The 57,671-nt window shown below is 52.2% G+C and carries 47 protein-coding genes (1 of these 47 running past the window's edge); 31 read left to right on the top strand and 16 right to left on the bottom strand.

Annotation, left to right across the window (positions count from 1 at the left end; translation table 11 throughout):
- The 4 genes from CFLAV_RS18560 to CFLAV_RS18540 all read right to left on the bottom strand — a co-directional run.
- Positions 1 to 202, bottom strand: partial view of a sugar ABC transporter ATP-binding protein gene (locus CFLAV_RS18560; RefSeq protein WP_007416333.1) — the start only. Its footprint begins 1,295 nt before the window's first position; only the first 202 of its 1,497 coding nucleotides appear in the window; it begins with the start codon at positions 200 to 202; its stop codon lies beyond the left edge, outside the window.
- A 3-nt stretch (positions 203 to 205) separates the two neighbouring features.
- Entirely contained in the window at positions 206 to 1,012 is an 807-nt protein-coding gene (locus tag CFLAV_RS18555) for a glycerophosphodiester phosphodiesterase (protein WP_007416332.1), read from the bottom strand.
- Between the two features lie 35 nt (positions 1,013 to 1,047).
- On the bottom strand, positions 1,048 to 2,004 hold the full coding sequence (locus tag CFLAV_RS18550; protein WP_007416331.1) for a substrate-binding domain-containing protein: 957 nt from the start codon (positions 2,002 to 2,004) through the stop codon (positions 1,048 to 1,050).
- 233 nt (positions 2,005 to 2,237) lie between these two features.
- Positions 2,238 to 3,377: an ABC transporter permease gene (locus tag CFLAV_RS18540; RefSeq protein WP_007416329.1), complete on the bottom strand. Its 1,140-nt coding sequence runs from the start codon at positions 3,375 to 3,377 to the stop codon at positions 2,238 to 2,240.
- Between the two features lie 664 nt (positions 3,378 to 4,041).
- Here CFLAV_RS18540 and CFLAV_RS32665 point away from each other — a divergent pair.
- From CFLAV_RS32665 to CFLAV_RS18515, 4 genes are all read left to right on the top strand, one after another.
- Positions 4,042 to 4,557, top strand: coding sequence for a DUF6799 domain-containing protein (locus CFLAV_RS32665; protein WP_007416327.1), 516 nt, complete (start codon positions 4,042 to 4,044; stop codon positions 4,555 to 4,557).
- Between the two features lie 100 nt (positions 4,558 to 4,657).
- The gene (locus CFLAV_RS18525) at positions 4,658 to 5,353 is read left to right on the top strand and encodes a cytochrome b/b6 domain-containing protein (protein ID WP_007416326.1); all 696 of its coding nucleotides are present in this window, start codon (positions 4,658 to 4,660) and stop codon (positions 5,351 to 5,353) included.
- Positions 5,340 to 6,122, top strand: coding sequence for a molybdopterin-dependent oxidoreductase (locus CFLAV_RS18520; RefSeq protein ID WP_007416325.1), 783 nt, complete (start codon positions 5,340 to 5,342; stop codon positions 6,120 to 6,122). The genes CFLAV_RS18525 and CFLAV_RS18520 overlap by 14 nt, the downstream gene beginning before the upstream one ends.
- Before the next feature lie 401 nt (positions 6,123 to 6,523).
- Complete coding sequence (locus CFLAV_RS18515; protein WP_007416323.1) at positions 6,524 to 7,909, top strand: sialidase family protein; 1,386 nt, start codon at positions 6,524 to 6,526, stop codon at positions 7,907 to 7,909.
- A gap of 106 nt (positions 7,910 to 8,015) precedes the next feature.
- Here the strand turns inward: CFLAV_RS18515 and CFLAV_RS32660 are convergent, their stop codons facing one another.
- Positions 8,016 to 10,556, bottom strand: coding sequence for a hybrid sensor histidine kinase/response regulator (locus CFLAV_RS32660; protein ID WP_007416322.1), 2,541 nt, complete (start codon positions 10,554 to 10,556; stop codon positions 8,016 to 8,018).
- 160 nt (positions 10,557 to 10,716) lie between these two features.
- Positions 10,717 to 12,918, bottom strand: coding sequence for a sensor histidine kinase (locus CFLAV_RS32655; RefSeq protein WP_160164614.1), 2,202 nt, complete (start codon positions 12,916 to 12,918; stop codon positions 10,717 to 10,719).
- Between the two features lie 954 nt (positions 12,919 to 13,872).
- Here CFLAV_RS32655 and CFLAV_RS18500 point away from each other — a divergent pair.
- From CFLAV_RS18500 to tatC, 7 genes are all read left to right on the top strand, one after another.
- A complete protein-coding gene (locus CFLAV_RS18500; RefSeq protein ID WP_007416319.1) occupies positions 13,873 to 14,607 on the top strand; it encodes a MotA/TolQ/ExbB proton channel family protein in 735 nt (244 codons plus the stop codon).
- A 30-nt stretch (positions 14,608 to 14,637) separates the two neighbouring features.
- A complete protein-coding gene (locus CFLAV_RS18495) occupies positions 14,638 to 15,063 on the top strand; it encodes an ExbD/TolR family protein (protein WP_007416318.1) in 426 nt (141 codons plus the stop codon).
- A 9-nt stretch (positions 15,064 to 15,072) separates the two neighbouring features.
- Positions 15,073 to 16,020: a TonB family protein gene (locus CFLAV_RS18490; RefSeq protein WP_007416317.1), complete on the top strand. Its 948-nt coding sequence runs from the start codon at positions 15,073 to 15,075 to the stop codon at positions 16,018 to 16,020.
- The gene (locus CFLAV_RS18485) at positions 16,017 to 17,195 is read left to right on the top strand and encodes a PD40 domain-containing protein (protein WP_007416316.1); all 1,179 of its coding nucleotides are present in this window, start codon (positions 16,017 to 16,019) and stop codon (positions 17,193 to 17,195) included. The genes CFLAV_RS18490 and CFLAV_RS18485 overlap by 4 nt, the downstream gene beginning before the upstream one ends.
- Before the next feature lie 25 nt (positions 17,196 to 17,220).
- A complete protein-coding gene (gene pal, locus CFLAV_RS32650) occupies positions 17,221 to 17,865 on the top strand; it encodes a peptidoglycan-associated lipoprotein Pal (RefSeq protein ID WP_007416315.1) in 645 nt (214 codons plus the stop codon).
- Between the two features lie 102 nt (positions 17,866 to 17,967).
- Positions 17,968 to 18,255 (top strand): Sec-independent protein translocase subunit TatA/TatB, encoded by a 288-nt coding sequence (locus tag CFLAV_RS37660; RefSeq protein WP_007416314.1) that lies wholly within the window; start codon positions 17,968 to 17,970, stop codon positions 18,253 to 18,255.
- A 22-nt stretch (positions 18,256 to 18,277) separates the two neighbouring features.
- Positions 18,278 to 19,309, top strand: a complete 1,032-nt coding sequence (tatC, locus tag CFLAV_RS32640) for a twin-arginine translocase subunit TatC (protein ID WP_007416313.1) — start codon at positions 18,278 to 18,280, stop codon at positions 19,307 to 19,309.
- An 87-nt stretch (positions 19,310 to 19,396) separates the two neighbouring features.
- Here tatC and CFLAV_RS18465 read toward each other — a convergent pair whose 3' ends face one another.
- Positions 19,397 to 20,953: a tetratricopeptide repeat-containing sulfotransferase family protein gene (locus CFLAV_RS18465; RefSeq protein ID WP_007416312.1), complete on the bottom strand. Its 1,557-nt coding sequence runs from the start codon at positions 20,951 to 20,953 to the stop codon at positions 19,397 to 19,399.
- A gap of 173 nt (positions 20,954 to 21,126) precedes the next feature.
- On the opposite strand from CFLAV_RS18465, the gene CFLAV_RS18460 reads away from it, so the two are divergent.
- Positions 21,127 to 21,567, top strand: a complete 441-nt coding sequence (locus tag CFLAV_RS18460; protein ID WP_007416311.1) for an exosortase system-associated protein, TIGR04073 family — start codon at positions 21,127 to 21,129, stop codon at positions 21,565 to 21,567.
- A gap of 50 nt (positions 21,568 to 21,617) precedes the next feature.
- On the top strand, positions 21,618 to 22,496 hold the full coding sequence (gene ispE / locus CFLAV_RS18455) for a 4-(cytidine 5'-diphospho)-2-C-methyl-D-erythritol kinase (RefSeq protein ID WP_007416310.1): 879 nt from the start codon (positions 21,618 to 21,620) through the stop codon (positions 22,494 to 22,496).
- Positions 22,497 to 22,541: 45 nt separating this feature from the next.
- On the opposite strand, the gene CFLAV_RS32635 is transcribed toward ispE, so the two are convergent.
- On the bottom strand, positions 22,542 to 23,417 hold the full coding sequence (locus CFLAV_RS32635; RefSeq protein ID WP_007416309.1) for a tetratricopeptide repeat protein: 876 nt from the start codon (positions 23,415 to 23,417) through the stop codon (positions 22,542 to 22,544).
- Positions 23,418 to 23,663: 246 nt separating this feature from the next.
- Here CFLAV_RS32635 and CFLAV_RS18445 point away from each other — a divergent pair, with 246 nt between their 5' ends.
- From CFLAV_RS18445 to CFLAV_RS18435, 3 genes are all read left to right on the top strand, one after another.
- Positions 23,664 to 25,079, top strand: a complete 1,416-nt coding sequence (locus CFLAV_RS18445) for a DUF3463 domain-containing protein (protein ID WP_007416308.1) — start codon at positions 23,664 to 23,666, stop codon at positions 25,077 to 25,079.
- A gap of 90 nt (positions 25,080 to 25,169) precedes the next feature.
- Complete coding sequence (gene hpnJ, locus CFLAV_RS18440; RefSeq protein WP_007416307.1) at positions 25,170 to 26,621, top strand: hopanoid biosynthesis associated radical SAM protein HpnJ; 1,452 nt, start codon at positions 25,170 to 25,172, stop codon at positions 26,619 to 26,621.
- Between the two features lie 96 nt (positions 26,622 to 26,717).
- A complete protein-coding gene (locus CFLAV_RS18435; RefSeq protein ID WP_007416306.1) occupies positions 26,718 to 27,077 on the top strand; it encodes a hypothetical protein in 360 nt (119 codons plus the stop codon).
- 39 nt (positions 27,078 to 27,116) lie between these two features.
- Here the strand turns inward: CFLAV_RS18435 and CFLAV_RS18430 are convergent, their stop codons facing one another.
- Entirely contained in the window at positions 27,117 to 28,718 is a 1,602-nt protein-coding gene (locus CFLAV_RS18430) for an outer membrane protein assembly factor BamB family protein (protein WP_007416305.1), read from the bottom strand.
- A 191-nt stretch (positions 28,719 to 28,909) separates the two neighbouring features.
- Between CFLAV_RS18430 and CFLAV_RS18425 the strand changes: the two genes are divergently transcribed.
- Entirely contained in the window at positions 28,910 to 30,085 is a 1,176-nt protein-coding gene (locus tag CFLAV_RS18425) for a radical SAM protein (RefSeq protein WP_150107485.1), read from the top strand.
- 29 nt (positions 30,086 to 30,114) lie between these two features.
- Here the strand turns inward: CFLAV_RS18425 and CFLAV_RS18420 are convergent, their stop codons facing one another.
- Positions 30,115 to 31,740: an NHL repeat-containing protein gene (locus CFLAV_RS18420; protein WP_007416303.1), complete on the bottom strand. Its 1,626-nt coding sequence runs from the start codon at positions 31,738 to 31,740 to the stop codon at positions 30,115 to 30,117.
- Between the two features lie 280 nt (positions 31,741 to 32,020).
- On the opposite strand from CFLAV_RS18420, the gene CFLAV_RS18415 reads away from it, so the two are divergent.
- The 5 genes from CFLAV_RS18415 to CFLAV_RS18395 all read left to right on the top strand — a co-directional run bounded on the left by CFLAV_RS18415 (position 32,021) and on the right by CFLAV_RS18395 (position 38,822).
- Complete coding sequence (locus tag CFLAV_RS18415) at positions 32,021 to 35,146, top strand: PSD1 and planctomycete cytochrome C domain-containing protein (protein ID WP_007416302.1); 3,126 nt, start codon at positions 32,021 to 32,023, stop codon at positions 35,144 to 35,146.
- An 8-nt stretch (positions 35,147 to 35,154) separates the two neighbouring features.
- Positions 35,155 to 36,630, top strand: coding sequence for a DUF1501 domain-containing protein (locus CFLAV_RS18410; RefSeq protein ID WP_007416301.1), 1,476 nt, complete (start codon positions 35,155 to 35,157; stop codon positions 36,628 to 36,630).
- Positions 36,631 to 36,742: 112 nt separating this feature from the next.
- Positions 36,743 to 36,985: a 50S ribosomal protein L31 gene (rpmE, locus tag CFLAV_RS18405; protein ID WP_007416300.1), complete on the top strand. Its 243-nt coding sequence runs from the start codon at positions 36,743 to 36,745 to the stop codon at positions 36,983 to 36,985.
- 117 nt (positions 36,986 to 37,102) lie between these two features.
- A complete protein-coding gene (gene prfA / locus CFLAV_RS18400) occupies positions 37,103 to 38,182 on the top strand; it encodes a peptide chain release factor 1 (RefSeq protein WP_007416299.1) in 1,080 nt (359 codons plus the stop codon).
- 37 nt (positions 38,183 to 38,219) lie between these two features.
- Complete coding sequence (locus tag CFLAV_RS18395; RefSeq protein ID WP_007416298.1) at positions 38,220 to 38,822, top strand: HAD family hydrolase; 603 nt, start codon at positions 38,220 to 38,222, stop codon at positions 38,820 to 38,822.
- Between the two features lie 13 nt (positions 38,823 to 38,835).
- Here CFLAV_RS18395 and CFLAV_RS18390 read toward each other — a convergent pair whose 3' ends face one another.
- Both CFLAV_RS18390 and proC read right to left on the bottom strand, forming a co-directional pair.
- A complete protein-coding gene (locus CFLAV_RS18390) occupies positions 38,836 to 40,146 on the bottom strand; it encodes an AI-2E family transporter (RefSeq protein ID WP_007416297.1) in 1,311 nt (436 codons plus the stop codon).
- A 161-nt stretch (positions 40,147 to 40,307) separates the two neighbouring features.
- Entirely contained in the window at positions 40,308 to 41,123 is an 816-nt protein-coding gene (proC, locus tag CFLAV_RS18385) for a pyrroline-5-carboxylate reductase (RefSeq protein ID WP_007416296.1), read from the bottom strand.
- Between the two features lie 287 nt (positions 41,124 to 41,410).
- Between proC and CFLAV_RS18380 the strand changes: the two genes are divergently transcribed.
- Positions 41,411 to 41,683, top strand: coding sequence for a hypothetical protein (locus tag CFLAV_RS18380; protein WP_040549368.1), 273 nt, complete (start codon positions 41,411 to 41,413; stop codon positions 41,681 to 41,683).
- 74 nt (positions 41,684 to 41,757) lie between these two features.
- Here the strand turns inward: CFLAV_RS18380 and CFLAV_RS18375 are convergent, their stop codons facing one another.
- The 3 genes from CFLAV_RS18375 to hpnI form a co-directional block, all read right to left on the bottom strand.
- The gene (locus tag CFLAV_RS18375) at positions 41,758 to 42,144 is read right to left on the bottom strand and encodes a hypothetical protein (RefSeq protein WP_007416294.1); all 387 of its coding nucleotides are present in this window, start codon (positions 42,142 to 42,144) and stop codon (positions 41,758 to 41,760) included.
- Positions 42,145 to 42,606: 462 nt separating this feature from the next.
- A complete protein-coding gene (locus CFLAV_RS18370) occupies positions 42,607 to 46,086 on the bottom strand; it encodes an immunoglobulin domain-containing protein (RefSeq protein ID WP_007416293.1) in 3,480 nt (1,159 codons plus the stop codon).
- A gap of 177 nt (positions 46,087 to 46,263) precedes the next feature.
- Positions 46,264 to 47,370 carry a bacteriohopanetetrol glucosamine biosynthesis glycosyltransferase HpnI gene (hpnI, locus tag CFLAV_RS18365; protein WP_007416291.1) on the bottom strand — a complete coding sequence of 369 codons (1,107 nt, stop codon included), beginning with the start codon at positions 47,368 to 47,370 and terminating at the stop codon, positions 46,264 to 46,266.
- Positions 47,371 to 47,544: 174 nt separating this feature from the next.
- Between hpnI and CFLAV_RS18360 the strand changes: the two genes are divergently transcribed.
- From CFLAV_RS18360 to CFLAV_RS18345, 4 genes are read left to right on the top strand one after another with little or no spacing between them, the layout of a single operon-like run.
- Positions 47,545 to 48,600, top strand: coding sequence for a Gfo/Idh/MocA family protein (locus CFLAV_RS18360; protein WP_007416290.1), 1,056 nt, complete (start codon positions 47,545 to 47,547; stop codon positions 48,598 to 48,600).
- Positions 48,601 to 48,655: 55 nt separating this feature from the next.
- Positions 48,656 to 49,168, top strand: a complete 513-nt coding sequence (locus CFLAV_RS18355) for an RNA polymerase sigma factor (RefSeq protein WP_007416289.1) — start codon at positions 48,656 to 48,658, stop codon at positions 49,166 to 49,168.
- Positions 49,169 to 49,178: 10 nt separating this feature from the next.
- Positions 49,179 to 49,610: a hypothetical protein gene (locus CFLAV_RS18350; protein WP_040549367.1), complete on the top strand. Its 432-nt coding sequence runs from the start codon at positions 49,179 to 49,181 to the stop codon at positions 49,608 to 49,610.
- A gap of 20 nt (positions 49,611 to 49,630) precedes the next feature.
- Positions 49,631 to 51,202: a hypothetical protein gene (locus CFLAV_RS18345; protein WP_007416287.1), complete on the top strand. Its 1,572-nt coding sequence runs from the start codon at positions 49,631 to 49,633 to the stop codon at positions 51,200 to 51,202.
- Between the two features lie 26 nt (positions 51,203 to 51,228).
- Here CFLAV_RS18345 and CFLAV_RS18340 read toward each other — a convergent pair whose 3' ends face one another.
- A complete protein-coding gene (locus tag CFLAV_RS18340; protein ID WP_007416286.1) occupies positions 51,229 to 54,027 on the bottom strand; it encodes a hypothetical protein in 2,799 nt (932 codons plus the stop codon).
- A 262-nt stretch (positions 54,028 to 54,289) separates the two neighbouring features.
- On the opposite strand from CFLAV_RS18340, the gene CFLAV_RS32630 reads away from it, so the two are divergent.
- From CFLAV_RS32630 to CFLAV_RS18320, 4 genes are all read left to right on the top strand, one after another.
- Positions 54,290 to 54,844: an RNA polymerase sigma factor gene (locus CFLAV_RS32630; protein ID WP_007416285.1), complete on the top strand. Its 555-nt coding sequence runs from the start codon at positions 54,290 to 54,292 to the stop codon at positions 54,842 to 54,844.
- A complete protein-coding gene (locus tag CFLAV_RS18330; RefSeq protein ID WP_007416284.1) occupies positions 54,841 to 55,272 on the top strand; it encodes a hypothetical protein in 432 nt (143 codons plus the stop codon). Before CFLAV_RS32630 ends, CFLAV_RS18330 begins: the two co-directional genes overlap by 4 nt.
- Positions 55,273 to 55,278: 6 nt before the next feature.
- Complete coding sequence (locus CFLAV_RS18325; protein WP_007416283.1) at positions 55,279 to 56,811, top strand: hypothetical protein; 1,533 nt, start codon at positions 55,279 to 55,281, stop codon at positions 56,809 to 56,811.
- A 36-nt stretch (positions 56,812 to 56,847) separates the two neighbouring features.
- Positions 56,848 to 57,671 (top strand): hypothetical protein (locus CFLAV_RS18320; protein ID WP_150107483.1); only part of this gene is annotated, 824 nt, incomplete at its 3' end.

Genomic DNA, 57,671 nt, shown 5'->3' with positions numbered 1-57,671 from the left:
AAATGGGCTGGCCTTCCAGCACCATTCCGCCCTCATCAGCCGTGTACACACCGGCAAGAATTTTTCCTAAAGTACTCTTGCCGGCCCCGTTTTCGCCGATGAGCGCATGACAACTGCCTCGCTCAATTTCAAAACTCACCTGGTCAAGCGCCTGCACGCCGGGAAATCGCTTGTTGATATTTTGAAAAGCGAGATAGGCCATGGATTAAGATTTGGCTGCGAGTTGTTCGCGCATCCAGCCTGGCCGATTGGTGGTGATGCCATCCACTCCCGCTTCCGCCTCAGCCTTCGCCACGATCGGATCATCGACTGTCCAGGTGTAAAGCTTCAGTCCGGCGGCATGAACCTTGTCCACAAACTGCTTGTCAATCGGGAATCCCTGATTGAGATCAAGACCATCCAGCTTGGCTGCCTTGCTCTTTGCAATCAAATCTTCCACCGGCGGAAACACCTTCTTTTTGTCGGCCTGCACCAGCCAATTAACCTCAAGATTGGGAAATTTCTCCTTGGCTGCCTGCATCGTTTCATAACCGAAACCAATGATCACCGTTTGCTCGGGCTTCTTCCCCGCCTTTTTTAGCACATTCGCCAATTCAGGTAGAACTTCCGGCCCACACTTGATTTCGATAAACAACCGCTTCCCATCGGGAATCAAGGCAAGCACTTCCTCCAGCAGGGGAATCTTCTCGGAAAATCCCTTGCCCTGCCACTTGCCCCACTTGCCAATATCCAGGGCGCGCAACTCCTCCAGCGTATGTTCGGAAACCTTTAGCTTCTCACCACCGGTGCGGGCCATATCATAATCATGCATGACAACGACCTTGCCATCCTTGGTCAGATGAATGTCGAGTTCATCCGCGTCAGCATTTTGTTTGTACCCCAGTTTGAACGACGACAGCGTGTTCTCCGGCGCATCAAAGGACGCGCCACGATGACCGACAATCTGAGCAGCAAATGTGGACGACGACATACAGAGACTGGCAACAAGCACAGTATTAAATAGAGTCTTCATTTTAATAAATTCAACGATGTTCCAGAATTAACTATTTATTTTGGCAACCACTTTTCCCAGTTCTTGGCGAAAGCATCAACGTTTTCCTTCGTGACCGGAATCAACGGGCTCACATCCTTCACATTCTCCGGATTTTTCTTCAGATGAATCTTGTTGATGAGATGTTCCGTGGAGCGATAGCCCCATTCATAAACCTGTTGGGCCAATAAAATCTGAACATGGCCGCTCTTAAGATAGGCCAGTTCAGCGGGCAGGGCATCCACTGACACACACTTAATCGTACCGGCCTGCCACTTCAAAGCGTTGTCGGTGAACAGGGGCCAGCCACCAATCATTGCCCAACCGGTGATGTCTGGATTTGCCTGCATCACTTGTTCGACTTTTGCAGCCGCATCCTGCGGAGTTTCCTTGTGGTAATACGTGTCGCGAATGGTGATGCCTGGATATTTTTTGGCCGCATTCTTCACCCCTTGAACGCGCTTCTGCAGGTTGGGCGCATTTTGGTTTCCCGCCAGGATTGCAATGACACCTTTCCCTCCCATCACCTTCGCCAATTCCTCCATCACCTGTTCGCCGCACTTGATGTCGTCCACGCCATACGTAACAAACCGCTTGCTTGCTGGCGCATCGGAATCGAACGTGGCCACCGGCACGCCATTCTTTACCGCCGAATTAATCGCATCGGTCAACTTGTTCGCATCCGAGCAACTCACCGCAATGCCGTCCGCGCCCGCCAGCACCAACTGCTCAATTGCCTCCGCCTGTTTCTGCGCATCCTCCTCGTTAGGCGTGCGCCAATCGATCTTGATATTAATGTCGTATTTTTTGCCTAGCTCCTTGGCGGCATCCACTGCGCCAACACGCGCCGCCTGGAACACCGGGTTGCCTTGCGACTTGGCGACGAGCCCGATTGTGTAAGACTTCTTCGTCTGTGCGTGCGTGCTTAGGGCGAGGCCCAGCATGAGTGTGGTGGTGAGCAGATTCTTTAGCATAAATTGTTTGGTTATCTTTAGGTTTGCTGATGGTTTAAAAGTATTTCAATTCCGATCCGACTTGATAGTTGGCGACGAACCCTGGCTCCTGGCCCGCCGCCGTGCCCTGAAGTTCATTATCAGGCCCGTCAAAAAGCCGCCTATAAGCACTGCTGCGAAAAAACAGAGCAGGAAGAGTACGATTTTCATGCGAAGTTATTGTTGGGAGTTTGGTTTGTCGCATGATAACTCGCTCATTTTGAATGCGAAAGCAACCGACGCTTCGCCAGTAAATTGTTCAATTGATCCAGCACCACCGCCACAATTACGACAATCCCCATGATTATTTGGCTGTAATTCTGGTCGATCTGCAAAATCACAATGCCAGTTGTAATCAGTTGAATCACCAACGCTCCCAGCAATGCCCCCAGCGCCGACCCTTTGCCACCCGCCAGACTCGCGCCGCCCACCACCGCCGCCGCAATCACATTCAGCTCGTAACCCTGGCCATCGCCGGAGGTCGCGCCGCCGTAATAGCCAATCGAAAGCAATGCCGCTATCCCCGCCGTCAAACCGGAAATGATGTAAACACTCAGCTTCACCCGGTTCACCTGGATGCCGCTGAATTTGCTGGCTAATTCATTGCCGCCAATTGCGTAAACCCTCCGTCCCGTCGCCAATCGTGCCAGATAAATCCCGCCCACGATTGTCACAATGATCATCACCACCAGCGGCACCAGGCTGAGTCCGTCACCGATTTCCCACCGAATCAGGTCGCGAAACGCCTGGGGAAACCCGCCAATCGATTGGCCTTTGGTAATCACGAACGCAACGCCGCGCAAAATCGCCATCGTCCCCAGTGTGATGATGAATGGATGTACCCGCAGCGCCACAATCATTCCGCCGTTCAGAAATCCGCACAGCACCGCTGTTCCCACACAAGCAAGCATACCCAGCGATACACTTATCCAGGGTGAAAGTCCGGCATGCGCTCCCTCCGGCCCGCACCGCTGCAGCACCAATGCCCCCAACACCGACGCCAGCGCATAGATCGCACCCACCGAAAGATCAATCCCGCCGGAAATAATGACGAAGGTGGCCCCCACCGCCATGATTGCAATGAAGCTCGTATCCTTGGCCACCTGCGCCAGATTCTGAGCATTTAGGAATTTATTCTTCTCCACCAGCACCGGCTCTTTGTCGCCGCTTTCATTCGTGCGGAAGACCCGCACCCGTTCCCCCTCGGCATTGGTTTCGAACTTGGGCACCTTCACACTACCGCCAAAAACCGTCAACAACACCCCCAAAAGCAAAATCACTACGAGCAATCCGCCTTCTTGCAAGCGAAGTCTGCGCGAGCGCACCGGTGTTGCCGGGCTGTTATTGGCACTCATGTGATTGGCCCTATACTATCAAAGGCCCCGTCTACAACGCAAGGCTCCGCCGCTTGGGCCTACGAGGAAACGCATCTGAATGCCGTCGCAATCCCGCGCAAAAATCACCAGGTGTTGGAAATTGCCGCAACTCCGAAATTCTGCGACGGCCGATGTGTCACCAATAGAAACCCCCCTGAGAGAAACCACTCTGAGCCAAATAATCAAACGACTTGGCGTGACGCAAAATAAAATACCCTTATTGAAAGCGAGCAATAAGGGTATTTTAGAAACGATTGGACTCCGTGTCGAGAGAAATGGTGTGGCGGCAAACATTCTGAAAGGAGAACCCATTTGGATGCGTCTGCCCTGGTTTGGGTCTGCCAACAATCCTTCGTGACTGCCCGTTGGCAGACGACTTGTCCTCCATTGGATTTGTCACTCGTCAGGAAATTATTTCTCCGACCTTTGACAAAAACCAAGCTTAAGTCCTCCTCTTTGGTAGGGAAACTCCTACCGTCAAAAATTTTTCGCTAGTCACCCACCAATGCGAAGTTCCAACGGAGGAAATAACGAAGTAGAAAGGCCGGGCTGTCCCCGGATGCCACTAATGGCTCCGGTCCGCTAATGTGCGGGCTTATGTCTTCGTTCCAATATTACGTTAATCGCGAAAGAGAGGTTTCAAATGAAATCAGTCTGGTTAAAAAAAATCGCCCTTATCACCCTTGTTGTGTCCGTGTCAGCATTCAGTGCTTATGCCGATAAAGCCGACACGATGCACAATGGCGTTGAGATGAAGGATGGCAAAATGATGGTCGTGAAGGATGGCCAGGCCACGCCCATGGATCAGGACATGACCATGTCCGACGGCACGAAAGTCACCAAGGACGGCACCGTCGTGATGAAGGACGGCAAGACCAAAACGCTCAAGGACGGCCAGATGGTCAGCATGGATGGCAAAATGATGAAGGTGAAGGGTGAGCACATGATGATGCACGACGGCGTCATGATGAAAGACGGCAAGATGATGGTCATAAAGGATGGCCAGGCCACACCCATGGATCAGGACATGACCATGTCCGACGGCACCAAGGTCATGAAAGACGGCACGGTCATGACGAAGCATGGAAAAAGCAAAACGCTAAAAGACGGCCAGATGGTCACCATGGATGGCAAAACGATGAAAATGAAAGAGCAATAGTCAGCGGTTCATTGGTCTCCAATCGCGCCCTTGAATTGCGACTCGTACTCTTCGGTCTCAGCCGCCGGGTTGAATTGGCCGCGAACGCGGGGATCGAATTGTGAAACGTCTCGTTAAAAAACATCCGTTGGCCATTCGTTGGTTCCACTGGATCAACTTCCCGCTCCTGACCCTCATGATCTGGAGCGGCTTGATGATTTATTGGGCCGGAAGTGACGCACGGTTTTCCAACGGCGTCTACCGCATTGGTTGGGGGCAGACCACTCTATTCCATTTTTTTCCTGACGCTTTCTGGCGTGCTTTGGGCCTGCAATATCAGCTCGCGCGAGGAATGGCGTGGCACTTCTTCTTCGTATGGTTTTTTGCCATCAATGGTTTCTTATATGTCATTTACCTCCTTGTCTCAGGTGAATGGCGATTCCTGGTTCCGCAACGCCATGCACTCGTCGGGGCATTCCAGGTTCTCCTGCACGATCTGCATCTGCGCAAAACTCTGCCGCCATTCCTCAAATACAATCCCGCACAACGAATCGCCTACACCTTGATTATCTTGATGGGCGGTGCCAGCCTCGTGACGGGCCTGGCCATATATCGGCCTGTGCAATTGGGTTGGTTAACCGCCCTTTTAGGCGGCTATCAATGGGCGCGCTGGGAGCACTTCTGGCTCACCATGGGGTTCGTCCTGTTCTTTGTCATCCACGTCATTCAAGTGGTGCGGGCAGGATGGAACAATTTCCGGTCCATGGTGGCCGGTGTCGAAATCGAAGAGACCAAACCGGACCATGACAAACCCTGAGCCCAACCCTCACTCTGGCACTTCTGCAGAGGCCACCGAAGACGAACGTGTACATCGCGAAATGCGCCGACGTTCCCGCCGGGCATTCATCACAGCATTTCTGGCGGCCGGTGCAGGTTATGGCGGTTGGCGCTGGCTAATGAGCCGTCCCCATCTCGACAACCTGCCATCCCCCTTTCGCAAGATGCTGCAGTTGAATGAAAGGATCACCAGCAAGGTTCTTGATCCGAATCGGCGGATTCGCGAAGTCTCTGAGAATTCAGTCACGGCGGGCGGGCCTCGAGTCAACGGCGATATCGGCTTGAACAGCGATATTGATTTCGACAACTGGCGGTTGCAAATCGTCGGTACAAATCTGTCCTTTCGTCTGGACGATTTAAAAACACTTCCTTCCGTGAACCAGGTGACGCCCTTGAACTGTATTGAAGGCTGGACCACTGTGGCGCGTTGGACCGGGATACGCCTGGCGGACTTCGTCGATAAATTTTATCCAGCCGCTCGCAAGTATGCTTACGCCAGTTTGGCCACACCCGACGGACAATATTATGTCGGCCTGGATGCCCCCAGTGCCTTTCATCCACAAACTCTTTTATGCTATGAGATCAACGGCGAGCCATTGACCGTTTCGCACGGCGCTCCTCTCCGTCTCCTGATTCCCACAAAGTACGGAATCAAAAACCTCAAACGCATCGGCACTATTCACTTCACCGACAACCGCCCCCGCGACTACTGGGCCGAACAAGGCTACGACTGGTTCGCGGGGTTGTGATCGTCGAAGACACCGGTGCCGGTGAGCATTTCTGCTCGTTCCAATTCGCACGCGGCAAATGCGGCCCACGAGCGCATGTTGTCCATCCTTCAGGATGCCTCCGCGATCATGCTTGAACCCAAACCGGTATTGCCATCTGCCCCGAGTCCCAATCCCTCAATTGCCTCGACTCGCGTACGCGCCCCACGACTCGGATCCCCCATCACCGTGTTCTCCGCGACAGCCCGCAAACCAAAATTCTACTCACTTTTCAAAGCCACAGGAGTACAGAGAAGCATTGGGACAGTATCAGGGTTTTGAAATGAACGTGGAACAGTGGTAAGTCCCTGGAATTCTTCCAAGCTTACGTTGAGAATTCCATTGATTCAGTCTAATCTCCTGCCATTGCCACGAGCTAAACTATGAACCAAACCCGTCAAATCTCGCTGCTCGCCCTGACAATGCTTTCAATGAGCGTGCGATTCGTTGCCGCCGAAATCAACAAACCCTCCACGACTCCCACACCCACGGTTACACCGGCAAAGGCGCGTCCCAACATTCCCGAGATGATCGAGGCCGACGGCAAACTCCGCCTGAGCTTCGGTGACGAAAAAATGGTTCTCCCTCGAGGTTTGCAACCGTCGATGCTTCGCACCGCATCCGGTGCGTTGATAGTGCAGGCACAAATTCCTCAGAAACCGTTCCCGTCATCGCGCATGACTTATCCCTGGGCGATGGAAACCAGAATTTCACGGGACGACGGCAAAACCTGGACGCTCTTCCCGCTGAAGCCGAATGAAAATGGGGTGAACCTGGAAGGCGGCATCGTGCAACTGCGGGACGGCACCATCCTTGCCCTCGACACTTATATTTCGCCGGGCACGCATCCCGACGAAGGCATTGGACAACTTTACACCTCCACGAATGACTGGCGCACCTTGGAAGGCCCGCAGAATGTCACCTTCGATCTGCCAAACGCAGATTTCTATTGCTCCAAAGACGATGGTGGACACCCGCATGACGCGCAACGACTCCATCGCCGGATTCTCGAACTGCCCAGCGGCGATTTGTTGGCGACTTTTTACGGCTGGATCAAAGGCGACAAAACTCCCGCCACCTACATGCCCACCATGATGAAGTCGCGGGTGATACTGGTCCGCTCAACCGATCGCGGACAACATTGGAAAATGATCTCCACAGTGGCGGTCGATCCAACGATCGGCACTGAAGGCTTTGGAGAACCTGTCATTGTGCGATTGAGCAAGGGGCCAAATGCAGGGCGGTTAATCTGTCTCATGCGGACGGGCCGCGAATTGCGTGAAGCAATTTCCGATGACGAAGGCGTGACTTGGAGTCCGCATCAACCGCGCGTATTCGCTGGTCTAGATATCTATCGCACCGAACTCTGGGTCGATTGGCTCCGCAATTACAAAGGCTCGAAAGGACGGTTGCTGGACGAAAACAATCCCGATGACTTGCGGGGCGCGGTGGTGGATCCCGAACTGATTGAATTACGCAGTGGCTTGCTCGTCGCAGCCTTCGGAGTGCGCATTCCGCAGAAAGCCTGCTGGGCACATCCGGAACATTCCTGGAATGGCAATTATCTCGCCTTCAGCACCGACCACGGACAAACCTGGAGCAACGTGGTCCGCATGACCTCTGGAGTTTTGACAACCCACTACATGGCCGTGGAGGAAACGCTCACCGACAACAAACTCTTTGTAACCTACGACCTCGGCGGCTGGAGCAAGGGAATGAACCGCGACATCTGGGGTCGATTCGTGGAAGTTGCCATAAAGGCTCATTGAGTCAGCGGCACAATTGCTCCAAAAAGCAGCGATCTGCTTCCGGCACCGAAACCAGACGACTGTCTGCTCCGCCAACGTCCTCTGCCTATCATGGCGTCCACGTCCCTCAGTCAACCTCAACAGGTACATCTTCGCGAGTTTTCGCTCCCGTATGGAGCATCTCATCCAGCGTATTCAACAATGTTTCCGCAGTGTACGGCTTGGGCAAAAAATGTTTTGCGCCTGTGGCCATCGCCCTGGCCCGATGTTCCGAGGTGGACAGCCCGCTGACGGCGATGATCTCCACTGCTGGATTTATCTTTTTTAGCACCGGAATCAACACGGACCCGTCCATCACTGGCATAATCATGTCGGTCAACGCCAGTTTAATTTCATCCTTATGTTGAGCAAACACCGCCACGGCATCCGCGCCGTCCGCCGCGGTCAGGACGTTATAACCATAAGCTTCGAGAGTTTGTTTGGTGATCGTCCTCACCGATGCCTCGTCGTCTATGACCAAAAGCAATTCGCCACGTCCATGCGGCATCCGTGCCTCCTCAATTCCTGACGCGGCCAAATCCCGGGCAACTTTTGCCGGGAGCCAGACTTCAAAAGTCGATCCCTTTCCGGGCTCGCTATAAACGTTGATGAAACCACTGTGGCTTTTGACTATGCCGAGCGCGGTCGAAAGGCCGAGACCGGTTCCCTCGCCAACCTCTTTGGTGGTAAAGAACGGATCGAAAATCTTCTCTCGCATCTCCGGGGCTATGCCGGTTCCCGTGTCGGTGACTTTAATGACCACATACGAACCCGGTTTTGCTTGCAGGTTCATGGGCCTGTTGGCCGCATCAATCTCGATATTCTCAGCTGTGATTGTTAAATCGCCTCCCGACGGCATCGCATCACGGGCGTTGAGGCTCAGGTTGAGCATCACCTGGTGAAGTTGGGTCGGATCTCCGGAGAGCGGCCACAGGTTCTCGGCGATTCTGGTCTGGATGCGTATCGATTTGGGAAAGGTTTCACCGATGATGCTTGCGATTTCTCGAATCAGATGCCTGGGCTGCAAACTGAGGTAGCACCCCTCAACTCCACGGGCAAAGGAGAGTACTTGTTTGACCAGTTCCGATCCTCGTTTGGCATTGCCCTCGATCATTGCAATAAGTTGCTGATTCTCCTCGCCCGGCAGTTCCATTTTCATTAGTTCACACGTCATCAGGATGGGGGCCAGCATATTGTTCAGGTCGTGGGCAATGCCCCCGGCCAGCGTCCCGATGCTCTCCATGCGTTGGGCCCGCAGGAACTGTTTCTCCAACTCCTTTCTTTCCGTGATATCTTCAGCGACGCCGGCGAGGCGGTATAGGTTTCCTTGCTTATCCCTGACCGGAAACCCGCGGTCATGAATCCAGCGCTGCACACCGTCCGGTCGCAAGATGCGAAATTCCTGCTCAAAGCTCCCGGTTTTCTGAAACTTCTGGAATGCCTCCTTCACACGTGCCTGATCCTCAGGATGAACTGCTTCCAGCCACGATTGTGGTGATTTGTAAAGACTCTCGCAAGTGCGCCCCCAAATTCTCTCATAGGCTGGACTGATGTAGATGGTTTCATTTCTGTCCAGGTTGGTAAGCCAAAAGACCTCATCGATGCTCTCGGTAACCTGCCGGAATCTTTGCTCGCTTTCCATGAGTGCCTCGATTGCGCGCTTCCGCTGGGTGATGTCCTGTGCGATGCCGAACACCCGGTCTGACTTCTTCGTGTCCCCCCGCATCACGCTCCCCTGGCTATGCAGGAAGCGCACTCCACCGTCCGGGCGGATGATCCGATATTCCACATCAAAGTGCTGGCTCAGGCGTGTTGCCTCGTCCACCTCCGCAACCAATCTGTCCCGGTCCTCGGGATGAACCAATTTCAAAAACTCGGAGCGATAAAGTTTGCCCGGCTGCGGTTCCAGTCCAAGGATGCGATAAATTTCATCCGAGCATGTGATCAGGCCCGTTTTAAGGTCCCGCTCCCAGTGTCCCACATGGGCGATCCGTTGCGCTTGCTCCAGCTTGCGTTGGCTTTCCTCCAATGCTTCCATGGCGCTACGGCGTTCAGCCCGTGTGCGCAGTACAACCGTGAGGCCAAAGGCCAGATCCTCAGCCAACTGCTTCAGGATTTCGACCTCTTTGGACTCAAACGCATCCACCTCTTCGGCATACATGCTTAAGGTGCCGAACACTCGCCCGTTGTTTCTCAATGGTAGAGCTATCGATGAGTTATACCCGCGCAAAACGGCCTGTTCACGCCATGGGTGGAAGGCCGGATCTTCCGGAATATTGCGCGTAACGCAGAACTCTCCTGTCCGGATCGAAGTTCCAACCGGGCCACGGCCTCGTGGCTCATCCGCCCAGGTGATATTGGCGGATTCAAGGTAGCCTGACTCAAACCCGGCACATGCCACCGGCCTCACGCTTCGCCGTTCGTTTTGTTCGGCAAATCCGACCCACGCCATCCGATAACCGCCAACCTCCACGGCCGTTCGGCACACCCGGTCCAACCACGTTCCCACATCCGAACTTTGAGCCAGTGTTTTATTCGTTTCGCAGACCAGGCGGAGTGCGCGGTTAACGCGTTGCAATTCCTTTTCCCACTGCTTATGGTCGGAGCTCTCGAGACTCAGCAAATTCATAAGTTGTTCTGCTTCGGAGCACTAAACTGCCTTTTCCACATTCACCTTCCCCAGCAGTTTCAACGTACCTCAATAGGGGGATCGTCTCAAGCAATGGAGCTGTTGCTGAGTGATGCCTGTTCTATCGCTACTTAAGCAGCGTCCCTGGTTACCGGTGCCCTCAGTGGTTGGATTGCATTTTTCCTTCCGGATGCACATTCGCAACCGGTTCTGGAACCCCTCCGCCTCCCGACTCATCACTGCTCTTATAAGGCGGCAGCGTAAAATAGAATGTCGTCCCCCGATCCACCGCAGATTCCACCCAGATGCGTCCACTGTGGCGATGAATGATGCGCTGCACAATCGAGAGGCCAATGCCTGTTCCCGGAAACTGTTCGGCGGTGTGCAGGCGTTGAAAAGCTCCGAAAAGCTTCCCCGCATATTTCATATCAAAGCCCACTCCATTATCCCGAATAAAGTAAACATTCTCGTCGCCTTCGGTTTTCGAGCCCACCTCAATCAACGCTTTTTCACGGGGGCCGGTAAACTTGATCGCATTGGAAAGCAGGTTAACGAATACCTGTCGCAGCAGGGAACTGTCCCCCAGGCAATCCGGCAATGTATCCACCCGCAACTCTATATCGCGGGAAGGTTGTTGTCCCCGCTGTTCTTCAAACACCTCACGCACCAGCCTGTTCATATCCACGCACCGGGGCGCCATGGGCTGACGATCTATGCGGGACAAATTCAAAAGATCCTGGACCAGATGTTCCATCCGTTGCGAGCCGGCTTTAATACTGGCCAGCAGTTGTTGGGCATCTTCAGGCATTCCACGGCCATACTCTTCCTGCAATAAATCCGTGAAGCCATCCACCGCCCGCAGTGGAGCGCGTAAATCGTGCGACACGGTATAAGTAAATGCCTCCAATTCCTTGTTCGCTCTCTGCAGAGCGGTTGTCCGCTCCTGAACGCGCGCCTCCAATTCGTTATGCGATCGGCGCAAGGCAATCTCGGCCTCCTTGTGAGCCGTGATGTCTGCCATCGCCCCGAGCAGGCGGAGGGATTTTCCGGATGCACCCGGCAGAAAAAGGCCGTGATCTTTCACGTAAATATAACTCCCATCCTTGCATCGGAACCGGTACTCCATGTCGTAATCACTGGCTGTCCGCATCGCCTCATGGAACGCGGTCATGGCCTTTTCATGATCAGCTGGGTGGATCATCTCCTCCCACCGACGAATATTCACTTTTTGAAATTCCTCGAGGGTGAAGCCTGTAAGCTTCGTGACGGCCCCGCGCCAGGAGATCTCGCCCGACGGCACATCGTAATCATAGATCATCTGCCCTGTTTGCTCGACCACGATCCGATAGCGATCCTCACTTTCCTGCAGCTCGGCAACCGCCCGCTTCCGTTCGGTGATGTCGTGAGCCACCCCCACAATGCGTCGAATCTGTCCTTCAGCATTCTTCACCGGAATCAGGGTCGTGTGAAAATCGTAATTTTTTCCGCCGAGGGTCAAGCTCTCCTCATAACTGATCGGAGATTTTTCAGCGATGCACCTGTTGTAGTTGCCGGTAATCCTTCGCGCCTCCCCCGGTGGAACCAACTCCTCGAGCGCCTTCCCGGCAAGCTCCGCCGATGAAATCCCCGCTGCTCTCTCAGCGGCGGGATTCCAACGATCAACGCAAAAGCGGCCGTCCGGCAGGACATCCAGCAGAAATATATGATCTGATGTCGTTTCAAACACCTCCCGGTAACGCTGTTCGCTTTCACGCAGAGAGGCCTCAGTTTGTCGGCGCACGTTCAGTTCTCCCCGCGCCCGCTCCAGAGCTGCCTTGATCGAGCGGTTGGCCAGAAACTGATAACTGGCCATGAGCGCAAGATAAAACGTTTGAGTACCCCAAAGTGAAAAAGATGTGCGAATCACTTTGGTGGCGGGAAGATAGCCCAGATTTTCCAGCCCGGCCAAAACAAATACTGTGAGGCAGAAAAAAGCTGCTGCGAACACCCCAACATTCTCGCCAAACAAAAGCCCGCAGATGAGTGTATCCGCGATGTAGGCTGCCGTGACAGGTGAGCGAACACCTCCCCCCGTCAAAGCCAGCACTGTTGCCAGCAACCAAAGCACAACAATCAATATGATGCCGGCTGATCGCGTTTCACCACGGCGATTGAGCATCATCAACACAGGATGCATGAAGTCGATTACCAGAACACTCGACACCCATCGCAACGTGTATTGAGGCAGGAGGAAGAGAAGGAGGATGGCTAACATATTCGTCGCCAACAGAACGGTCCAAAGAATAGTATGCAGGATCCATGCCCGATGCGTTTGCTCTTCATCTGCGAACGTCGGTGATGCAAAAAAATGACGTGGTCCCATGTTCAGGCTCTTGCCTCCCATACGCCCTAAACTTACAACATCGTGCCAGTCATTGCCAGCAGAGCAGGGTTGAGCCCATGTTGCGGGAGCGCCAGCCTATAGGCTGTGCGCGCCCCCCACAAGGCTTCCTGCCTGGGTAGCAAGAGGGGAAATTTCGATCGAGGAATATTCCTATGCCGGACGATTCAGAAGTGAACAGGAGGAAACGGAGGAAACGGAGTGTTTTCAGGGCTTTGATTCAACTCTGCCCATCCCTGGCTGGTCGCTATTCAGTGTGCCTCGAATCGGGAGAGAAAAACGGTTCTTCGCCGGTCCTTTCTCTCCGTTCCCTCTGCTTGCTCCTGTTCTGCTGCATGGTTAGGATCTGCGAGTGGCTAACTTGGGTGAGGAGAGGAAAAGGAGAATTAGAACACGGGTTGGTATCATAAAAGTGGGTTGTGGTGTCGACGTCATGATGGCCCGGCGGTGATTTTCCTCTTCCACATCTTGAACGTTTCACGGAAATTCCGAGTCACCCTCATATTAATATTAGACGACGTCCTTTGAAGTATGCTCCCAGTTAATATTGATCGAGAAAGCGCGAATCAACCGGCTCATGCGGCGCGAAAAATGAATGCCACGCACCCGATTCCTTCGAAACGCTATATCCAAAGCCTTCTTTCAGCGCCTGTGTCCTGAAAAATGCTTCGTGCCAATTTACCGTTAAACAAGAAGATGACAAATCCGCCGTTTGCCCGTATTCTTCGCCCGTTATCGTTATAAAAAGTGAACTCTTGTCGCGAACAACCAAAAAAAATCAAATTAGGGATAGACATCACTTCGTAAATTTTTTAAAAAATTCTTTTGCAATTTTTGTATCAAATGATAAAAATTTTCGTAAGCGTTGACCGACTACCGCTTGGGCGCAATAAAATTCCTCACGACCAAGTAACGTGGTTAGAATAATCGTGTGGAATGACTGTACCTGTATATAGCTTTTTAGCGGCCGCGAATGCTAGCTCCAATACCATGGAGCTGGTCTACATTTGGCAAAAGGCCACCCCCGAAGCGAAGATCATCATTATCTTCCTTGTCATCTTCTCCATCGTCGCCTGGTCCACCATGATTTCCAAGGCGCTCCAAATGCGCCGGGCCAAACGACTAAACACCTTCTTCAATTCCGAATTCCGGAACCAAAAGAACGTCCTCGGTATGTACGACCGCCGGTTGGAGGTCGAAGGATGCCCGCTCTTTGCCGTCTACCAGGCCGGTAGTATCGAACTCGATACCCGTCTGAAACGGGGAGTTGCCGGTGAAGGCCGCAAGTCCAATCTTTCCATCAAAGCGGTTGAGCACGTTAAGCGCTCACTGGAAAACACCGTCGCTCAGCAATCCCTTAAATTGGAATCCGGCCTTATCCTGCTCGCCATCGCCGTCAGCGGCGCACCGTTCCTGGGATTGCTCGGAACTGTCTGGGGCGTAATGAGTACCTTCGGCGGCATCGCCCGCGAAGGCAGTGCCAGCCTCGCCGCCATGGCACCCGGTGTGTCAGCAGCCTTGATCACTACCGTCGCCGGCCTGCTCGTCGCCATCCCGTCGATGTTTGGCTACAACTGGCTGGTACACAACTTGCGTGTTTTGACCGTGGAGCTGGACAATTTTGCTCAGGAATTGATCTCGAAAATCGAAACCGAGTATTTGGAAGAATAAACCCGTCTAACCACCGGGTGACTAACAAGCATGCGTCGTTTTTCACAAAGAAATTCGCTGGTAACGTTGAATGAAATCAACATCACGCCGCTTTTGGATCTGGCGTTCGTGTTGCTGATCATCTTCATCATTACCACGCCTTTGCTGGAAAAGGGCATCAATCTCCAACTGCCCACCGGTGTTGGCCAGCCGGACAAGCCATCCATCCAGAAGAAGGATATCAAGATGATCGAGGTCAGCCCACAAGGCTACTACGTGCTGGATCATCGTCCTCTGAAGCTCGCGGAAATCGCCCGCACCTTGGAACTGGCATATAAGGCGAATCCCAATTTGCTGGTCTACATCCGGGCCGATGAGAACGGAAAATACAAACTCGTCGCTGAAATTTTGAATGAATGTGAACGGATTGGCATCAATAAAATCTCGTTGCGCACGGATCCGCAGTCACCGCGATAACGATTAAAAATGAATCGATTGCAAAAAAAATGTTATCTCGTTTCAGCCAGCCTCCACGGCCTGCTGTTATGCGTCATTCTTTTTGGCTCGGCATTTTTCGTCCGCAAAGACACGGTGGATAAGTCGTTTCATCCCATCACGGTTTATGATCCTCGCATGGTGACGGACGCGTTGACGCAGGGCACTCCCGCTCCGCAAACTGCCGTTGTAACTCCTCAGGTGCAAAAGCCAGTTCAACCGACGCCCCAACCAATCACTCCGCCTGAGGTCAAGCAAGTTACTCCGCCCAAACCTGAGCCGCCAAAACGTATCGAGACTCCCAAAGTTGTGGAGAAGAAACCAAAGGTCAACGACGATGAATTGCATCCCGTAACGAAGGCCAGCAATGACAAGGTTTCTACCTTTTCCTTAAATTCCTCCAAAACGAAACACGTTTTGGACGACGCAAGCTTGAAGAAGGTCACTCATAAGGTGCCGAAAAATAATTCCAAGACAGCGCCGAAAGATGATTCCGATGAGCGGGCTGCGGAAGCCGCTTATGAGGCTAAAGTCGCCAAATCTCGCGCCGCTGCCCGAGCCTTTTCCTCCGCCCTTACCAGTATTAGCAAGAACACGTCAGGCGCCACTCCGGTTAAAATCGATGGACCCGGCAGCAGCGCTTTTTCCGCGGTGAATTATGACAACATCCTTGCGAGCAGGTATTACAATGCGTGGACAGCTCCCGGCGATGTTAGTGATAGCGCACCGCCGGTATTGGTTACAATTACGGTGTCACGCGATGGCAATGTGATCAGTGCCCGCATCATCAAGCACTCAGGTAATTCCAGCTTGGATAACTCCATCCAAAATGCTCTGAACGCTGTGAGTTGGATTGAAGCTTTCCCTGAAGGTTCAAGTGACCAACAGCGGACCTTTAAGATTTCCTTTAACCTCGACGTGAAAAGACAAATCGGATGAAAATTAATTTTTTTAAAATTGCAGCTTTGGCCTTAGTGCTCAGCGCAGGCACCTTATTTGCTGAAGATCATGTAATTCCAATTGTTAAACCAGGTAATGAACCCGGTATTACTCCTCCCACGCCCATTGTCATCTCCGGTTTCTCCGACGAAGTGGCGCATGTGCTGAATTACGATCTGACCGTAATGGGATTTACCAATGTCCCGTCCGGCACGCCCAATGTTCCTGTGGTTTCCGGCAGCAACAATGGTAACGTCCAAGGCCAGTTAAGCTACGGCAAAACTGTCCTTTTCTCCAAGGCTTACAGCGGTGCCAGCACCCGTTCGCAGGCGCATCGCCTGGCTGATGATGTGGTTCTCAAACTCACCAGCGTCAATGGCATCGCCAGTACCCGCATCGCCTTCAAAGTCGATACCGGTGCTCAGAGTGAAATTTACGTCTCCGACTTCGACGGCCACAATCCTCAGGCAGTCACTAGCGACAATACGATCGTCGCATCTCCTTGCTGGTTTCCCGGCAGATTGGCGCTTTGTTACCTGACCTATAAGCTCGGACCGGCAAAGGTTTTTTACCAAAATTTGGCTACCGGTGAGCGGCGCAATGTTGCTCAATATCCGGGCGATGGCATTTCGCCAGCCGTTTCAAAGGATGGGAAAGTTGCCATGGTGCTGAGCAAATCGGGCAGTCCAGATCTTTATGTTTGTAATTTGGATGGCTCCGGGATGAAACAGCTCACCCACACGAGGGAAGATGAATCCTCGCCTTGCTTCTCGCCTGACGGTCAGTGGATTTGCTTTGCTTCCAAAGGCGGTGAGCGTCGCGCATTGTCCAAGGTTTCTGTGGATGGAGGCTCCGTCAAGCGCATCCCCACTGCGGGTGTGTCAAACCCTTCGGAACCCGACTGGTCACCTGACGGTAAGTACATCGTTTTCACCTCTCAGAACTCCAGAGGTTTTAATATTTGCGTTGTTCCAGCAGAAGGAGGAACCGCAATTGTCCTGACCGAAGGTGAAGACCCGAGTTGGGCGCCGAACTCACGAACAGTCGTGTTTGCTCGTCGTAAAGGGGGGAATCGCGTGCTCTCTTTGCTTGACGTGCCAACCAAACAAGTCAAGGATGTTTCCCGGGTTTCGGGAAATAGCGCAGGTAATTCACAACCCAGTTGGGCTCGATAGGCTTTAAACTTCCCAAAACAAAAAAATGAAACTCACGAAATTCTCTAATTTGATGGTGTTAGGGCTCGCCCTGACAATCAGTGCTGCCGGTTGCAAAAAACGACCAACCGGTATTACAGACATACCGGGAGGCGGAACTACTCACGTTGGCGGTGGCGAGAAAACCATTGATAATAATTTACCTCAGCCCACATTTATTCCCCCGGCTCCACCAAATGGAGATGTTAACAATCCCAACAATGGTAACAATCTTCCCCCGCGGAACCCCAACGACATCATTCCTCTTTCAAATCGGGATTTCTCCACTTATATCCCCGACCGAGCAGCCTTGGCAGGGGCCACGGTTTACTTCGACTTCGATAAGTTTTCCATCCGCTCCAGTGACCAATCCAAGCTCAGCGAAGTTGCCAATTATTTGAAGAGTCATCCAGGTACTGCCGTCAGAGTGGAAGGCAATTGTGACGAACGCGGCACGGAAGAATACAATCGTTCATTAGGTGAACGCCGTGCGTTGGCAGCTCGTGAAGCCTTGGCTACTATGGGTGTGGATCCCACTCTTGTTGAAACGGTCAGCTTTGGTGAAGACAAGCCCGCTGTTCCAGGCCATGACGAATCAGCTTACGCGAAGAATCGCCGCGACGAATTTGTAGTGCTCAATCCGCCCAAGTAAGCGGTACATTGACAAGCAGTTATACTGAAAAGCAGGGGCCGGTATTTGGCGCTTTACTAATACCGTCCCCTGCCGTAACTTTGATAGAACCAAACTAGTCTTATGAATATTATGTTAGCTGGAATTATCGGTGGTTGGGAAATGGTAGTCATCCTTGCCGTCGTACTTATCCTGTTCGGCGCGAAGAAAGTGCCCGAATTGGCCAAAGGCCTGGGCCAGGGTATCAAGGAATTTAAGAAAGCAACGCGCGACGTCACGGATGAAATGCAGAGTGCCATGGATGAAACTCCAGCTCCTCCGGCGAAACGTTTGCCTCCTTCCCAGACCGTAGCTTCTGACACGACGGACCACTCTGTTCCTCACCAATCAGCTCCCGGGCAGAAAGCCTGATCTTCGGTAGCAGGTTTAAATCATGGCAAATGAGCCCGAAGAGGGTCGTCTCCCCGAGGACGAGGAAGGCGGGCCGGTAAAATCTTTTCTTGAGCATCTGGAGGATCTCCGTTGGATGCTCATCAAGAGCTCTGCCGTCCTCGCAGTCGCCGTTATTGTTTGCCTGATCGCAGGGAACTATGTAGTCAAAGTTTTGATGTGGCCTTTGGAGCGGGCCGTAGTCAAACGTGAGGGGAATAATCAGGTGGTTTCGCTCTTCTTCGGAACCAACCGCTTGGGCAGCTTTGAATTGGACAAAGCCCAGGAAAAGGATCTCAACCTTGGTACCAATCGCTATTACGTCTACCAGTTGGCGCCTGTTCCCATAACCGTGGGGACCAACCAAATTCAGGTGTTGGCCTTCAGCCCAGATACCACGAGAGATGCGGCTAGGGAAGCACGACGGGTTACCGCCCAGCTTTCCATTTTAAGTCCAGCCGGAGCGTTCATGACCGCCTTCCATGTCGCGATGTACGCGGGGATCGCGGTTTCATCTCCTTTCATTTTCTATTTTTTAGCGCAGTTTATTTTTCCGGCCCTGAAAATGAATGAAAAGCGGTACATTTATCGAGGACTGGGTTTCGGCTTCGGGCTTTTCATTACGGGTGTTTTGTTCTGCTATTTTGTACTGATGCCAGTGGCGTTGGCCGCTGCACAGATGTATGCAAACTGGATGGGTTTTTCCGCAGCCATCTGGCAGGCGGACGAGTATATCGGCTTCGTTTGTAAATTTATGCTCGGCATGGGGCTCGGCTTTGAGATGCCAGTCGTCATCCTGGTATTGGTAAAACTTGGGCTTCTTAATTATGCCATTCTGAAGAAGGCCCGCCCGTACATGATCGTCATCAACTTGATTTTGGGAGCAGTGCTTACTACTCCTGAAGTTGTGACTCAGGTATTGATGGCTGTTCCGCTGCAAATTCTCTTCGAAATCAGCCTCCTGATTACCTGGTATTGGGAACGTAAGGAACGCAAAAAAGAAGAAGCTGCCGCTGGCATCATTGATGCCAAATAAAAAACCGTGGCGGTCACGTTGATTGGCTCAAACAATCATTGCAGACAATGTTTCTGTGTTGAGCAATTAGCTGGCGGCACCCAGACTTTACGCGTATCCAAATGCCTTCAAGGATGGCTTGAGTTTCTCTAAATGCGGCTCGAAATACTTCTGATAATTCCGCCAGCGTCCGAGCGCGCTTTTGAAAATCGGCTTGGTTACTTCCGCAAACGTCGGTGAACGCACAATTTTGCCACTCGCATGTTCGTTGAAGCGCAGGAGGCGCTCGTCCCAAGGCAGGCCAAGAAAATCAAGCACTGGCCGCGTTGTCGCCTCCAGATTTTCAACCATATCCTCATAACGAACCTCAATTGCTCCCGCACCCAGACAAGGTTTCCAGGCCTGCCAGAGACCCATGATCAAGGCGTAATGCTCCATCGTCCCTTCTAAAGTCAGCCACGACGCAGTATCCGGCAGGATGGCGACCGGTTGCATGAAGCAGCTGAGGCAAACATCGCGCGGGTCGCGCAAAGCCACCAAAAATTTTTGCTCAGGAAAAATGCGGGCGATGGAGGGAATATCGAAAGTATTTGCCGGATTCTTATCAACGAGTAAACGATCCCCAATCGGCTGACCTAAAAATGATTCAATCCCACGGAAATAATCGGTTCTGATCTGGCGCATGTTCCGGGCCGGTATCCACTCAAGAGCGGACACGAAGGAGCTGTTCGACGAAACCGCGCGGCCGATGGGATTGTAAGCCGTGTTGTGATAGACCGAGGTTTCGTCTGCCGAAACGATTTGCGGATGCGAATCCAGCACATACTCGAGCAGGGTGGTGCCGGAGCGTGCATGGCCGCAGAGCAGGGCGAGCCGGCGCGAGGGTTGCAAGTCCGTCGTCCCAAATTGGCGCCAACGTTGCACCATGGTTGCGCTGACATTTTCCTGCATCTGTTTTAGATGACCCTGCTTCGTTCGCAGGATTTTCATGGCCTGACCGGCCGTCAGACGCATCAGTGCCTTGGCTTCGAGCAAGGCCGCCATCGCCTGGTCATACTGGCCCTGCTGGTCGAGAATCGCCGCCAGTTCATACCAGGCTCCCGCGCGCACTTCGGCATTGTCGCCGATTTTGGCCGTCACCATCCGCAGGAGCCTCTCCGCATCTGCCAATTGCTTCTGTTCGCGATGAACCTTTGCGCGCAGCAACAAAGCGCTTTCATTTTGGCTGTACAGACGCAACGCCCGTTCCGCGATTGCAACCGCATCGTCCAACCGGCGCATGCGGATGAAAATCTCCCCCAATCGCACGAACGTCAGGACCGGAATCCGGCTTTCCTTTAAAATTTGTTGGAAATATTTGATGGCCGCCTCGTAGTGCCGGACTTCCAGCCAATAATGACCGACGGCCAGCAGGGCATCGGGTTTCATGCGCGAAATGCGTACGGCGTGTTCGAAACTTTGCTCCGCGGCGGCAAAATCATAAGCCTTCGCCTGGGCGGAGCCTAGATCAGCCAGGATTCTGTCGTTATCGGGATCCAGCTTATGGGCGCGCTGCAGGACTTGAATAGCCCCCGGATAGTCGTATCGAGCGATGCATTGTTTTGTCTGGGTATGCAATGCGGACAAGCTATTTTGAGGAACAATTTGCTGTGAGCGCAAACTCATAGGTGTGCGCCCGACGATAGACGTGCAGTCACCGATGCGCAAGTTGCTTCTGGTGGGCGCTGCTTTTGGTTTTACCAGGGCACCGTGCACTTGATACAACGCCAGTGACACCGAAAAGCACTTTACAAGTGCACAAATCGCGGTAGTCTTTCTCCAATATTCAGACGAAACATATGCGTAAAACTCTTTCTCTTCTGAGCGCACTAGCCTTGGTTGCTGTTCTAGCTGTCGGTTGCGCCGGTCCTGAAGCCAAAATGGGCCGTGGAATTGCCAATGTCACCGAAATTCCCCGCATGGGCGAAATGAATCGTGCACTGGAACAGGGCGGAGTCTTTGAAGGCCCGGATGCAGGGTTTGCCACTGGTTTTTTCCGCGGTGTGAACAAGAGTTTGGCCCGCACTGGTGTCGGCATCTACGAAATTGTGACCGCGCCATTTCCTCCCTACGGCCCGGTTTTCACTGATTACATGAGCCCCCACCCGATGTATCCAGACAGCTACCGTCCCCGCCTTTGGAGCGAATCATTTAATGCCACTGACCATTACAGTGGTTTCAGTGGTGGTGAGGTGGCTCCGTGGTTCCCGGGCAGCCGTTTTACAATCTTTGACAATTAAGAAACCTTTTCCTAAAACGCGCCAACATTTTTCTGTTGGCGCTTTTTTTTATGCCTGCACTGCTGCAAAAACAATCTCCCTGCAAGGTGAATCTGCTGCTGAGCATTCTCGGCAAGCGTCCCGATGGCTTTCATGAGTTGGAAACCTTGATGCATCCGGTCAATTTTTTTGATCGCCTCGATTTTTCCCGCACCGGTCAGCAACTCGAATTAACCTGCAGTGATGCCACATTGCCCACAGATTCGCAAAATCTGGTTCACCGCGCTGCCACAGCCTTCCTCCAGGCAACCGGGATCTCCGAAGGGGTCCGGATTCATTTGGAAAAACGGATTCCCCAGGCCGCCGGCCTCGGTGGCGGCAGTGGCAATGCCGCAACGACCTTGCTCGGATTGAACGAACTCTTCGATAATCCGCTTTCGCCCGAAAAGCTCGATACCCTGGCTGCCAGCCTGGGTTCAGACATCAACTTCTTTCTCCAGGCGAAACCTGCCCTGGCCAAGGGACGTGGTGAAAAAGTCACCTCGCTCGATTTTTTTCCTGCGATGCGTGGATCATTTTTTATCCTGATTCATCCCGGTTTTGGCATTTCCACACCTTGGGCCTATCAGAATCTGGCGCGTTTTCCGGCCGCGTTGAATGGCCAGCCCGGTCGTGCCGAAAAGTTGATTCAACTCCTGCAAACATCCGATTTGCAGACTGCGGGCAGGGAGTTCTATAACTCACTGGAAGCTCCGGCCCTGGACAAATATCCCATCCTCGCGCTGTATCAGGAATTTTTGCGTGAGCATGGCGCTGCCGCCACTTTGATGTCGGGCAGTGGTTCAACCACCTTCGCCCTGATCAACAGCCAATCCGCAGCCGAAAAATTGCTGGAAAGATTTAAAGTGAAATTCGGCGCCGCTGTTTGGACGGCAGTAGTTCCGGTGTAAAATGATTTTCGACGTCGCAGATCGCCGCTGACATGGCGACGGAGATTACGGCTTCTCGTGCGGTGAAGTATTCCGGGGAAGATCATTTGCCTTTCGAGCGTCGACTTCGCGGCGCTTCTTCCAATCCACCCAGCTGGAATTCCACTGTTCACCAGTAAATTGCTTTCTGGCATCATCCCAGTTCTGATCCAAAACCTTGAGCTCGCGCAACGCACCGCTTCGGTCTCCCCAACTCAGATAAGCTTCGATCAAATTCAGCAGGTTCTCGGGATATTGTGGTGCTCGCTTGGCAGCTGCAGTCAAATGCAACTTCGCCTTGCTCTTACTGCCGACGCTCGCCGGCCAACCCGGTGCTTCATGATAAAGCAGCCCAAGGTTGCGATCCGGTCCTGCGTAATCCAGATCAGGGTTCAGACTCAAAGCGGTCTTGAACTCTCCCTCCATCCTGGACACCAGCCTCAATGCCCCAAGTTCCTTCGTTTGTGCCAACTGGCCCAGATTCATCGCCAGGTAATAATGTCCTTGTGCCAAATCAGGCTGGTGGTCCACCACTTTTTGAGTGGCAGCGATGCCTTCCTGCGCAATCTCTGCTCGTTGACGTTTCGACTTCGCGTAATCCGCCCAATCATAACTGGCGCGCCCGAACTGCCACGCGGCTTCCAGATCATTCGGGGAGGAATGATAATGAGCCTTTGCATCTTCATAGATGGTTTGAGCTCTTCTTGCAAAGTCTGCTGTTGTTTCCTCTGTGACGATTGCAGCGGAGTTGGTTTCAGCGAAGCAATTTTTAGAAAAAGCGGCGTTCAACAGGCAAACGGTTAGCAACCAGCACACCCCGATGGTGTTCAAACCATGGGTTTTGGAAACGTTTGAAGCCTTTAGGGTAGGTGCTCTACCCAAAGAATTAGGTGTTGCTAACATAAAGACAGAATCTATACTGGAGTACTGAGTGAAGTTTAAATGTAAATATTCGATTTTCGTTATTCTGCCCGCGGTTTTACTGCTGGCTTCGGGATGCGGTGGCTTTAGTGCGTCCCATAGTGTATCACCCGCTTCATTCTTTTTACCCGGTTTGCTCAAGGTCGAACCGCAAAAGCCTACGCCAGATAGTACTGTTCCCTTATCTGAGCCAGTTCAGCAAGTGGCTCTAGCCCAATAGAAATAACTATGCGTTTTCCTTTAGCCCTGACGGCTAAAATCGCCAGGCATATCATTAAACATAAGATGTTGCGCACCCCAAAGTTCGCCATGGTGCTGCAACTCGAACCACTTCATACCTGCAATCTGACCTGCACTGGGTGCGGTCGTATTCGCGAGTACTCCACCAGTCTTAAGGACATGATGTCCTTGGAGGATTGTCTTGGCTCGGCTCAGGAGTGTGATGCGCCCATGGTTTCCATTTGTGGTGGCGAACCCCTGATCTATCCCAAGATCGAAGAGTTGGTCGACGGCATCCTCAAGCAAGGCCGCATCGTTTACATCTGCACGAACGGCATGTTCATGCGGAAGAAAATGCGCGATTACCTTGCCGCTGCGTATAGTCCGGAAATCGAGACAAAGGTCGTAAAGCTGCTGGTGGAAAAGCTCATCACTGAAAAGGATGCGGAAACCATTCGCAAGGGCAAGAACGACGGCAAGCCTGTCATCCGCCCAAGCACCTGGCAGTATTGGAATGTCCATGTCGACGGTTTGGAATATACTCATGACTTGATCGTTGAACGTGAAGGCGTCTTCAAGGAATGCGTCGAAGCCATCAAGATGGCCAAGATTCTTGGCTATCAAGTCGCCACCAACACCACCGTCTATAAGGAAACCGAAGTCAAGGAACTCGAAAATATGTTCGAGTATTTCTCTTCGCTCGAAGTCGATGGTCATACCATTTCTCCAGGCTACGATTACGATGCGGCGAAGAAGGACATGGTCAAGCGCCTCGGTCGGCAGCCGGAAGATTTCTTCCTGACCCGCGCGATGACTCGCGAGAAATTCAAGAAAATCCAGGAATGGGGCGAACGCTTCACCATCTTCGGGACCCCAGTTTATCAGGAGTTCCTCGCTGGCAAACGTGAATTGACCTGCACTGCCTGGGCCATTCCCACCCGCAACATCCGCGGTTGGAAAGCTCCCTGCTATTTGATGACCGATGGTCATTATCCGAAATACCAGGAAATGTTGGAGAAGGTCGAGTGGAACAAATACGGTGTGGTGGACGGTGTGGCCCGTGATCCTCGCTGTGAAAACTGCATGGTTCATTGCGGTTACGATCCCAGCGGCGCACTCGGCACCAACTATCAAAAGGGCGACACCTGGAAGAACATTAAATATAATTTCGGTGCCAAGCCCAAGCCTTACCGTGAAGGTGCGAAGGTAAACGCTTTCAACGGCACGTCCATCGGCAAAGGCCATCTGGCCGAAGCCAAGGCCGCCATCAATTCGCCTCGTGCCGCAATGAACGGAGCCCAATCCGTTTTCTCGCGTCGTGAAGAACCGCATAATCATGACCATGCTGCTGGCGGTGGAAGCTGCGGCACTGGCGACACAACTCAGCGGGATGAGTTGCTGGCGAAGATTAAGAAGGATTCTTAAGCCGCGCCATGTTGGCGGTATTGGATTTCCATACTTGGGCGTAATTGCTCAACAAGTTAACTGCAATCAGAAGCACAATTTTAATTACGAATGAAGACCCTGTTCTTAAGCCCTCCATCATTTGATGGTTTCGACGGTGGCGCCGGCGCGCGCTACCAAGCCAAACGCGAAATCCGCTCGTTCTGGTATCCAACCTGGCTGGCTCAGCCCGCCGCTCTGGTTCCGAACAGCAAATTGATGGATTGCCCACCGCATGACATCGATGTCAAAGCCTGTCTGGCCGAGGCGAAGAATTACGACCACGTCATCATCCATACCTCCACCCCGTCGTTGAAAAACGACTCCAAGGTGGCCGAAGCCATCAAATCGCAAAGGCCTGGCACCACCATCGGCTTTGTCGGCGCCCACGCGGCGGTTTTGCCGACCGAAACGTTGAAGGCCTCGCAAGCAATTGATTGGGTTGGCCGCAAAGAGTTTGATTTTACTTGCAAGGAAGTTGCCGAAGGCCGCCCGCTATCCGAAGTCAACGGTCTCTCCTTCTGGAAAGAGGGCAAGATTGTTCACAATCCGGAACGTGAATTGATTCCGGACATGGACGCGCTTCCCTGGGTGACCGACGTTTATAAGCGCGATTTGCAGATCGAGAAATATTCCATCGGCTATCTGAAGGATCCTTATCTCTCGCTCTACACCGGTCGTGGTTGCCCGGCACAATGCACTTTCTGCCTCTGGCCGCAAACCATTGGCGGTCATAAATATCGCGTCCGTTCCCCTGAGAACGTTGCCGCTGAAATGGCTCATGCCAAGAAATTGTTCCCGCAAGTGGAGGAGTTTTTCTTCGATGACGACACCTTTACCGCGAACCTGCCTCGCGCTCGTGAGATCGCACAGAAACTCAAGACTCTCGGCATGACCTGGTCGTGCAACAGTCGCGCGAACGTCAATTACGAGACCATTAAGCTGATGAAGGATTGCGGTCTCCGCCTGTTCCTTGTCGGTTATGAATCAGGCAATCAGCAGATTCTTGATCGCATCAAGAAGGGCATCAACATTGAGGAAGCCAAGAAATTTACCAAGGCCTGCAAGGAATTGGGCGTAATCATCCACGGCACCTTCATTCTCGGGTTGCCGGTCGAAACCAAGGAAACCATCGAAGAAACCATCCGTTATGCGATGGACCTCGACGTGTTCAGCATCCAGGTTTCGCTTGCTGCTCCTTATCCTGGCACTGAGTTGTATGAAATGGCCCGTCAAAACGGCTGGTTTGCGAAGAAGGACAAGACCGACATCATCCACGATGATGGCATCCAACAGTCCACACTCGCCTATCCTGGCTTGAGCAAGGATGAAATTTTTGAATCGGTCGAAAAATTCTATCGCCGTTATTATCTTCGGCCGAAGCCGATTCTCCGCATCATCAAGACCATGTTGGAAGACAAGAACGTCTGCGTGCGCCGTTTGCGCGAAGGCTACGAATTCTTCACCACCATGGCCCAGCGCCGCACTGATCTGGCCGCCTCCAAGGCTGCCTCTGCTGCTTAAGGGCGTGATGGGTTCCCTGTTGAACAGGGTAAGTAGCATTGTTGGATAAAAATTTCGGCACAATCATTAAGATTGTGCCGATTTCTTTAAGCTCTTATGCGCGAACCTACGAAAAGCGAAAAACGAAAGCTGCGCGAGCTATCGATGCAGGCCCACGAAGAAGAGTTGCGCCGTGCATTGCTCCCCGTTGACGCGCTTTTTGACGAGTGGAAGCAGGGAAAAGTCAGCAGCGGCGAACTCGCCATCCGCATACATGATTGGGACAGGGGCCCGGCTTTTGATCTGTACAAGAAATACAATTACGGTGAGTTACAATTGAATGTCGCTTGGGCAGTGGCTCATGGAGTCCTTGATTCTCAGAAATTGGGGCCGCAATTGTTGGAGATGCTGCAGGGCCTTATTGAGTATTGTCAGCCAGCTCCGAAGCAAAGCCCATCCCCCGATCAAGAAGGATGATTTGCATTCTTCTCAAGCTGCTGCCTTAAGCAAATAGGTCTACAGTTTCTGCACTGCAAAAAGATTCTTCATCGTTGCGACAAAGAGAACTCCATTGGCCGCAGTGGCGGTGCCACTGATGGGACTTCCCATTTCGATTGTGCTCAACACTTTCTTTTCCTTGCTCGCAGCAAATACCCACATCTCTCCACTGCGTGTTCCCAAATAAACCTTCCCATCGGCCACGAGCGGCGAGGCCCAGATTTCCCCTTTGATTTCCTGCGTCCAATACGCCTTTCCGGTTATGGCATCAACGCAATGAAACGTGCGTCCGCAATCCGCAATAAAGATGAGCCCATCCTTGATTGCCGGGGTGGGCAAAACATGTTTCTGCAGTGGGTATGACCAGATCAATCCATTGGTGGTGATGTCGCCTGACTTCGTCGCATCAATGCACTTGAGCCAGGCTTCGTTCTTGCCCCACCACAAATCACCGCCGCCCGCGACATACAACCGATTCTCATAAAAGACCGGCATGCCATAAAAATCGCTGGGGCCTTCCTTGCGATTGCTCAGGTAACGGTGAATGTCCTGCTTTGGCGCTGTCGGATCGAAATCAAATTGCCAAACCTTCTTCAGCTTCTGGACCTGGTTTGGAGACATCTTGAAGGCTGGGGCAGGGGAGTTGCGGTTCAGCCATCTGGGAAACAAATTCAGGTTATCGCGATTGCTGGTCAACGTCTCAAAGGCAAAAACAATTCCGTTTCCTGCGCAGAAGAACAGCAGGTCTCGACCATTCACCACGCCCATCGAAGGCGACGACCAGGTGCAATGAAAAATATCGGGTGCGATGTGTTCGTTATCGCGCGCCACGAGTTTGCCTGTCTTTTTGTTCAGTACAACGAGGCTCGGGGCATCCGGCGTGCGAATGCGTTTGTGGGTATTGTCCACACCTGTGCCGCTATTGAGATACAGGTAATCTCCGTGAATCAGAATCGAGCTGTGCGCACCATCGTGCGACCATATGCCAGCTTCTTTCGTGAGATCAAACAACCAAATGATATCGCCATCCTTTTGGGTGGGTTGCGGCACAGAATTGCCAACAGGTGCATTCGTGCGGCGCGGCAGCATGTGAACGGCTTCGTCCTTGTAAGGACCGTCGTTTCCATTCGCCATGCCCTTTGCATCCAGGCACATCACCTCACCACGATTGCTTACTACATAAACTCTGTCGCCCTCCACTGTGACAGGTGACGCCCAACCGGTCTTTGGCCAATCGTGGTAGATATCCTCTTCACGCTTGGGCACAACCAATTGCCATAAAAACGCACCGGTTTTTTCCTCAAAGCACATCAAAACTCCGGAATCGCTCTTATGATTGGGATCACGAGGTTCCTCGTTATTAGTGCCGATATAAACCCGGCCTCCGGCAACGATCGGTGTGGAATGTGTTTCGGTTCCAATCGGGACCTTCCATTTGATGTTTGCCCCGGTTTTCGGATCAAATGTATCCGGCAATCCCTTTTCTTGCGAAACCATGTTCCGTGACCAGGCCTGCCCCCATTGCGGTTGATCCGCTGCTTTGGCAACTGACGGGCAGAACTGCAGCGTCAGGGAAACCATGAGTATGCTTCCAAGGGGGCGGAAAATGCCTTTTTTCATAGGTAACCCTGACAGAAAACACCATAGAACCCGACTCAACAAGTGTTGTTTGCAAGTTTACCCTATTCTTTATGGCGTGTCTGTGCCTGATGTGGTACATCATAAAGGTAATGTCATTGCCATCCGGCGAGCGTTCAGTAAATGTTTGCCAGCGACTGGTTTTCAACGACATAATCAGAAGAATTGTTACAATGAGCACGCCGACCTTAGAACGTCCCAATGGCACCGGAGCCCCAAGCGCTGCGGCTCCTGACTTTTCCAAGCCAGTGGTCAAGCCGAAGAAAAGCACTTTCAAACTGATCGGTGAAGTGTTGGACCACGGTGGCCCGGGATACCTCCAGTTCGCCATCACGAACATTTGCAATGCCAAGTGCGATTTCTGCGGTTTTGCCGTGGACAAATTCGATCCCAAAAAACGGCGTAGCGTGACCTTGAAGGAGGCGAAGGACGTCATCGATATTTCGGTCAAGAACCACATCGGCTACATGCTGTTTGTGGGTGGCGAACCGCTGGTTCACAAGGAATTGCGCGCCATGGTTCGTTATTGTGCTGAATCGGGCATCCACCCGATGATTTGTACCAACGGTTCGCTCTGGACAGATCAGAATATGCGCGATCTTGCCAGCGATGGCTTGAGCAGCGTCATCATGTCGATTGATTCGCACGATATAATCAAGCACGAGAAAAACCGTGGCCTTCCCGATGTCTGCCGCAAGATCAAGTACGCGAATGAGGTTTTCAAAAAGCTGGGGATTCAAACCACCGCCAGCGTTACCGCGAGCAAGCTGATCGACGATTACGAGAAGCTCCCTGATTTTCTCAAAACGCTTGGCTTTGAAAGCTGCACCTTCAGCTATCCGTTAACCTCATTAGCTTCGAGCTATCTTAGCTTCAGCGATTCCAGCCTGGTGAATTACAAGACGGATGAATTGATCGCTGTGTTTGAAAAAATCAAGCAGATGAAGGCAAACAGCGGTTTCCCAGTGGTGAACCCCACGGAATCACTGAGCGAAATGCAGCGCCATCTCCGCAAGGAAAAGGAAAAGTTTGGCTGCCTCGGCGGACACAAATATTTTTATCTCGATTGGAACTTGAATTTGTATCGTTGCCACGCGTGGGAAACGCCGATGTGCAACATCTACGATTTTGATCAGTCCAAGCTCATCCGCGACGGTTGCACCAAGTGCATGATCGATTGTTATCGTGATCCGAGCGTGATGCAGTTCGTGGCCATCAGTGCCAGCGATGCCTATAACAACCTCAAAAAAGGCAAGGTCATCGCTGCGGCCAAAAACGTTTTCGACAGTCGCAATATTACTTCATTGAAAGCGGTTTGGGACGATCGTAAGTGGATTGGTGAGGTCTAATCGTCCGCGCACGCTCTTCAACTTCCAAATCAATGTTTCCAGAGCCGGTAAAATTTACTGGTAATGGAAATCTCATTCGTAACCACATTCTGGTCTCCCATGATCGAGACGCTGTTTGTGAGAGGCGTCCATGTCGCATTCGCATCCAAGCCGGAAGCGCCTTCGGGGATAAAGCCTGTCTGATAAGTCGGCCACGACAATACCAGTTGGCCTGCAGCAACTGATATCTTCAGAAGTGGTGGACCATTTAGTTTGGCTACAAACATTGTGTAGTCACCGGTAGCGAGACTCGTGTTTCCAAAGACTGCATTGGTTTCAAAAAAGCCTACCGTGTAGGTGTTGCCTTGGGAATCTACCGCAATTCCTGTTGGACCGGCTACGCTCCCGCCTCCAGTGGTTTGTTGTGCCCAAATCGGAGATCCATCTTTGTCAAATTTCGCCACAAACATCTGCTCATTACCGCTGCTGTTCCTTAAGGTGGTGTTTCCAAAGATGCTGACAGGACTGCGGAATTCCCCGAGTACGTAGGCGTTTTCTGCAGAATCAAGGGCGATGTCGAAAGCTCCATCATATCCAGTTCCGCCGCTATTCGTGGCCCATAGAATGTTTCCTGCATTGTCATACTTGGCCACAAACATATCGTTCAAGCCCCGATTGGTGATAGTAATGGTGTTGAAAGTTGCCACAGAACTGCCCAAAACACCCGTGATATAGCTTATGCCAGTCGAATCAACCGCCAGAGCGTTTCCCCAATCAAATCCAGTTCCTCCAGCTCCTTTGGCCCAAAGCAGATTTCCCTGATCATTGTACTTTGCGAGGAAGATGTTGTCATAGTAACCCGCTGAATTCAGACTGATATTCTCGATGTTCATGGTTAAACCGGAAAACGTACCTGCAATGTAGCAGTTGCCTGCTGCATCCACCCCGACTCCGCCAGCATGATCATCCGATTGCCCCCCGGCTCTTTTTGCCCAGAGCAGATTTCCCTGCTGATCGTACTTTGCAACGAAGACATCGGATCCAAAGGGCGAGTTTTGACTGGTATCGAAAGTATTCGCCCCAAAGGTGCAATTGGTGCCTGTAAACTCACCGGTTAAATAGACATTTCCCATTACATCGCTGGTGACCTTCTTCCCGAATTCGTTTCCATTCCCGGAAGATTGAGTTGCCCAGACTGGATTACCCGAGCTGTCATACTTCATAACAAAACAGTGCGTGCCGATTGTGTTCGTTAAAGTACTGCTTCCAAAACTGGTGTTACCAGCGGTAAAATATCCCGCCACAAAAATGTTGCCACTGCCGTCTAAGCAAAGACTCAGGCCTGTAAAACCATTTCCACCTGCCTGTCGTGCCCAAACCACATTTCCGGCCGGGTCATACTTGAGAAGGAAAACATCCGAGGCTCCGCTGTTGGTCAGCGTGATTGTTCCAAACGTTACGTTCGTTGTGGAAACATATCCGGTTACATAAATATTACCTGATGCATCGGTTGCTGCGGCGCTTGCCGAAGCTATGCCCGGTCCTTGAGGCTGCTTCGCCCAGGCAAAGGCTGGAGCTTGAGCATGTAAGGTTGCCGAAGCAAAACTCCAGGCGAGGAAAAGAGCTGTGCCTAGATTTTGGACAAACCGGTTGGAAAAGCTACACTTGTAATTCATTTTTGTTGTCAATTTAAGGAAATGCACTTCCTATCTCAGAAGTAGCACGAAATGGGCCACCCCTACGCTTCGGCTTTTCTTCTGATGGTAAATCAATCAAGCATAATTATTCCAATTTGCCGACGAGGCATCACCCCTTCGGGTGATGCTATTTTCATTTTATAATTCTTGTCTGCCCGTCCGGGCTGAATAATATTTGCTCTAGAATCGTCCATAAAATGCACCTGTTTCGCAAACCTCCGCATTTCGTGCGGAGGTGCGTTCAAAGCAGAATAAGATTATGTCTTTGTGTCTCATGAGTCGGCAGTCTTTCAAAACTTCCGTGCGAAGCCTCGCTCGTGTGGTTGTCGGGAGTTTTTTTCTCAATTCGGCTTGCATCCGCGCAGCAGAACTCGATCTGTCCAAGCTTCCTCCACCTGCGAACACCAAGGTCGATTTTGTCAAAGACATTCAACCCATTCTGGAAAAGAACTGTTACTCCTGCCATGGGCCTGCCCGCCAAAAGGCCGACTTGCGTTGGGATGTAAAGGAGATTGCCTTCAAGGGAACCGAACATGGTCCTGTGATTGTGCCGGGGAAGAGCGCTGAAAGTCGGATGATAGTTTTGGTTTCAGGTATCGACCCGAACATGGTCATGCCGCAAAAGGGTGACCGGTTGACATTACAGGAAGTCAGCCTGCTGCGAGCCTGGATCGATCAAGGCGCCAAATGGCCTGAAGGACTCGACCCGAAAAGTTACACCGAGAAGAAATCGCATTGGTCTTTCAAAGCCCCCGTAAAAGCACCCATTCCTGCCGTTAAAGACAAGAAATGGGTGCGCAATCCCATTGATGCTTTTGTACTCGCCCGGCTGGAGAAGGAGAAATTGCATCCTTCATCCGAAGCCGATCGCGTCACACTCATCCGTCGACTCAGCCTCGACCTCACCGGTCTCCCCCCGACGATCAAGGAGATCGACGATTTCGTTGCAGATAAAAGCCCTGACGCCTATGAGAAGCTGGTGGAACGCCTGCTGGACTCACCCCATTATGGTGAACGCTGGGGACGTCAGTGGTTGGATGCTGCCCGATATGCGGATACCAACGGTTATGAGAAGGATGTGCCGCGCTCCATCTGGCTCTATCGCAACTGGGTAATCAATGCGTTTAACAAGAACATGCGGTTCGATGAATTCACCATCGAACAGATGGCTGGTGATCTTTTACCGAATGCGACCACCGAACAAAAAATTGCCACCGGCTTTCATCGCAATTCGATGATTAACGAAGAGGGTGGGGTGGACCCTGAGGAATTCCGTGTGGCTGCCATCATTAATCGTGTCGAAACTACCGGCAAAGCCTGGCTGGGATTAACTGTTAATTGCGCCCAGTGTCACACGCACAAATACGATCCCATCTCACACAAGGAATATTACCAGTTGTTCGCTCTCTTAAATAATGATGACGAGCCAATGCTCGAAGTGCCCAGCAAAGAACAACAGGCAAAGCGCGCCGAGATCAAGAAGCGGGTTGCCGCCGTGGAAGACGAGATGCTGGCCAAGGATTCGGATTTGGCGAACCGGCAAGCTGCATGGGAAGAGAAACAGCGTGCCGATGCGGTCGAGTGGACAGTGCTTGATCCAGAATCATATTTTGGCGCTGTGGGAACCAAGTTTACTGAGGAAGACGACAAGTCGTTGCTGGCCACTGCGTCGAATCCTGGGAGCTCAACCTACACCGTCACCACCAAAACGAAGCTCAATAATATTACCGCGTTTCGGTTGGAGGCGATCACCGATCCCAATCTGCCGCACAACGGTCCTGGACGAGCGGACAACGGCAACTATGTATTAACTGACTTTAAGATCGATGCGATTTCGGCGGATGGAAAGGCCACCAATCATGTAAAACTTGAAAATGCAACGGCTGATTACTCGCAGCCTGGTTTTTCAATCACCAACGTTTTAAATGGAAATGGAAAAGGGAAGGTTGGATGGGCAGTCGATGGTGGTCCTGGCCGCATCAATGTAGATCATCGGGCGGCATTCGAAACCAGGGAACCAGTTGGTTTCCCCGAAGGCACCACGTTGATATTCACGTTGAAGCAGCTTTTCGGTGGCCAACACACGCTGGGGCGCTTCCGTCTTTCAGCGACAACCCGCACGCAACATCCGATTGTTGCTGATCCTTTCATGCCGGCCATTCGGAAAGTGCTCAACACTCCGCTCGAGAAGCGTACAGCGGAACAGCAGCGTGAATTGTTCAGCATCTATCGAAAGCTGGATTCCAAGTGTGAGGAAGGCAATCAAAAGATCGGTAAGATCATGGATGAATGGCCGCTGGCAGATACCACGATGGTGCTGGCCGCGCGTCCGGAACCCCGCGAAACCCATATCTTCAAACGCGGTGATTTCCGCAAACCCTTGGAAGAAGTAAAGCCCGACGTGCCAGCTTTCATGCCCGCGTTGCCCAAGAATGTGCCGCATAACCGGCTGGCTTTGGGACGGTGGCTGGTGGACAGAAATAATCCTTTAACGGCCCGGGTGACTATCAACCGTTTCTGGCAAGCCTATTTTGGCCGCGGCATTGTCACCACCTCCGAGGATTTCGGTACACAAGGCGACAAGCCTTCGCATCCTGAATTGCTGGATTGGCTCGCTTGCGAGTTCATGGATAAAGGCTGGGATATGAAAGCCATGCACCGCCTGATTGTTGAATCAGCCACTTACCGCCAGGCTTCCAAAGTTACACCCGAGCTTTATAAGATTGATCAGTACAATCGTCTTCTTGCACGTGGACCACGGTTCCGTGTTGAATCTGAAACCATTCATGATATCGCGCTGAAGACGGCCGGCCTGTTAAGCGACAAAATCGGCGGGCCGAGTGTGTATCCGCCAATTCCAGACGGTGTGCTTGGTTTGGCTTATGGTGCGCCCATGAAATGGGAGGTCAGCAAAGGCGAAGACCGCTATCGTCGCGCGCTTTATACTTTTTGGAAGCGCTCCGCACCGTATCCCGCACTTTCGATCTTTGATTCGCCCAATGCCGATGTGGTGTGTGTCCGCCGTGTCATGTCTGATACTCCACTTCAGGCTCTCACGACCTTGAATGACTCCGTCTTTCATGAAGCGGCTCAAGCAATGGCCATGCGCGTCTGGAAGGAAGGCGGCAAGACCGATCGTGAGCGTGCCATTTATGGTTTCCGTCTTTGCACAGGACGTCAGCCTGACGAAACCGAATTGAAAGCTCTCCTTGGCATGCTCAAGGATGAGGAGGAATATTTTGAGAATCGCTCGACCGAGGCCATTCAGGTGGCCTCAGAAGATCCCAAGAACCCGCCTGCAAATGTGAATTTGCACCAGGTGGCCGCGTGGACGCTCGCCTCCCGCGTGTTGTTGAACATGGATGAGACCATTACGAAGGAATAAATGACGTTATGAAACAACCCAGAATTAATTTCCGGCAGGAAATGGAAATGGAAGCGAAAAAACTTCTGACCCGGCGTCATTTTTTTCGCGACTGCGGCGTTGGTCTTGGGTCCATTGCCCTGGCTTCGTTGCTGAATGGTGACAAGCTGCTGGCTGCCACCGCAGCACGCGCGCAGGCTAAAGCTGATCCTCTACTGCCGAAAGCCCCGCATTTTACCCCCAAAGCCAAGCGCGTCATCTACCTGTTCATGGCCGGGGCTCCGAGTCAGTTGGACATGTTCGATTACAAGCCCACGCTGGCGAAATATGACGGACATCCCGTGCCGGCTGAACTGGTAAAGGACCAGCGTTACGCCTTCATTCCGCGTGATGCGGCGTTGTTCGCGACCACGCTGAAGTTTTCAAAGCACGGCAAATGCGGGGCCGAGCTTTCCGAAACTCTTCCCCATCTCGGTGAAATCGTCGATGACATTGCCATCGTCAAATCGATGACGACAGATGCTTTTAACCACGCGCCCGCGCAGATATTCATGAACACGGGGGCGACGCAGTTTGGTCGTCCCAGCATGGGTTCGTGGGTGACTTATGGATTGGGCAGCGAATCGCAATCTCTGCCTGGCTTCGTCGTTTTAAGTTCTGCTGGCGGCACCAGCGGTGGAGCTTCGAATTGGGGTTGCGGATTCCTTCCCACGGTCTATCAAGGTGTGCCCTTCCGTCGAAGCGGTGACCCCATTTTGAGCCTTTCCAATCCAAATGGCGTCACGAAGCAGATGCAGCGCGACTCGCTCGATGTTCTGAAAGAACTCAATCAACACCATCTCGACGTGGTGGGTGACCCTGAAATCGCCACGCGCATCAATGCATTCGAGATGGCCTATCGCATGCAGGCCAGCGCTCCCGAGTTGATGGATATTTCCAAGGAATCAAAAGACACCCTCGAAATGTACGGCGCTGAGCCGGGGAAGAGTTCGTTCGCGAACAATTGTTTACTCGCCCGACGCCTAGTCGAACGTGGTGTTCGTTTTGTTCAGCTTTACCATGAAGCGTGGGACCATCATAGTGAGGTAATCAACGGGGTTAAGAATCAATGTGGGGTGACAGACAAGCCGGCTGCGGCGCTGATCAAGGATTTAAAACAACGCGGCCTGTTGGAAGACACTCTGGTGGTTTGGGGGGGGGAATTTGGCCGCACTCCGATGGTCGAAACCAATGAGGCAGCTGGACGCAAAATGGGGCGCGACCATCATCCGCAGGCTTTCACGATGTGGATGGCTGGCGGCGGCATCAAGCCTGGAATTACTCTGGGGCAGACCGATGACTTTGGTTTCCACATTGTGGAAGACCGGGTTCATGTGCATGACCTGCACGCCACGCTTCTGCACCTGATGGGCTTCGATCACACCAAACTGACCTATCATTTCCAGGGGCGCGATTTCCGCCTGACCGACGTGGAAGGCGAGTTGGTGCCGAAGCTTTTCACATAATAATAAGATTAGGTGGATTTTGCCCCGAAGTCGCTTGGCGTAAAGGCGTTATTATTGGTAAAATTTGCTCTTGTCAAATTCCCAGTCGTTGGTAGGTTATCGGGCCTTTGTTATGAAAGCTGATTTACATCCAAAATATCAGGAATCGGAACTGCGTTGTGCCTGCGGCAACATTATTAAGACCCGTTCCACCAGAAATTCTCTTTTGTTAGGTATTTGCAACGCCTGCCACCCGTTTTATACTGGTACGCAGAAGTTCGTTGATACCGCCGGTCGCGTGGATAAGTTCCAGCAGCGTATGGCCAAGACTCAGGCCGCCCAAGCTGCCGCTGCGACCAAGAAAAAGAAGAAGTAGCTTATTTCTCCAGATCCGCCCGCTTGGTTTTATCGCCACGCGGGCGGACTGTTTTTATATGGCCCGGCGCTTTGCCGCCGGGATCTTCTCTTTTAAACGGTCCCAACTCTTTGTTACATGGATTTACGCCCACATATTGATAAATTCGCCCGCCGCTTTTCCGAAGTTGAAGCTTCGTTAAGCGATCCGAAAGCTTTTGAAAATGCTCAACGCTTTCAGGAACTTTCGAAGGAGTACTCACGCTTAAAGGGGCTGGTGGCCGGTGGGAGTGCTTATTTAAAGGCGGTGGCGGATCTGGAAGAGAACAAGACCTTGCTGGCTGCCGAACCTGCTGATTCTGAGATGGCCTTGATGGCGAAGGAAGAAGTCACCCGTTTGGAAGAAGTGGTCAAAAAGCTTGGCTTGGAGGTGCAGGCCGGAGTTCTGCCGCCTGATCCAACTGATTCCCGCAATACGATCGTTGAAATTCGTGCCGGAGCTGGCGGTTCCGAGTCTGCCCTGTTTGCTGCGGATCTCTACCGGATGTATACCCGCTATGCCGAGTCCCAAGGCTGGAAAGTGGAATCGATTGATGCCAGTCCTTCCGATCTGGGTGGATTTAAGGAAGTCATTTTCGGTATCACCGGATCGGATGTCTACAAGCGGCTGAAGTACGAAAGCGGTGTGCATCGTGTGCAACGCGTGCCGGCTACCGAAGCGCAGGGCCGCATCCATACCAGCACCTGCACCGTTGCAGTATTGCCTGAGGCTGAAGAAGTGGACATCGATATCAGACCCGAGGATTTGTCCGTTGATCGCTGCCGCGCATCCGGCAAAGGCGGGCAAGGCGTGAACACCACGGATTCAGCAGTGCGACTTCACCACATACCCTCCGGCTTGATTGTTTATTGTGCGGATGAACGTTCCCAGCATAAAAACAAGGCCAAGGCGATGACCGTCCTTCGTTCCCGCCTGTTGGAGAAAAAAATTGCCGATGAAAATGCCAAGTACGCCGCGCAACGAAAAGAGCAGGTCGGCACCGGTGAGCGTAACGAGCGCATTCGCACCTACAATTTTCCGCAAAACCGTGTTACCGATCACCGGATCGAGGTGACGCTCTACAATCTTCCAACTTTTGTCGAAGGAGAAATTGATTCGATCATCGAGCCGCTCATGACCAACGATCTGAATGAAAAGTTGGCGGCTCTAAAGTTGTAATCAAAATCCCGTACGTTTCTATGTTTCTATTCATCCAATGAATTCTTCCAAAAGCTTTCCCCAAGGAATCGTCTTCGATTGCGATGGCACTCTCGCTGATACCATGCCGTTGCATTGGCAAGCCTGGCAGACCATCAGCCGGCGCTATCAATTGCATTTTCCTGAAGACCGTTTTTACTCCCTCGGAGGCGTTCCGTCCCGTGACATTTTGAAGATGCTGGGAGAAGAACAAAAGATTGCTCTCGACCATCTGGCCGTCGCGCGCGAGAAAGAGGCTGAATACTGGCCGTTGATCGCCCAGGTTGAGCCGATTCACATCGTCGCAGATGTGGCCCATGCGAACCACGGTAAAATCCCCATGGCCGTTGCATCGGGCGGGACGCGTCACGTGATTGAAGAGGTGCTTAAGCATCTAAACATCCGGCATTTGTTCAACGCAGTGGTGACGAGCGAGGATGTGGCCAACCAAAAACCGGCTCCGGACATTTTCGTGGAAGCTGCTCATCGCATTGGCGTGCCGCCGCAACATTGCCGTGCTTACGAAGATACCGACCTGGGCATGCAGGCCATTCGCGCAGCGGGCATGGAAGCAGTTGATGTCCGCCACTTACTATCCGCGAACGGTAAGAAGTCGGCCTGATACGAAATAATACTTAGGAAGCTATCTCCTCAGTTTCGAGTGCTTGCTCTGGTGCCGTGATTGTTGCCGGTCGTCGTTTCCAGATGTAACGGAACATGAGCGTGCGCAACAGCGCAGTCAAGGGAATGGCCAACACGGCTCCGATAAATCCTCCCAACAAGGTGGTGCCTACCATGACGGCTACCATGATGGTGAGCGGATGCAATCCTGCGCGGTCACCGATGATTTTCGGAATGATGACAAAATCTTCCAGCAGTTTCACCGAGGCCACGATGGCGATAACTGCCAACGGATGGCCCCAGTCACCGTATTGAACAGCCGCCACGATCAAGGCCAGCGCCAGTCCCGTTATGGTGCCCAGATACGGCACAATACCTAGAACTGCGATCACCGCTCCCAAAAGCACCGCGTAGTTCAGGCCCATGATCAAATAAGCAATCGTCATCAACCCACCCACACACAAAGCCACCAATACCTGCCCTCTGAAGAAAACAATCATGCAGTCATTGAACGAGCTGAGGATAAAAACGATCTCCTGCTTCGCTTTGGATTCGTGAATGGGGAGGTAGTCGGTCCAACGGCGCGTAATGCCCTTCTTCTCCAAAAGAAAATAGAAGAGATAAACGGGCACGAGGACGAAACCAATTAAAAACTCCACCCATGTGGTTACTTTGCTAAGTTGATTGGTAATCCATTCCAATGTCCACATGCCAGCCTTGGTTAGTGCAGGGATAATTACCTCGTCGACTGGCGAATTCGCAATCGTCTTCGGTTTTCCCAGCGCTGCATTATTGGTTGGGCTTTCAACGTTATTTGTGCCCGTGACCGCCACCATATTGGTCGCAGAACTCGAAGATTCGGTTCCGGGTTTTCCAGCGTGCGCGATGCCCTGGCTTGCCTCATGCTGCCAGACCATTGCCAACCTGTGGCCCAAGGGTGTTTGTAAGAAATGATCAAAACGCGACTGCAACTTGTGGGTGGTATCTGGAAAATCTTTAACCAGCTTGCGCGTCTCACGAACAAGCCCCGGCACAACTGAACCAAGAAGTGCCGTCACAATCACCACTCCCAGCAGAAAAACCAGCAGGATGGAAAAGAGCCGGGGGATTCTCCGGCGAACAAAAAATTCCACAACCGGATCAAGTATATAAGCAAGAACCAGGGCGACCGCGACCGGCAGCAGTACGCCAGACAAGGCATTAACGATCCATCCGACCGACCAGACCAGCATGACCAGCAGACACATTACGACGGTGATTGCCGCCGCGGTGAGGGCGAACCATAAAACTTGCGCCTGTCTTGGAGTGGGAGGGGGAAAGTTCATATTCCTGTGCGTCTGCTTTATAATTCGAATTTCTGCCTGGCTGAGGACGAACCATGCGCGTTTCTAAAAGACTATCTCGCAACGCGACCTGCGCTTACCAACACCCTCGGTGTTGTAACTCCGCAATGCTCCACATTCGCTGAGTTCACATGGAAGGAGCCTCATCCCTGACCTAATTTTTTTGACTTTTCCGTAGCGGCACGGACAGCGTTCATCAAGGTGCCGCGCAACTGACCCTTCTCGAGTTCGTGCACACCCTCGATCGTAGTCCCACCCGGACTCGTAACCATGTCCTTGAGCGCACCGGGATGCATGCCAGTCTCAAGCACCATCTTCGCGCCGCCCAGAAGGGTTTGGGCCGCCAATTTCGTCGCAATATCACGCGGCAAGCCTGAAGCAACTCCGCCATCACTCAGCGCTTCAATGATCATATACACATAAGCAGGTCCGCTGCCGCTCAACCCCGTCACCGCATCGAGCAACGCTTCTTTAACTTGGAAAGCAACGCCAACCGCCGAAAAAAGTTTCTGGGCCAATTGTCCATCCTCCGGAGTGGTGGATTTACCGAAGGCGTAGGCAGTGGCCGATTGGCCGACGATTGCCGGGGTGTTGGGCATTACGCGGATGGCCCGTGAATTTGCGGGAAGTCCCGCTTCAATCTTCGCCAAAGGCACACCAGCAGCTATGGAGATGATCAGGTGATCTTTGGTAAATTGATCCCGAATTTCCGCGAGCACTCCGCTGACCTGATCCGGTTTGACGGCCAGCAGCAGGACGTTGGCAAATCTGGCAACTTCAACGTTGGACGAAGTGACTTTGGCTCCAACTTCTTTGGCGAAGGACTTGCCGGCCGCTTCGATTGGATCGCTCGCGATTATTTGCTCGGCCGATACCAGTCCGGCTTGAATAAAACCTTTCGCCAAAGCGGTCCCCATCTTGCCGGCACCCAGAAAGCCAATTGTCAGTTTCGCAGACATGCCGGATTTGTATCAGTTTGGTGGCGCAAGCAAAGGCGAAAGATTTAGCGTGTTCCAGCCTGCATCGTTGATAATCCTCGAGTCTTGACCAGGTAAATCCACCTTTGGTCACGGTTCAACCCCAACTTGAACAAACAATGTTGGGCCAGCACCTCTTTTGCAGCTGGGGTGAGCGGAACAGCTCCTTTCGCCTGTCAGTGGCGATATAATAATTCCAGTATTATAGGTGCCACAAACAGCACCTTTACTCTATCAAACGTTTTGACGGCAATGCGGGCAATTATTCTGTGCAGGTAACCAATGCTGCCGGCAGTGTCGCCAGTGCAGGGGCCATGCTCACAGTAACTCAACTAAAGATTGCGGACTTGTTGCTGGCCAACAGGATGATGAATCTTACGGCGAACGGTGCGCCCGGGACAAACCATGTTGTCCAAACTTCGACGAACCTGATGAATTGGACTCCTCTGGCGACTTTGAATAGCAGTGATGGAGCGCTGCAATTCAACGAAGCGGTTTACACCAATAATCCGCTGCATTTTTACCGTGTTACTGCTCCGTAACAAGGCCTGCGAAGTAAAATCGGCCAGTTCGTTTTAGGAACTGGCCGATACCACGAGTCTAATAAACTAAATAATCAATTGGGCTGGTTTGATTTCGCTTTCATGGCGCGAAACCTGGCCCAACGCGCAGTGACTGCCGCTGCGACCTTCGCCCTTCCGGCGGCAGAGAGACGGTTCTTTCCGGCCGCGACTGCCTTTTGGGGCTTGGCGGCGTTGTACTTGGCCCAGCGGATACGTTGGGCGGCTGCAATTCTTTCCCGGGCAGCTGGGCTGAGATTTCTTTTACTGCCATTCAGCCCATGCAGGCCATTCTGACTCCCACGGTTTCCACCGCGAGTGTATGTTAGCGGAGACAAACCCAGAATCTGGTTTAGCTCGAGAGTCAGCGTTTCGATCTGCTCCCGCACATGGACAGCTCGTTTGAGCTGTTCCAAGGACAAAGTGGCAATTGAATTTGACATAGTAACAGGTTAAATTTTTTTGTTTTGCGGCTTCCAGCTTGTCTTCCGATTTTCTTTAATAAATCGTAAACACCAGTCTTAGCCGACTTATTACATCTCCGGTTCCCAATACTCATAACAGTAAACCCTCTTACTCGCCTTAATTACTACTACATATTTGTGTAATTCTTGCATGTAAGGTTGGATTACAACTGGGACGCTGATGGGTGTAATAATTAGCGTCAGACTTTGAGCGGTTCTGCGCGGTTCTCCTGCTGGTTCATCGAAACTGGCTGGTAAACTGAGAGCCGGATTTCGGCCTGTTCCAATGGAGGTTCGCGAGAGGCAATCGTGGTCGCACGTTTGAAGCTTCCTAAGTTACTTATGCCATTTTGTAATGAATCGCCATATTATTTAAAAGAAAAAGGACGCCGTTGCCGGCGTCCTTAGATTTAAGCACTGCACCTTTGAAGGTGCTTTGGATTAATTGGCTTTCAGACGGAAAAACCGCTGGGTGTCAGCCGATTGCGAGTTGGTGTAGGTAAAGGGCCCAGCACCCAGCGCCGCTGCGTTGGTCCAGGGGCCAGCAACGCTGATGGCAGTCTGTAAGGTGTATGATCCAGTCCAGTTAAACACCGAGTTGGTGCCGTTGAAACTGGAGCTTAATGTCGGAGTCAGAGCCGAACCAGTGGCTGCGGGATACAGCTGAGTCATCGGAATGACTGACTTTAACTGACTGGTGCTGGACCAGCTTAGATGGACTTCCGCCGTGCTCGTGCCTTCGAAGTATTCCATCAGTAGGTCATACTTCTGGCCCGCTGTCAGTGTTACTGGAGCACTTGCCCATTCGGTGACGGACTGGCTGGCCCAGTGGTTCACCACCAGTTGTCCATTGATCCACAATCTCGCCCCATCATCCGAACGGGTGTAGAAGGTGTAATCCTGGCTGTAGAGCGGCTGCACTTTGCCCGTCCAGCGGACAGTGAAGCGATCCACAGAGATGCTCGGGTCAGGTGAACCGGTGCCGAAGTTGAAGTCGATATTGGTATCGATCCGGGTCAACGTCGGCGCGTTGGTGAAGGTTTGTGCCTGGATGGTGTAGTAATCACCGCGCAAACCAGTACCTGTGCCCGGGGTTGCGGGAATGGTTACCGCCAATTGCGCGGCCGAATTGGTGGTGAAGTAAGTTCCAGCGCCACTGCCCACAACCACAGTGTAGAAGCCAGCATCTGCGAGCTGGACATTGCTCAGATTGAGCGTGGAATCCGTCGCTCCAGCGAGGTCATTGCCGGCGAACGACCACTGGTAAGTCAGATTGGTCGCGCCATTGGCATAGATGGTGAAGCTTCCACTGCTACCAATGTTTGTGGAGACACCCACTGGTGCCGCCGTGATGATCGGAGCCCGATTGGTCACCGTGAGAAGGGCATTGGTGCTGAATGTAAAGTTGATCGGATTAGCGACATAGACACTGTAGTTGCCGGCATCGCTGAACTGGATGTTCGTCAATGTCAAGGAACTGTTGGTTGCGTCAGTAATACTGACCCCTTCATATAGCCACTGGTAGACGCGGGGGTCGGTTCCGGCGGACGAGGTCACCGTAAACGTAACACTGGAGCCAGCACCGGTGCTCTGGCTCTTGGGTTGGGTCGATAGGATTGGTGCCGTGTCATTCACCGTCAGCACTGCATTTGTGGAAGTGATGGGGCCGAAGAGGTTGGTAACTGTCACGGTATAGGTGCCTGAGCTTATGACTTGCACGTCATTGAGGACATAGCTGGTGCCAGTGGCGCCGGCGATGTCCGTCCCATTCAGGGTCCATTGGAAGGCAAGGTTATTGGATGAAGCCTGGGTAAGTGACGCTGTAAATGTGACGTTGACACCAGCATTCACCGTCTGACTCTTGGGTTGGAGATTAAATACGGGAGGCGTATTGGTAATGAGCACGTTGGCCACTGAGCTGGTTGTGGTGCCAAGCGGGTTCGTCAATACAACCGTGTAAGGTCCGGATTGCTCGGCCTGTGCATTGCTGAGCGTCAGGGCTGTGGTAGTTGCTCCAGAAAGGTTGGTTCCGTTCAAGCGCCATTGATAAGTGATGTTCGTTGTTCCAGTGGCGGTGACCGTGAGCTTGGGAGCGGTAGGGGTGCCGGCAGCGTTGGTAAGTCCAACAGGTTGCAATGTAATAAGAGGTGCCGTATCGACCACCGTCAGAGATACCACCGAGCTGGTGATGGAGGTTGTTCCAGCAGCGTTGGTAATGATCACCGAGTAATTGCCCACAGTAGCTGCATTATTCTGAGCCGCTGTGCGGGTAAAGGTGCTGGCTGTTGCTCCGGCTATGTTTGCTCCATTAAATGTCCATTGGTATTTGAGTGTACCGACGCCGGTAGCGTTGACTGAAAAGGTCGCATTAACGCCTGCATTGACAGTAACATTTTGCGGCTGGATGGCGATGTCGGGATCGATTCTTGAAACGGAGAAGGTCCCGTTTGTGCCGGTGATATCATTACCCGTGGTTGCGATCGTGGTCCCGCCAGGTGAGAAAATGCGCAAGACTTGTGCACCCGTGCCTGGGCCCGTGCTTGATGAGGGACTACTCCCGGTGCAGCCGCTGAGAATGTAAAGGTTCCCAGCTGCATCGAACTTCAAGGCGCGCGCATAAAGGATGGAGCTGAATGAATTTAACCACAGACGTTTGGAGAGGTCCGGCACCCCGTTGGTTAACGGCAGAATCCATGTTCTGCTGTCATCGCGTACAACTGCCAAAAATTTCTGGTCGGCTGATACGGCCACTGCCATGGTTTGTCTGAGCAGGTCGGCGGCCGAAGTGCTTGCCAGGAGGTTTGTGCTCACAAAATAGGAGTTAAAAAGGGTGGTGCTCCCAGTTGAATCATGAACAATAACGCCGCCTTCAAGTCCGTTGATGCGGTATGTGGAAGTATAAAATTTGCCATCTGCGCCTCTGTCCATGTCCACATAGATTGTACCGGTAAAGGTGATGCCTTCCTTGGAGGTCGGGGTCCAAACGCGTGTAGCATCAGAGTCATAGGGCAGTGGACCGCCTAACACGTCGTAACGCCAGAGACTCTGTTCCTGGTTTTTGGTCGTGGTTGTTTTGTCCGACTGGAGATCTTCGTCGATTGTGTATACCTTCATATTCCCCGCCGCAAGAGAGCCTTCGACGAAGGTTGCTCCGATGCTGCCATGGGTATTCGCTGTGCCGACTGGGACGGCGGCTGTTCCCAGCGCAGAGAGCGGTCTCAGCACTGGTCCCCCTGAAATCACATTCGGGTCGGTGTAATACAGGTTACCTGTGGCATCACTCCAGTCGGCGACATAAAGAGTATCATCCTGTCCCACCATTAATTTCCAAGGTGCTGCCAGGGCGCCACTAGTGAAATCCAGTCCGCCCGTGCTGGCTGTATCTCCCAAGCCCAGAGCATCCGTTTGGTCCGCATTCAACATGTAAATCCCGTCACCTGTTACTCGGGAAACATTGTTGGAGGTGGTGGTGGTGGTGGAAGAGTTAGCCACGTAAACCCGGCCGAAGTAGGGACTGCTTGGATTCTGATTAATCGCAAGTCCTCGAGGTGTTGAAAAGTTTAGCAGCGCATTTGTATCCTTGCTGGTTTGGAACACAGGGGCGTTAGTTCCATTAGCGGTGACGAATCCCTGGGTGCTCACTTTTTTGACCACAATTTGAAAATTCGTGGCAGCACCCAAGTTGAAGGACTGTGTGCCTTTGCTCAGCGCTCCCAGATCGTTGGTGCTGGTAGCGTTGTTGAAAATAACCTTCACATTATCGGCATCCTCATTCAAGATGAATGAGATGGTTCCTGAGTTGTTGATAATACCGGAAGCGTACGGGACGGCTTTCGCGGATGGTTGCAGTCCTGCTAATGCCAGCGTGATTGCCAGCACTTGCACGACTCCCTTGGTATTTAGGCTTTTGGTTGGGCTCATACTTTGTTTAAAGGTTTTATGGGAAATTTACCCTGGCTTTCATGTAAAAATTGAATCCATCTTCTAGGTTAACGCTCTAAGAAAAGCAATATAAATAGCACTGTAGCCTTGTGAAAAATTGGATTTTACGCCCAACTGTACGGACGCGTAATAATACTTGTGAAGCTCCTTCGGCATCTACACCTTCTGTAGTGTACCGTCTTTTTGGAGGTGATACCTCTGTCCGCGCCAAAGAATGCTATTGCCAAAAAATGCCTGCATCCAAATGCCAAACTGAAGGATATCTTTGATGGGTGCCAGCCAACAGTGATTTCGCTGGCCATCCTTGTTAAATCTGCTCTGAAGCGTTTCCGCCATAAGAATGCGGGCCAGCAGGGAGATGGCGAGAAAAAGCAGCACTCGGTGTGTTGGTTGCATGATGTACCAGGCTAGAGGCCACAAAGTGGGATTGCTGATGATGCTCATCGCATAGGGTGCGGGCTTACTGACTCGAATGGTTCGTGCCCAGCGGAGTTGATGTGCCCAGACTTCCTTCCAGCCCATGGGATGCGACAGGCAATCAACGACGATGGGACTGATCACTATTTCTTTTCCGGTCTTGGCGATTCGGTTGCCAAGTTGAAAATCATCCGCCAAATAATCAGCCAAAGCCTCGAAACCCCCTATACTCTTTAGCTGCGCTCGACGTGTGGTCATCACGGCTCCCAAAGCAAAATCGAGTGGCTGCAGATTTTGGCCCTGCAACACCTGACTCCAGAAATCGGCATTGATGGCAATCGCCTCCCAATGCATCGCCAGATTGGAAGGATTCGCGAGACGATAAAAGCAGTTCACCAGGCCCGTGTTCGCATTTTCCAAAGGAGCCACCGCATTTTTCAGAAAATCGGTGGAAACCAACACATCTGCGTCACTGACGCTAATAATTTCGTGCCTGGCGAGTCGAGATAGTTGGATGAGAGTGGATACTTTAGCGTTAAAACCCAGAGCCTCTTTGCAGATAACGAGTTGGATGTAGCTTCCCGGATGATCGCTAATCAATTTCCTAACTGCTTCGCACGCAGGGTCTTCTGCGGCAGCAACTCCGAATAAAATTTGAACTTGGCCTTTGTAATCCTGTTGTAGCCAGCTTTTCAGGCATTCCACCGTTTTTGTATCGCACCCTTTCAGCGGCTTCAGCAAGGTCACCGGCGGTTGAAAGGAAGGGTTCGGCAAGCGCGTGTGCAAAGGGAATCGCCATGCTGCAACCCATTGCCAGCAAGCGAGTAACACACTTAAGAGGGCCATTATGGCTAAAACCGTAACCACGCGGCTCTTTTCCTAGAGATAAGGGGAAAGTTCCGCAAGCGCCAATTCCTAAGCGCGTTTTTAGGAGAAGACCATTGACCTCTGGCAGTAAAAAGCCTTAAAAAGCCCTCGTCCAAGAGTAGCACCAACAATAATCATCAACAGCGCACACTTATGGCTGAGAGACTTCGCTGCGCCGTGATCGGAACTGGCGCCATCGGTTTGGAACATCTGAAGAGCTTTTCGCATTGCCACCGCGGTGGCGCAGTGGCCATCGCCGAGAGCAATCCTGCGCGTGCACGCGAAGCGGGCGAACTCTATCGTGTCCCCAGGATATACTCGGATTATCGTGAACTGCTGGAGCAGGTGGACATAGATGCCGTTACGATTGCGTTGCCGAATCACCTGCATGCCCCGGTTGCACTGGAGGCGATTAAGGCGCGTAAACATGTGTTCCTTGAAAAGCCGATGGCATTGAACGCCAAAGAGGCAGCCAGGATTGTGGATGCTGCCGCTAAAATGCGGCGCACCATCATGGTGGGACAGAATTTTCGGTTCAATCGCCAAACGCAACTGGCCAAAATGGCGGTGCAACGCGGTGATCTCGGTGAAGTTTATCATGCTCGTTGCTTCTGGCTGCGGCGTAGCGGCATTCCCCGCACCGGCTCCTGGTTTACTCAAAAGAAATTGTCCGGTGGTGGCGCGACTCTGGATATTGGCGTCCACATGTTGGATGCTTGTCTGCACTTGCTTGGCGAGTTCGACGTCGCCAGTGTCTCGGGGCAGACCTTTGCCAAGTTCGGCAATCGGGGCTTGGGCGACGGCACCTGGGGCAAAAGTGAAATCGATCCCAAAAAACCTTTCGATGTGGACGACTACAGCGTGGCTTTGCTGAAGATGAAAAGCGGCCGCACCGTCAACTTCGAAGTCAGTTGGGCCGCCCATCAACCGACGGAAGGGCGGGATTATGGAGTGGACCTCCTGGGCACCTCGGCCGGTCTGTCACTCTATCCCGCCAAGCTCTTCCGCAATGGTCCGCTGGGATACGAAACCATTCAGCTCTCAGCACCCAAGGTCCCCCTGCCGGAAGATCGCATACAACACTTCGTGAATTGTGTGTTAGACGACAAAAAGCCTGCGGTTACTGTTGAAGAATCCTTGAAAGTGCAACAAGTTCTGGATGCCATTTACACTTCGGCGGCGACAGGCAGGGAAGTTCGGTTGAGCTAATTTTTTTTTTGAATTTTAGACAATTTGCCGGTTGATCAGCGTCTTCTCTTTGAACATGCCGGCAGAAAGCAATCTTGAGCGCCTCTATGATGAACACGCCCAGGCGCTTTTTGCATTCCTGCTCAATTTTACCCACAACGAGGCGGATACACGCGATCTCCTGCAAGAACTCTTTATAAAACTGGCACGACGCCCTGAATTGCTCAAAGGGGTTCGTGATGAACGCGCTTTCCTTCTGCATCTGGCGCACAACCTTGCCATCGATCTTGTTCGTCGCCGTGGAACTCGCGAAAAGAATTACGATCAGCTTGCTTTGGAGATAAATTCGGTTTTCTTGCCTGCTACCGACCGCGATGAAGCCGCTTTTCGCGTTGCGCTGAGTAAAGCATTGGGCGAACTGCCTGCGGAACAACGTGCGGTTGTTCACCTCAAATTGTGGGAAGGATTGACCTTCGAGGAAATCGCGAAAGCCCTGGACCTTTCACCTAACACTGCGGCCAGCCGATATCGCTACGGTTTAGACAAACTGCGCGAGCAACTGCGTCCTCTCTATGAAGAAATCAAATGATCTCAACGCTATGAAACCAGACGATTTCGAAAAACAACTGCAGCAACAGTCGATGCGAGCCATTCCCGGCGAGTGGCGCAATGAGATTCTTGATGCAGCAAAGAGCGCTGCTCCAAAGCAACACGACACGAGCAAGTCTCCCTCCTTTCTCTCAACTCTCAACCATCAACTCTCAGCCATTCTTTGGCCATGTCCGCAAGCCTGGGCAGGGTTGGCTGCAATTTGGCTCATCGTCCTGGCCGTTAATTTCACAACTGCAGACCGGACAGAAGTCGTCGCAAAGGTCGCAACACCTTCACCAGAAATCATCATGGCACTCAAGGAACAGCGGCGTGAACTGGCCGAACTTGTTGATCGTCATGATATCGAGCCGGTTGACCTGCCGAAGTCTGTTCCGCCAAAGCCTCGCAGCGAGCGTCGTATCACGGTGATTGTAGTTTGAGAATTACCAAGGAACTACTTATGACAGACCATCAGCCAACCAGTATTGAAAAACGTGGATTTCTCCGTTGTCTCTTTAGTTGGAGAATGATTCGGCGTTACCTCTTTTGTCTCGCCTGTTTGGCAACCCTGGTCGCTTTATTCTATGCGGTGGAAAACTGGCGGGGCAAACACGCCTGGGAACAATACAAACGCGAGCTGACCGCCAGGGGAATCAACATGGATTGGCATCAATTCATACCGCCGCCCGTGCCGGACGAACAGAATTTTGCCATGACTCCGTTTTTAGCTGCTTTGTATGATTTTAATCCGGAGCCGTTGCAGCCTGGGCAATCACGCTGGAAAGATACGAATGCTTACAACCGGGCGACCCAGTTTGGAACAGATCTGGATCATGAATACGTCAAATGGAGTGAAGCTAAAAGGACCAGCCTTCAGGATGCGCCTTCGGATTCGAAAGCCAATTCAAAGACCTCCGCTGGTTTGAATTCAACGGCCAACGCAAAGGAGGCTTCCGAGATTTTAAAATACCTTGAGAAATACGGACCGGTGCTGGAGGAGGTGCGTTTGGCGAGTCGCCGGCCTTACTCCCGGTTCAACCTGCGATATGACGAAGAGAATCCTGCAGCCATCCTGCTTCCGCATCTAGGAGTTCTCAATCACACGAGTCAGGTGCTGAAAATGCGTGCCGAGGCAGAACTCGCTTCCGGTAAAACGGATGCCGCCGCCGAAGACGTTAACCTGCTTTTGCATCTGTCAGACTCCATCGAAAATGAGCCGACGGTAATCTCGGTGCTCGTTCGGAACATCATCACAAAAAATGCGTTGCAGGTCGTCTGGGAGGGATTGGCCGCCCATCAATGGTCCGATAATCAGCTTAAAAGTTTTCAGGACGGGTTGGAAAAGCAGTCTCTGATAAAGCACTTTGACCGGACATTGCACGCAGAAGCTGCGGCATTCGGCAATCAGTTGTTCGAGTACATGCGCAATCATGGCTCGGAACTCCCCGTTACTTTGGACCAGAATAGTCCAAAAGCCATTGGGGTCCTTTACAAATGGAGTCCGAAGGGGTGGTTTTACCAGGAGCAGCTCTCTTACCTTCGCACTTTTAACGAGAAGATTTTACCGTTCATTACCCCGGAAAGCAAAAGGGTCAATCCACAGGCATTGAACAATTCTTCAAAATATGTTGCTGATTTAGGGGCAAACCCCTTTTCCACGCTTTGGCATCACAGGATATTTACGGTTTTGCTGATTCCGACGGTTGATATGCTTTCCGCCAAAATCGCCAAGGGTCAAACTGACGTTGATCTCGCCGTGCTCGCCGGTGCGTTGGAGCGGTATCGACTCGCTCGTGGCGAACTCCCCGATTCGCTTGAACTCCTGGTGCCGCAGTTCATAGGGAATATTCCCCGTGAGACGGTGAATGGAGAACCCTTCAAATATCAGCGCACGAATGACCGCCAATTTGAGCTCTACTCCGTTGGCTGGAACGAAAAAGACGATGGCGGCAAAACAATTAACAGCAAGGATGGCAAGTCTATCGATCCTACCCAGGGAGATTGGGTTTGGCCACAGTATCCCAGTCAATGAGTTGTACCAACAATCAATGAATGCCGTTAACGCTTGCCTGTTGTTCGGTTAAGAACTGCCTTGGCGGAAAGTCCATTTGTCTCGAAGCTCAATCCCAGATTTGCGCTGGTGATAGCCGCGAATGGGCCAATTTCAGAGGGTCCCCTTTTTGGTTCGCCCGGATGGCCATAAACGGTCGATTCCATCGTCTGCCATTTTTCGTTCCACACATACGAACCTCCGGCCGGGCAGATTAACTTCGTCTGCCAGAATTGTTCATGGAGCTTCACTGGATCTTCATTGGGAAACCGATGCTTCCATTCGTTAAGGATGGGCAGGTTGCTCCAGGCAAGATTCTGCATTTTGATCTGATATTCCTCCCTGGCTGCGCCCTCGAGTGTCTTCAGGAAATGTTGCTGCACCTGCAGGCATAAATTGGTGCCCAACCAAGGTGCAATCGCTGCTTCAGATGCCGTGGCAACTGCATTGGTTGAACTGCGTGCTGCTTGTCGGTCAACAGCTCGTTTTAACACCGATTCGTTCAAAGTCAGCACCAACGACTTTGGCGTGACTGCATAATAAACAGCCAGTTTGTCCAATTCGTTTTCCTCGCGCATCGACTTTGAAGGGGTGATTTTGACATACGTCTGTCCGTTATACTCGCGGTTTTCCCAGAGAGTCATTCCGGGTGCCGATTGATCTGCGTAGGCGTGCAAGGCGGTCAGAAAAGCAGCCAGCCCCAGTGGATTCTTCACGTCACAATGCAGCGCTACAGGCAATTGATGATATTCATGCTCCAAAAAGTCCTCGGGCTTTTCCGACTGGGCAAGTTCTTCCCAGAAGGGATCCTCGTCCGCATACAAAGACACAGCATGGCCCAGCCAACCCAGAGGATTTGCCTTTATGTTGGGGGCCATCGTCCCAACAAAACTGCTGGCACGCACGACTGGTTCGGATTGTGGGTTAAGCGCCATTACCAGATGAGCCAGCGTCCCTGAATGAGGATCTCCTGCTCCTGGCGGAATACTGGCTCCGCTGCTCAGCCGTACCAATTCAGCGTAGTCACTGCGGGTGATCAATGGCATCACCGTCACCTCGGCGCCAATGCGCTCGGGAGATACCGATAAGCGGACGGCAATAGGGTCAAAATATTGGCTCCAGTTCTGCTGGTAGGTATCTCGCCAGCGCTTATAGGCGTCCGCTTCTGCTTGTGTAACCCTGGTCATTGGCATCTCAGCGATCGGAGTTTGAAATGACAGGGTCCCATAGGTGCTCGAAAGCACACCTTGCGAATTGACGGTCAAGCCTTCCGAATCCGCCGTCGTCAAACTTGTTTCAACTTTGCCGGGCTTCACCGTTCCTTTTACTAATGCATCAAGCGAGGTGGCCTGAGCTTCAGTCATGCCCGCCAAGGCACGGGTGCGTCGGGCGGTGGCAATGCGCCATTGCGGACTGCACCAGCGCCGGATGGTGGCGTCGCTCAAGACCAGAAAAGCGGATTCCTTCTTGTCTCCGCGGGGATAACGATTGCGGAAAAAGAGGTACTCATCCTGCGAACCCAGACTGGCCCGTTTTCCTTTGGTTGTTTCGATCAACCGACCGAGTTGGTACTGGGAGTTGCTGACGAAAACAACATTTCCAACGCTGGCAACATAAGAGCAGATGCTCCGGTCCGGTGAAACTACGCCGGAATAACTCGCTTCCAGAATTTCGCCCCGGACAGGCTTGATGTCTCCCTGCACAACGGCACCCTGTCTCGCCAGCAGAAAGGTTTTCAACATTTCCGGTTGGGTGGCCTCAAAAACTATACCAATGTCCGTTCCGGTCCGTAGATAAGGGTCTGATCCAGTGAAGGCAATGCTGCGGATTACCTGCGGTCCAAAGCGCCGCGACAGCTCATTCAGGCCCAGGCACAATTGTTTCTCATAACGCCCGCGCGAATCCGTGTCGATGGAGCGTGATTCAAACATTTGCAGCAAGGGCGTTCCATGAGCATCCGCCTCATCCATCACCTGTGTCATGGCGGTAAAAGAAGGAAAGAATAATGCATGCTGGTCGGCGGGAATTGAAGCTGCCAGCGGATCGCATTCAATTTTAACATCCTTGATCAATGGTTTCCAGTCCATCTCCTGTACGGTGATGCCGGTTATGTTGGTTAAATCCACTGCGAGTTCTCCCGGTTTGGTCTCGATCAAAAGTCTGTCGAGTTGCAGATTCTCACTAATTGCGCGCCCACCGGTAAAGAGGGCGTAGGTATCGTCTGGTTCAAAATCGGAGCGTCGATTGAATCTTGTGGGTCTGACGGAAGTGGCGTCGGGGCTGACTTTGAGGGCCTTGCTGGCCTCCAGTTGCTGATGACGAAACCAGGCTGCTCCCGGAACGTCACGTTGCAGCAATCGATGGTAATGACTTTGCTTTGCTTTGAGAAATTCCTGTCTCGCTTCTGAGGTTGTGGCGGACGGGGTGACTTTAAAAGCCAGGGAAACCATGCCACGCTGGTCCGGTTTGGGCAGGTAGAGATGTCCTGAAATAAGCTGATCTTTCGGGCCGCATACGTTCAGAAATCCTTGGTTGTAAATCTCCGACGGCTTGGTCCAACGGTTCAGGGTTTCATATCCGGCCAGAAATACTTCCCCTTGGCCGTCGAGCGTGGCATAGGGTTCCATTGCTTCACTCTGGTTCCAAGCCTGGTAAGAGATGGAGAAGGGCACGTTTTTTGGCAATTCGCCTTCAGTAAACTGAATCTCCGACCAGCGCATTCGATAATAAGCGTCTTCCGCCAGCGCGGACTTCACCAGTGAAATGCTGATAATTACGCAGACAAAGGATAGACGGTTCAATTTCATAGTGTGTTCGCAAGGAGGATGAGGAGGGGCGACTTTCCTTGTAGATTTGAATAAAATTTATTTTTCACTCGGCGAGCTTATGCCGTGATACCGCTGGGATGGTAATTGATAAAATTGTGTCGGCAATCGATTAAATGAATGGTTCGACGGGGCTTCCACTGAACCGATTGCAAGTTTGCTGACCATTGTCGTCGATCAAGCGTCCAATATTTTACTCAAGCAATTGAACCTTTTCTCGCCCTCGGCATTCTACCCTGTATAGATGCTAGTGGTGGCCGACGACAAACAACTGCCCGTTCAGGATGCCAGAGCCGGGAAACCGGATGCGTGGGACACCCTTTTCCGCCGCTACCAAATGCCTCTTTACGTCTATGTTTTTGAACTCGTTCATCATGAACAAACCAGCCTGGACATTGTGCAGGAAACGTTTATCAACGCGGTTCGGCACATCGGCAGTTTGCAAAAGGACGAGAAGTTTGGTTCCTGGCTTTTCAGCATCGCACATCAAAAGTGCATTCAACACTGGCGAAGACGTCGGGAGAGCGAGGTGCCCATCGAGGAACAGCAGGAAAACGATTTGTACTATGAGGACGGGCCGGAAGCGCTGCTCATTCGCAAGGAGGAGGAGGAACAATTCATGGCACTGATGAATCAACTGCCACTTGCGCATCGCTCCGTGTTGTTGCTGCACTTCGTGGAGGAATTTTCATTGGAGGAAATTGCAGGCATCACCGGCACACAGATTGGAACAGTGAAGTCCCGCATTCACTACGCTAAGAAGGCGCTGCGTAAATTAATTGAAGAAAGGACATCATGAAAACCCCCCGTGAAGTCTTGTTTGAAAAACATCAAGGAATCGAGTCGAAGCTCGATGCAGTCCGTGCCGAAGCACTCGCCGAGGTTTGCGATGGCAAATCGAAATGCGCTGCCCATCCGGACGCCTTAATGCAGAAGCCTCAGACCCTTTCATGGTTCGGTGAATTCCTGCAATCGTTGCGGCCTCATTTCGTTGGCTTGACGGGAGTCTGGCTCATTATTCTGGGAGTACATTTCGCCACGCGAGACTCCTCGCCCATGCTTGCGGAGGCGCCTGCACCTTCGCCTGAAGTGATCGCCACTTTGAAGGAGCAGAAGCAACTCTTTACCCAACTCATTGGTTCTCCTGAAAGCCCCCAACCCGTCGATCCCGCGTTGCTCGAACGCCGTCCGCGTAGCGAGGTAAAGCAATACATCCGCATCGTTTAAATTTTTATGCAAAACAGCAGTGCCGAATCACCAGCTCCAAAAAAATCCCTTCGTCGTCGCGTGTTGCGCTACGGCATCATTGGGCTGCTCTGGATTGTAACACTCGTGGCCTTGCTGGTCGTGGAAGAGAACTGGCGGGCCAAACGTGCATGGGAAAGTTATAAGGCGGAATTGGAGGCTAAAGGTGAGAAACTAGGTATCGGCGGGTTGATTCCAGCACCGGTGCCAGACGATCAAAACTTTGCACAGACGCCGTTTCTCGCACCACTGTTCGAATTGAATCCTAATCGGAAGCCGGGTGAATCAGCTTGGGCGGATACGAACGCCGTGAATCGGGTTCAACAGTTTGCCAATGATTCTCCCGTGCTCAAGGAGCGCAAGGGCTGGCAGGAGGGGCATGTCACAGACCTGCCAAAGCTGGCCGCGGGTTTCAATACGAACAAGAATTCGGAAGCTGAGAAGCCTGTGTTGTCCCGTACCCAGGCGGCGGAAGAGATACTGAAGCGTGTGGAAAAGTACCAGTCGGTATTAAACGAGTTACAGGAGGCCAGCAAACGGCCCAATTCAAGGTTCAAAATACGCTATGAAGACAATTTTGCGGCGCTTCTGCCGCATCTTGCGCCTCTTAGAAAGTTCGCTGTGATATATTCGGTCCGGGCTTCTGCCGAACTGGCGCTGGGGCACACCGACAACGCTCTCGCGGATATTCGCATGACGTTATATCTCGCGGATGCCATCAAAGATGAGCCGCTCCTCATCTCCAAATTGGTCCGTATCGCGATCGTGCAGTTAGCACTTCAGCCTGTCTGGGAAGGGTTGGGAGAACAGAAGTGGACCGATGCTCAATTGGCTGAGTTGGGACAGGCGTTTAGCAAATACGATCTGATTTCCGAAGGTGCCGATGCCATCCGGGGCGAAAGAGCTTTAGGAAATGAATTTATGGACGCGATCAGAACGAAACGAAACGCGGGTGAATTGCAAGCCATCGGTGGGATTGGACCGATGCCTTCCCATCTGGTGCCGAGTTTCTTCTTTTACCAAAATCAACTGACTGTAAATCACCTCTACCAGGATGTCTCGATGCCAATGTTTTCACCAGAACAGACTCGGGTTCATCCTGAACTGAATCAAACGAACGCATTGGACCTGGAAATGAGAAAGTATCCCTTCCCATACCAGGTCTTTGCCAAACTGCTTTTTCCAGCGGTTGAAAAAGCTACCATGAAAATTGGCTACACGCAGAATGCAGTCGACCTTGCAGCTCTGGCCTGTGCCTTGGAGCGGTATCGGTTGGCACACCATCAATTCCCGTCTTCGCTGGAGGAACTGAAGCCGCAATTCATTGCCAAAATCCCGCATGATGTGGTCAATGGGGAACCACTTCATTATCGGCGCATGGATAATCAGCACTTCATCTTTTATTCAGTGGGCTGGAACCAAATGGACGACGGGGGAACGATCGCATTCACCAAAGGGTCCACTCCAAGTGTTGAACTGAAGGAAGGCGACTGGGCCTGGCCGCAATATCCGGTCAAATAAATCTTTTTTCCTGTGGCTTGCGAGTTATAGTGAGGCATGAAAGCAAGGTTGGTTGCCATACTACTTATAATGGCCGCTGCAGGGCTCATCATCTTCAAGTATTCGCGGCAACCTGCACCAGCGCCAGTCGAACCGGTTGCGTTGCTTTCTTCAAAAACCAATCTCACTCCACGCCTGCCCGCGCCGCGGATGCTCGTCACCGCGCCAGTTACAGGATCTCAGCCGGAGGAGTTGCAGCCGACCAATATAGTTGCTCTCTTGCGTGCCGGGAAGGAACTGCCAAAGCTGAACCTTTCCCAGCTCCAAACTTACCTCGATGCGAACCATCGAAGTGCGGCAAGTCTCCTTGCTGCCTTCCGCGCCACGGGCGATGCATCGTTGTTGCAGGAAGCGAGGGAAAAATTTCCTAATGACCCACGGGTGGCTTTCGTCGCCATTTACCAGAACGGCTCTCCCGAGGAACGTCGCCAGTGGATCGATAATTTAAAACAATCCGCCCCCGATAACGCATTGGGAGATTACGTCTCCGCATTCGATCATTTCAAATCCGGTCAAACAGATCAGGCAGTCCAGGACCTTGTGGCTGCTTCCGGAAAATCGAAGTGGCAGGATTATTCAATGGATTCAATGCAGAATGCCGAGGAAGCCTATCGCGCTGCGGGTTATTCAGAGGCTGAAGCCAAGGCGGCAGCGGTGATGGGACAGCCGCTTCCGCAGTTGGCGGAATTAAAGGGATTGGGTCGAAACCTGGGTGAGCTTGCAAATTCCTACCGGCAAGCTGGCGATGAAGCGTCGGCACAAGCCGCCTTGCAGATGGGCCTGAACCTGGGGCAACGCCTGGAAGATCCTTCTGCGCAAGG

Source organism: Pedosphaera parvula Ellin514 (genome assembly GCF_000172555.1).
GTDB lineage: Bacteria > Verrucomicrobiota > Verrucomicrobiia > Limisphaerales > Pedosphaeraceae > Pedosphaera.
The sequence above is the reverse complement of the archived record's forward strand: the minus strand, read 5'-3'. Positions and strand labels throughout refer to the sequence as shown.

Coding starts and splice junctions, on each gene's coding strand:
- CFLAV_RS18435 (WP_007416306.1), top strand. CDS start 26,718: ATGCGCGAACCTACGAAAAGCGAAAAACGAAAGCTGCGCGAGCTATCG.
- CFLAV_RS18420 (WP_007416303.1), bottom strand. CDS start 31,740: ATGAATTACAAGTGTAGCTTTTCCAACCGGTTTGTCCAAAATCTAGGC.
- hpnJ (WP_007416307.1), top strand. CDS start 25,170: ATGAAGACCCTGTTCTTAAGCCCTCCATCATTTGATGGTTTCGACGGT.
- CFLAV_RS18465 (WP_007416312.1), bottom strand. CDS start 20,953: ATGAGTTTGCGCTCACAGCAAATTGTTCCTCAAAATAGCTTGTCCGCA.
- CFLAV_RS18395 (WP_007416298.1), top strand. CDS start 38,220: ATGAATTCTTCCAAAAGCTTTCCCCAAGGAATCGTCTTCGATTGCGAT.
- CFLAV_RS18490 (WP_007416317.1), top strand. CDS start 15,073: ATGAATCGATTGCAAAAAAAATGTTATCTCGTTTCAGCCAGCCTCCAC.
- proC (WP_007416296.1), bottom strand. CDS start 41,123: ATGTCTGCGAAACTGACAATTGGCTTTCTGGGTGCCGGCAAGATGGGG.
- CFLAV_RS18330 (WP_007416284.1), top strand. CDS start 54,841: ATGAAAACCCCCCGTGAAGTCTTGTTTGAAAAACATCAAGGAATCGAG.
- CFLAV_RS32630 (WP_007416285.1), top strand. CDS start 54,290: ATGCTAGTGGTGGCCGACGACAAACAACTGCCCGTTCAGGATGCCAGA.
- CFLAV_RS18370 (WP_007416293.1), bottom strand. CDS start 46,086: ATGAGCCCAACCAAAAGCCTAAATACCAAGGGAGTCGTGCAAGTGCTG.
- CFLAV_RS18345 (WP_007416287.1), top strand. CDS start 49,631: ATGACAGACCATCAGCCAACCAGTATTGAAAAACGTGGATTTCTCCGT.
- CFLAV_RS18460 (WP_007416311.1), top strand. CDS start 21,127: ATGCGTAAAACTCTTTCTCTTCTGAGCGCACTAGCCTTGGTTGCTGTT.
- CFLAV_RS37660 (WP_007416314.1), top strand. CDS start 17,968: ATGAATATTATGTTAGCTGGAATTATCGGTGGTTGGGAAATGGTAGTC.
- CFLAV_RS18350 (WP_040549367.1), top strand. CDS start 49,179: ATGAAACCAGACGATTTCGAAAAACAACTGCAGCAACAGTCGATGCGA.
- CFLAV_RS18355 (WP_007416289.1), top strand. CDS start 48,656: ATGCCGGCAGAAAGCAATCTTGAGCGCCTCTATGATGAACACGCCCAG.
- CFLAV_RS18555 (WP_007416332.1), bottom strand. CDS start 1,012: ATGAAGACTCTATTTAATACTGTGCTTGTTGCCAGTCTCTGTATGTCG.
- CFLAV_RS18390 (WP_007416297.1), bottom strand. CDS start 40,146: ATGAACTTTCCCCCTCCCACTCCAAGACAGGCGCAAGTTTTATGGTTC.
- CFLAV_RS18550 (WP_007416331.1), bottom strand. CDS start 2,004: ATGCTAAAGAATCTGCTCACCACCACACTCATGCTGGGCCTCGCCCTA.
- CFLAV_RS18415 (WP_007416302.1), top strand. CDS start 32,021: ATGTCTTTGTGTCTCATGAGTCGGCAGTCTTTCAAAACTTCCGTGCGA.
- CFLAV_RS18520 (WP_007416325.1), top strand. CDS start 5,340: ATGACAAACCCTGAGCCCAACCCTCACTCTGGCACTTCTGCAGAGGCC.
- hpnI (WP_007416291.1), bottom strand. CDS start 47,370: ATGGCCCTCTTAAGTGTGTTACTCGCTTGCTGGCAATGGGTTGCAGCA.
- CFLAV_RS18325 (WP_007416283.1), top strand. CDS start 55,279: ATGCAAAACAGCAGTGCCGAATCACCAGCTCCAAAAAAATCCCTTCGT.
- CFLAV_RS18410 (WP_007416301.1), top strand. CDS start 35,155: ATGAAACAACCCAGAATTAATTTCCGGCAGGAAATGGAAATGGAAGCG.
- CFLAV_RS32635 (WP_007416309.1), bottom strand. CDS start 23,417: ATGTTAGCAACACCTAATTCTTTGGGTAGAGCACCTACCCTAAAGGCT.
- CFLAV_RS18340 (WP_007416286.1), bottom strand. CDS start 54,027: ATGAAATTGAACCGTCTATCCTTTGTCTGCGTAATTATCAGCATTTCA.
- prfA (WP_007416299.1), top strand. CDS start 37,103: ATGGATTTACGCCCACATATTGATAAATTCGCCCGCCGCTTTTCCGAA.
- CFLAV_RS18485 (WP_007416316.1), top strand. CDS start 16,017: ATGAAAATTAATTTTTTTAAAATTGCAGCTTTGGCCTTAGTGCTCAGC.
- CFLAV_RS18445 (WP_007416308.1), top strand. CDS start 23,664: ATGCGTTTTCCTTTAGCCCTGACGGCTAAAATCGCCAGGCATATCATT.
- pal (WP_007416315.1), top strand. CDS start 17,221: ATGAAACTCACGAAATTCTCTAATTTGATGGTGTTAGGGCTCGCCCTG.
- CFLAV_RS18515 (WP_007416323.1), top strand. CDS start 6,524: ATGAACCAAACCCGTCAAATCTCGCTGCTCGCCCTGACAATGCTTTCA.
- CFLAV_RS18500 (WP_007416319.1), top strand. CDS start 13,873: ATGACTGTACCTGTATATAGCTTTTTAGCGGCCGCGAATGCTAGCTCC.
- rpmE (WP_007416300.1), top strand. CDS start 36,743: ATGAAAGCTGATTTACATCCAAAATATCAGGAATCGGAACTGCGTTGT.
- CFLAV_RS18375 (WP_007416294.1), bottom strand. CDS start 42,144: ATGTCAAATTCAATTGCCACTTTGTCCTTGGAACAGCTCAAACGAGCT.
- CFLAV_RS18495 (WP_007416318.1), top strand. CDS start 14,638: ATGCGTCGTTTTTCACAAAGAAATTCGCTGGTAACGTTGAATGAAATC.
- CFLAV_RS18360 (WP_007416290.1), top strand. CDS start 47,545: ATGGCTGAGAGACTTCGCTGCGCCGTGATCGGAACTGGCGCCATCGGT.
- ispE (WP_007416310.1), top strand. CDS start 21,618: ATGCCTGCACTGCTGCAAAAACAATCTCCCTGCAAGGTGAATCTGCTG.
- CFLAV_RS18425 (WP_150107485.1), top strand. CDS start 28,910: ATGAGCACGCCGACCTTAGAACGTCCCAATGGCACCGGAGCCCCAAGC.
- CFLAV_RS32660 (WP_007416322.1), bottom strand. CDS start 10,556: ATGAATTTGCTGAGTCTCGAGAGCTCCGACCATAAGCAGTGGGAAAAG.
- CFLAV_RS18430 (WP_007416305.1), bottom strand. CDS start 28,718: ATGAAAAAAGGCATTTTCCGCCCCCTTGGAAGCATACTCATGGTTTCC.
- CFLAV_RS32655 (WP_160164614.1), bottom strand. CDS start 12,918: ATGGGACCACGTCATTTTTTTGCATCACCGACGTTCGCAGATGAAGAG.
- CFLAV_RS32665 (WP_007416327.1), top strand. CDS start 4,042: ATGAAATCAGTCTGGTTAAAAAAAATCGCCCTTATCACCCTTGTTGTG.
- tatC (WP_007416313.1), top strand. CDS start 18,278: ATGGCAAATGAGCCCGAAGAGGGTCGTCTCCCCGAGGACGAGGAAGGC.
- CFLAV_RS18540 (WP_007416329.1), bottom strand. CDS start 3,377: ATGAGTGCCAATAACAGCCCGGCAACACCGGTGCGCTCGCGCAGACTT.